The organism is Photobacterium sp. DNB23_23_1 (assembly GCF_052873815.1).
Genome location: NZ_JBNNXT010000042.1, coordinates 1 through 43226, shown reverse-complemented (window position 1 = coordinate 43226; position 43226 = coordinate 1). Strand labels below are relative to the sequence as shown.

Genomic DNA, 43226 nt, shown 5'->3' with positions numbered 1-43226 from the left:
GAGCGTACCACTTTCGGCAGTTGGCTTCCTCTTTTACACCTTCCCATGAGTGTCGCACTTATTATCTGAATTCAGGCGATGACAAATAATAGTGACATCATTGTGTAAAAACGATTACTCACAGTAAGTATGTCTTTGTTTTAATATCACTGTTAATCCTTATCCCTTACCTCCAATGTTCAGCCGTGTCTACTTTACGGGGGGCCTATCGCCTATCGCAGATTTTAAACAAAAAAATCCCTGCCGAGGCAGGGATTTAGAATCAGTGATTGAATCTAAGCGATGTTAATCAAGCAAGTGCTTTCTCTGGCGTAATGTATGCAAGATCTAATGCTTCAGAAACTTCTTCGCAAGTAACCTGCCCACGGTATACATTCAAACCGTTTAGCAGATGCTTGTCTTCCTGCAGCGCAGCCTTGTAGCCTTTATCTGCCAGTTTTAGTATGTATGGCAGAGTGACATTGTTCAGAGCGAATGTCGACGTACGAGCAACAGCGCCAGGCATGTTCGCAACACAGTAATGAACAACATCGTCAACAATGTAAGTAGGATCGCTGTGAGTGGTTGCATGAGATGTTTCAACACAGCCACCTTGGTCAATAGCAACGTCGACGATTGCAGCGCCTGGCTTCATCTTCTTGATCATTTCAGCTGTAACCAATTTCGGAGCGGCAGCACCGGCAACCAGAACACCACCAATAACAAGATCAGCTTCCAGTACGTGTTTTTCAATCGCATCTTTGGTCGAGTACACACACTGTACCGCGCCGCCAAACTGAGCATCAAGCTGACGTAATACATCGATGTTACGGTCTAGTACCACCACATCTGCACGCATACCTACCGCCATTTGAGCAGCATTGGCACCAACAACACCACCACCGATGATAACAACTTTCGCCGGCTCTACACCCGGTACACCAGCTAGCAACATGCCGCGGCCGCCTCTTGATTTCTCAAGCGCTTGTGCACCCGCTTGAATTGACATGCGACCTGCCACTTCTGACATTGGAGCCAATAATGGCAGGCGTCCTTTATCGTCTGTCACCGTTTCGTAAGCAATACATACAGCCTTGCTGTTGATAAGGTCATGCGTTTGTTCTGGGTCTGGCGCAAGGTGAAGGTAAGTAAATAGGATTTGGCCTTCACGAAGCATGGCACGTTCTACGGCTTGTGGCTCCTTAACCTTTACAATCATTTCTGACTCTGCAAAAACCGCTTCGGCTGTCGGCAGAATCTGGGCACCTGCTTCAATGTAGTCCTGATCGCTAAAGCCGATACCAGAACCCGCATTGGTCTCAACGTATACTTTATGTCCATGAGCAACAGCTTCGCTTACTGAAGCTGGGACCATACCCACACGGTATTCGTGAACTTTGATTTCCTTAGGTACACCAATAATCATCTTTTGTTTCCTTGCTGCCTCATTAAAATATACAAACACAATAAAGTAAAAACCTTGGAATGTGCGACCAATTTTTAACTTATAACCAACAAATCAAACTGGAATTATATTCTGATACAGCACAAGAAACTGTTTTTGAACTCCGTCACACAAGAAAAAACCAACAATAACAAACAAACCAGACCAGTTACCTATCCTTACCACAATAGGCAGTCATTTAAACCAATATGAAAGCCGTTTTGCAGTCATAAACACTACCAGAGGCAATGAAATCCCTCGGTTTCATTGTTGTTTTCAAGTGTTTTTTTCAAGAAAAGTGACATTAAATCGGTTAACTGCAACAGTTTTAACTATTTCAAGCATCAACAACAATTCGCTATGAATCTCAGCCCCCTTGCGCATAAAAAAACAAAAACAAAACAAACAAATAACAAAAAAAGCCGCTCTAAGCGGCTTTTTTGTGAACTACACCAAAAGTTAGTCTTCAAACTCCCAAGGCATATCAGGCAACGCGTCCAAATTTTCACTATAACGTTTCAAATCGAAGCTACCGCCATTTTTTACCACATCAAACACTTCAATAGATAATGCACAGGCTATCATCTGAATCGCCTCTTCTCTTGGCGTACCCGTCATCACCAAGCGCATCAAGGTTTCTTTCACCTTTATTGGGTTACCATCTTCTAGTTGGTTCTCAACCGTTTCGACTAGCATATCGCCAGTCATGATATCTTCATCTTGCATAGCAATGCCTTTCTCTGGGCCGTTAACTTGGCCTATTTACTGAATCTTAGATACTTCGCCTATGTCATAGGCATAGTTACAGCTTTTATGCGACAAGCCATTTAGCTTGTTGCGCTTGTGCTTCTATCAAATTGTCATAGCGATAGGGGGTCATGTTTACACCCACCGGGTGTAAATCGTTGACGACCACCAGCCTTAACCCTGCAGAATACGCCGATTGCGCACCGGTATGGCTATCTTCAATCGCTACAGTCTGATGTTCCGATACACCAAGAGTATGACAAGCCAATTGATAGATTTCAGGGGCTGGTTTGTTCTGTGTGACGTCATCACCGCAAAATATATGCTCGAAGTAATGTAACCAGCCTAGATGGGACAAGATACCCTCAACATACTTTCTTGGCGAACCCGTAACTACTGCCAATGGCCGTGAGCCATGGAGCGACTTGACCAAGTCAAATGCCCCCTCTTTAGCAGGGATCCCTCTTTCTATAATAGCCTGATAGGTTAACTGCTCCATTTCAGAAACTATGGTCGAAGTAGTATGCGGTATGGTAGCGATTGAAGTGAAATGTTTAGCGACGATCTCCCAAGGAACGCCAGCAAAATCAGCCAAAAAGTCATGGGCTGAGATGTTGATATTCAAGCCCGATAAATAATGGCTCCAGTTCTGCGCATGGAAAATCTCAGAATCAACCAGCGTACCATCAAAATCAAAACAAACTGCCTGCATGGGCTTACTCCGCTAACAACAAGACGCCATCTTACTCAGTTAGGCTCACCAAATCCAAGTCGAGATTGAAAATTAGGCGCTTTTTCATATAGACGTCAGATTAACCTACACTCACATAATGCTCAGCTTGGCTAAGTTACCGTCTTTTTAACCTAGGTACGAAAAAAGGGGATGCATGAAAGTCTACATGTGGCACCTCTGGGAATACTTGCGAACAAGCTTTTGGTTCGTCCCCATTTTCATGATGTTGATCTCCACCGTTTTAGCCAGTGGCACTATATGGTTTGATCTCTACATTCATTTATCCCATACATCAATGCAAAGCTGGCTGGTGTCGGCCAGTCCAGATAGCGCTGCAGGGCTCATTTCAACCATAGCCACATCTATCATTACTGTTGCTGGCGTTGTATTTTCAATGACAATGGTGGTGCTATCACTGGCCTCAAGTCAGTTAGGGCCACGTTTATTACGTAACTTTATTCGAGATCCCGTGACCCAGTTTGGCTTAGGGATTTTCACATCAACTTTCTTATACTGCCTGCTTATTTTGGCGTGGTTACTCACCTTGGCCTCGAGTGAGGTCGTACTTCAGCTGTCACTTAGCATCGCTATATTATTGGCTCTCGCTTGCTTGCTAATGCTGATTAGGTATATTCATCACGTCTCTGTTTTCATCCAAGCTGATACGTTGATTCAAGCCGTATCAGAGGAGTTATGCGAGGCCATTGAGAGCCTTTATCCTGATCCAATAGAGGAAGATGATACAGCTTTAGTCTGTGACGATATTAGTGACAATATTGCATATACAACTCCTATCCCCTCTTTATCAAGTGGATATGTGCAAGCACTGGACTTAGACAGATTGTATCAGTTGGCTGATGAGCATGATTCGATCATTAAACTGCTTTACCACCCTGGTGACTTTCTTATAGAACAGGCACCAATCGCTATGTGTTTTAGCGATAAAAAGGCAGGTGAAGAGTTGATAGGAAAAATTAATCAATTTTATATTATCGGGCCTAAGGCAACACCGGAACAGGATATCGTGTTTAATGTTCGCCAACTGGAAGAAGTGGCTTTGCGAGCTCTATCTCCCGGCATTAATGATCCTGCCACGGCTATCGCCTGCATTAACCGGCTGACAATTGCCCTTGGCCTCTTGCTGCGACGCTCATTTCCCTCGACCAGTTACTATAACGACAGCCAACAGTTACGCTTGGTCGTGAAGCCCTTAAATTTTGAAGATATCGCTGACACTGCTTTTGCTCAAATACGTCAGTGCTGCCCGCACACTCTGTCTGTTCCCCTATGTTTACTGAATAATGTTTTAATGCTTTCTAAGCAAGCTATCCGTACCACAGACAAAAAAGCACTTGAAAAACACGCTGTACTCATCGCAAATACATGCTTCGATAATATCAATGAGCCCACTGACAGAAAAAAGATAGAGCAAAAACTTAATGCAATAAAAGAAGTATTACAACATAGGTCCAGAACAGTTTAATTCGTCCCCCCCTTTAATTTACTAAAAAATAGAGAGGTATCTCAATGGATCGTAAAGAATTAATCAATAACCTTCATAAAAAGCTACTCAATTGGAATGAAGATATCGATAAGCTAGAAGTTAAAGCCCAACACGCATCCGGCGAAGCAAAGCGGGACCTTGAAAAAACGCTCACCGAACTGAAGCAACGTAAAGAAGAGGCCAAAGCAAAAATTACCGATCTTCAACATGCCAGCGACAGTGCGTGGGAAGAAATAAAAAAAGGAGCCGATGAGGCGCTAGATTCATTGAAACGTTCATTCGAATCTGCAAAGTCTAAATTTTAGACCAATCTGGATAAGTCGTTGAGCAAGTATTTGCACTGGAAAAATCATTGTTATCAAGGCAGATATTGCAGTAACTAGTGGCGTTAATTACAAAAGATCTAACGCAGATAACCGCGATTTTAACCTACAAGGCTGATCAAATATTTATGTAGGTTGGTATTAGACCTTACACCAAACTGTCGGCCCCACCGGGTTGACAGTTTGGTGTAATCACCGTTTAACTTGTCATAATGACCGTATCGACAGTGGATAGGCCGTATAGTTCTTTGCTCTTAAGAATTGAAAAACAACGTGTAAAAGGAACAGCAGGGCTGAAGAGGAACCCTTGGACAAAATGGCAATGCATCTCCCCTAGTATATCCAACTGTTTTCGCGTTTCGACACCTTCAGCTACAACCTGAATACCCAACTTATGGCTCAAATCTATGATCAAGGACACCAAGGTTCGGTTATCCTGTTTGTCGATTTCCTTAATAAAGCTACGGTCTATCTTGATAATATTCGGCCGAAGCTCGACCACCGAGCTCAAAGAAGAGTACCCCGTACCAAAGTCATCCAACGCAATTTCAATGCCTCTTTGCTTATACGACGCCAACAACGATTGAATATCACTACTTTCGCTCGATGCCGTCGACTCGGTGATTTCCACAACAATAGACTTCAGCGGCAACCCATATGACTCAATGACCTCCCAGATAGGAGGAAGGCCATGACTGCCAATGAACTCTTTCACAGAGCGGTTAATACTCATTGTCACATCAGAAAACCCGGCTTGGTGTAACTGCTTTAGGTCGCGGCAGACCTGATGCAGGACAAATGCTCCCAACGGTCTTATCAAACCATAACGCTCGGCAACAGGAATAAACTCAGCGGGAGAAATGTGTCCTTCTACTTCGTCATGCCACCTGATCAAAGCTTCGAATCGACTAATTTTTCCAGTGCGGGCATCAACAACTGGCTGGTAATAGACCATCAGCAATTCGTCGGAAATCGCCTTTTTAAGCCGATCGCGCATTCTCAGTTTTTCAATATAATCAGACTGTAATGCGCTGTCATATTGGCAGATCCCATTTCGCCCCTGCCCTTTCATGTTATACATGGCATAGTCAGCGTTCTTGAGCAGTTCGCTATGGGTTTCTCCACTCTCGGGATAAGTCGAGATCCCTATACTGACAGTGGTATTCACTTCAATGTCATCGAGTACAAAGGCTTCCGCCACACGGTCAACGACCTGCTGCCCCCATATCCTCGCCGCCCCGGAGGTCGTTTTAGGCAAGAGAACGCAAAATTCATCGCCACCATATCGACAGATATTGTCTGCAACCGGGAAAACGCGTTTAAGGCAGTTGGCAATGTGTACCAAGACTTTATCACCAAAGTCATGACCATAGAGATCATTGAGTGATTTGAAGTCATCCATATCGATAAACAGCAATGAGAAGGTTTGACCCCGGATGTCATCGATAGAAGCGATATGCTTTTTCACACGTTGAATAAAACTGCGACGATTGACTAGGCTGGTAAGCGGATCTTTATAAGCAAAAAAAGTCAGCTGCTCTTCTGCTTTTTTCCAATGGCTTATATCACGAAACACTGCCACGAAATTAACAATCTCATCATTGTCATCACGGATCACATTGATCGAAATCTCTTCTGGATAGATTTCACCATTTTTGCGTCGATTCCAGACCTCGCCTTTCCAATGCCCGTTGCTGTTTAAGTTATGCCAGAGGGAATGATAATACTGGGCATCATGAATCCCCGATGACAGCACACTAGGTGACAGACCAAGCAGTTCTTTCTCGCGATAACCCGTTATTTCCTCGAATGAACGATTGACTGAAATGATCTTGTTATTTTTATCGGTGATCAATATACACTCAGAAGTGTTATCAAACACCACCTGAGCTCGATCCAGCTGACGTTTTGCTTCGATGGTATGGGTGATATCGCGTTGAATACCCGCGACTTTGATCGGTTTGCCGTTGTCATCCCGAGCGACAACACTGCCCTTTATGGTTAGCCAACATTCATTGCCATCTAGCGCGACGCGACTACTGGCTTTGAGGCGAAATTCAAACTGAAACACTGAGGCATGCTGCTGCTGAATAAAGCGACAAAAATAATCAACACCTTCGCCCCTGTCTTCTTCAACAATACACGATAACCACACGTCAAGGTCGTCACCCTCTTTGGGCTTTTCACGGCCTAATAAATGCCAGAACTTGGCCGAGGTTGCAAACTCCCTACGTTCAAGATCAAACTCCCAAATCCCTTCTTCCACCGAATTAAACGTCGTTGTCAGCTGGCGTGAGGTTTTATTCAGTTTGGCCGAAATTTGATAAACGTCGGTGACATCGTGGATAGTACCACGCATTTCAACAGGCTGACCTTGGCTATTCCGTATCACTTCTGCCCGCTTACGTACATACTTGATAGTACCATCCCAAAGCTGGACTCGATGAACCAAATTATAATTGACGCTATCACTTTCAATCGATCGGTATAGCGTATCTAGCACCCACTCTCGGTCTTCTGGGTGAATCAAAGCCGAGAGCAAAGACAACGTCGGCAATAACGACTCATCTTTAATGCCATATATCCGATAAACCTCTTTGCTCCATTCAAAGTACTTATCTTGAAGGTTCCAATTCCAGCTACCCACTTTTGCAACTTTTTGGCCTTCTTCTAGCTGCCATTGCAACTGTGATTGACGCATCAGTAGAGCTTCGTAACCAACTTCGTAGCCAAGGTACGTTGCAAACGTATTGCAATACTCAAGCAGCGCATCAACTGAATGGAAAGATCGTTTGAATAAACAGGAAAGCACACCAACTAACTGATGGTTACGAGCAAAAAGAGGAATACCAATGAAGGTTTCTGCTGATTTCGTATGTTTATGGGAGTAGAGAGGGTACTTCTTATCAAAGTCACTCGAGATAATGAGCGGCTCCTCAGTCTCGACGACCTCAGTTTCAGGCACTTCGATTAATGGAAAATAATGCCCTTCCCCTTTTTCACCCTGAAAACAACTCGAGAGTATATGTACTCCTTCCCGATCTTCGCTTATAGAACCAATGAGGACAGCATCCACCGCATAGGCCTCGTACAAACTCTGGCCAATTGTCTCAAAGAGCGGGTTTCCGCTAAGTTGGTTAAAGGTATTTATTTTATTGTAATCCATCAGCTTTTTTAGTTATCACCAAGGCTACTCATTCAGCCTCCTTAGTAACAACACTATCATTTCACCCGCTTTGGACTTTACCTTATGGGCATATGAGATAAAAGCCGAGCTGCAAACTCATAAAAGGGATATTAACAAAACATTGATTAACATCACCCTAATGTACTCCTGTCGTTTATTTAACATGCGAGTTAGAGTGTTGACTCTGTAATAAAGCCACTAGTTACTGCAATATCTGCCTTGATAACAACGATTTTTCCAGTGCAAATACTTGATCAACGACTTATCCAGATTGGTATTATCTATCTCGTGAAGTGGGCAATAAAAACCGGAGTATCAATGACACTCCGGTTCTTCTACAAAATACCTATTTGGGTACTACGACATTACAACTAAGGACAGAGGTTATTAGATATGTAGCTATCTAAATCCCTCGCCAAGCGTTTTGCTTTTCTGCGCTCTTTAGCACTGAAATTGTGGCCTTCACCACTATACCCATGGTCTTCAAGCATTTTATGTGACTGACTCATGGCATTATAGGCCGAGTCACAACTTGCTTGCCCAAAAGCGTGATGCAGCTTCGCCTTGTAGAGTTTTGACGCTAAATAGCCCGAGTTATTCTTCGATACTTTCTTCTTCAATAGAGTGGATGCTTTTTCACAATCATCAACATGATAGTACCCAACCCAATCATCAGAAGACTGGAAGTAATCATAACTTAGGTATTGGCCGTAGATAGGCTCATTATGACACTTATCTTTCGGTGGCTCTTGTTTCGGTTCATCGGGCTTTTTAAACTGAACATTATCGACTTTAAAGTTCAACGTCTGCCCTGGTTTAACTTTGAAATTGACACAGAATGTCATGTCTCCCTTTAAGTCCATTTTCTGACCAGCGTACGGATTAAAGACGTTACTGGTTGCCAAGCTCTTAATGATGGATGCCTTAGGCGATTTCACATCCATATCCAGTTTTTGGTCAGCGTAACCATCCTTATCGCTGTCTACAAACCAGACAGGAACCCAACCGAATGGCACATCAACTTCGCACAGAGTGTACTTCTTATTTGGGGTAAGCTTAGCGCCATCAAAATCAACCACATTAGGAGGGGTTAAGGCATAGGTATCGATACCAGGCCCAGATAGGGTAAACTTCCACTCATCTTCTGTTGCATGTCCATTTGTCAGCTTATTGATAACCACCATACCGTTTTCACGGTTTATGAAAGTACATTCCACTACCTCACCCGGATCGAGTTCGATACTGGCGGTTCTCGTATTCGTATCAGTTTGGCTGTTATCTGCCACTGACTCGGTACAAGTCAATTTCTTAAGCTCAAAGTCAGGAGCGGGATCTGCCTCTTTGACTTGATAGCTTCCCGGTACCACATCATAGAAGATCTGGCTCTGGCCGTGGTCGAGTGTAAACTCATTGGTATAGTCGATATCATGAAGGAAGGTAAAGCCAGTACCGTATTTCGGCTTAGTTTCCTTATGGATAATGATTTTACCCAGTATCTTATTGGTGAATGTACATTGCTTCGTTGTACCGGCATCATCTGGAAGCGTAACCGTAAACTCACAGCCTGTACTCGCTGTTTGTACCCAGCCATCTTTAAGTGTTTCAGTGATAGTATAGGTTCCTTCACCTAACTCTAAGTCACCACTATCACCTTGAAAACGTTCAAAAGCAGTATTATCTGAATCACTTGTTTCCAAGATCACAGGTGCTTGAAGATTTCCACCCTCCAACGTCATAATCCAACCATCTTCCTGACCTACAGGATGAGTTACCTTATTCACTTCAACGAGGACCGGTAATTCAGGCTCCGGAGAAGTGAACTCAAATGCAAGCGTATCGGAACAATCTTCGTTTGATAATGACTCACCTGAGAGTGTTAAATCAGCAATCATGGTTGTCATTCCAATGAGATCTCCACACTCAAGAACTGTTGCCGTATAAGTGTCCGGCTCTTGTCCGGTCAGGCTTTCCGTTCGTGTATTGGTCGTGTTGAAGTCATAAATCAGTGTACCGACAACCTCTTCTATTGCATTTGTAACTTCAACACGACATACCAAAGCTTCTGCAGGGGCCGGTACGGTTAAAGTGACATTAAGATCAACCAATGGCGCACCAGTAATGTTTACCGTAAATGGTGCTTCTTCTGTCCCGCTCGTTAAGGAAAGTGGAAGTGATTGTTCGTTATCATTAATGCTTGATGTGAGTGTTGCCCAGTCCTTTAATGTGCCACTGACGGTAGAGAAAGGCTGTGCTGAAACTGTTTTGGTAATTTCGACAGAACAAATATTACTCTCCCCAGCACTACAACTATCAGGTGATTGATTGAGCGCTTTCCAAACTAACTCGACTCCAGGGCCAATTGGATTATTTGAATCAGGCTGGGTGATTGGGTTCTCATCCCCATCAAAAAATGAACCCGATATTCCCTGTACATCTGAAACAAAATAACTTATCCCTGAACCTGTAAGAACTTCTGTTTCTGAGATATTTACATTTGGAAGCCCTTCGCCCACTACCTGAATGCCGTCACCGTTGGGAATGGGAATAAGTACAAAATTTGCCACTAATGGAAGAATATCAAACTCTTCAGGGGACTCAGGAATATCTGAAATCGGGTCTTTAAACGTCGCAGTTGCCTGATCTCTTAACCCAAGAACATCGTCTGGCGATGTATTTAGCTGGATATAGGTATGTGTTACTGAGACTTCTTTTCCCGCAGGGACATCTATATCAGTAAAAGGCTTTGTTTCTAATAGGAATTCTTCATTACTATTAATACCATCGATAACACCATAAATCTTATCTTCTATATCTACCAACACATTTCGGTTAAGGTTATTTTTCGCATAAATGTTTGTTTCAATGGTAATAGCATTATCAGTGCCTTCAATGGGTTTCACGCTCCACTCAACCCTGATCGTAACATCACCTGTTTGTGGCGTTGTACTACAAGTGTCACCTAAGTTTAGCTCCTCGGAAACTAAACTTTTTTCAATATCCCAAACCTGACCAGTGCCAGAAGTTGCTGACATATCTTTTCTAAGAGAAAACAACTCCATCTGTTCAACATTAATTGATATTACTTGCCTGCCGCTTCTAATGTCGTTAGGTGGCGTATCCTCACTATTAAGGTCTACTTTAAATATATAAGCTTGGAGCGAAGAACCCGGAAATTGACTGGCTCCTACGGCAAGTCGATTGGTCCAATCAATAACACATGTTCCTCCTGCAGGGTGTGTCACTTCAATTTCCTGATAAATGACTTTATTCGCTCCACCAGGAATTGTATCTGAAATTACAGGCGTACCAATAGGTGTAACTAAGCATCCAGCAGTAGAAAACCCATTGCTCTCGTCACTGGGAATAACTTGGATATTATTTATTTTGTCATACCCTAAATATGGTGCACCGTTCCCCGTACTATCTTCATAGTCAGCAGCAAGGTGAACATTGTAAACTTCTTGCTGATTACTTGAGCTTGTCAGAATTAGACGAAATGGCACTAAATCTAGCTCTTTCCAAAGCGTACCTAAGTTCCCATCAGTATATGGGAACTCATTTACTTCAATGCCGTTAGGGTTTTGACAAGTATAATTATCGTCGGCATTTGGCAGAAAATCTCCATTTGGTAATATTTCAGTATTGGTGTCATTTCGGCATCCTTGTAGCCTAAGGTTTATATCATTATCATCAGGTGGAACAAAAGCCCATAAAGGTGTTACCCACCCCAGACCTAAAAGAAAAATAATTGGTATTATGTTGAAATAATATAAAAATTTCATTTAACCTAGCCTCTTCAACCATAATATATAGGGTCAAATCATTTAATAAAGCTGCTGAATAGCAGTCACTTTAAAAAGTAGTTGGCTAGATGATGCTGATGTGACTAAATCTGAGATAATTTCAGCCTTAAGTTCAATACTCAATTCTGAGAATATTTAATTATAAATCAACGAAGTCAATATATATAAAATTTAAAATTCATTATTAAAAATCCCGACAAAAATGCCGGGATATCATTAGTATAATGGAAAGAAATCGTTAACTCGCTGGCTCAATAGTCCCATTAAAGGTTTCCTGCATGAAATCCTTAACTTGCTGGGACTGGAAGATACTGGCAATTTTTTGGTAAGTGCTGTTAGCTTTATCTTCTTCACGAGCTGCTATCACCATCACCGCCAATGGCGCGTCTTTCACTTCGAGGAATAAGCCTTGCTCTTAATTCAAACTGTTAATCAATGAACACACAAAACCATATAGAATAATTTATGCCAATAACGAATAACTTGAACACTAGTGGTTCATATGCTTAAACTGCAGATCGACTAAGCGCTGATATAACTCACTGCTTTGCATTAATGATGAGTGATTACCTATATCGGCCAGTCGCCCCTGATCAAAAACGGCAATTTGATCAGCATGCTGAATCGTCGAAAGACGATGGGCAATAATAAGGGTGGTTCTCCCGCGCATGAGTTCTTCGAGGGCTTGCTGAACATGGTATTCGCTTTCGCTGTCCAGTGCGCTGGTCGCCTCATCAAGAAGCAGTATTTTAGGGTCTTTTAAAATAGCTCTGGCAATGGCAATTCGCTGTCGTTGTCCACCTGATAACCTGACTCCCCGCTCTCCGAGGAAGCTATCGTAACCATCAGGCAAATTTATAATGAAGTCATGGGCATGGGCTTTTTGGGCGGCTTCAATAACCTGCTCATCGGTTGCCTGCGGGTTGCCATAGCGAATATTGTGGAAGACATTATGGCTGAATAACGCAGGTTGCTGTGGTACCAAGGCCATTTGGTGACGTAGCTCGCTAGGATCAAACTGACGAATATCCACGCCGCCTAGCGTCACTTTGCCTGATTGCGGATCGTAGAAGCGCTGCAATAATTCGAACAAGGTTGTTTTACCTGCACCTGACGGCCCAACAAGGGCCAATACCTTCCCTTCCTCAGCCTTGAGCTTCAACTGTTTGATGGCTGCCTGATCCGGCCTTGAGGGATAACAAAATGTGACGTTGTCAAACTCCACTTCTGCAGACAACGTCAGAGGAGAAACCACACTCTGGTTTGGCGCAACAATATGGCTGTCGACATGAAGTAACTCTATCAACCTTTCAGTGGCTCCAGCCGCACGTTGAAGCTCGCCCATCACCTCGGAAATGGTAGCCAGCGATGAAGCAACCATAATGGCATAGAACACAAAAGCCCCTAAATCTCCCGCCGACATCACACCATGGATGACATCACTGCCACCTACCCAAAGCATGCCTGCAATCGCACTGAAAACGATAACAATCACACCGGAGATCAAAATCGCACGCTGCATAACCCGTTGGCGACCGATGTCGAATGCCTTTTCAACTTCAGCCGCAAATGAGGCTCTTTCTTGCTCTTCGTGGCTATAACTTTGCACTGTCTTGATGTGCTCTATCGCCTCGCCGGCATAACTCCCTACATCGGCCATGGAGTCTTGACTCTGGCGCGATAATGCTCTGACACGACGACCGTAAATAAGGATCGGGACAAGTACAAACGGCACCGAAGCCAGCACAATCAACGTCAGTTTTACGTTAGTTGCAAACAGCATGATAATCGCGCCGATACACATCAATGTACTGCGCATCGCCATCGAAAAAGACGAGCCGATAATACTTTGCAACAAGGTGGTATCAGTAGTGAGTCGAGACATGATCTCGCCACTGCCATTGGTTTCAAAATAACTGGGGTGCAAAGTGATGACATGATTGAACACCGCAAGCCGAATATCTGCGCTGACCCGCTCCCCCACCGAAGAGACCAAATAAAAACGAAAGAAGGTGCCAATAGAGATAAGCACTGTAACCACAAGAATAAACTGAATGGCATTGGCAAGCTCGCTGGTCGACTGCTGGGAAAAGCCTTCATCAATCAAAATTCGCACACCATGACCAACAGATAGGGTCAAAGAGGCTGTGAAGATCAGCGCCACCAGCGCAGCCAGTACCCGTCCTCGATATGGACGAACGAACTTAACGAGCTCCAACAAAATACTGAGGCTCTTGCGCTGCCCTTTTGGGTCCAACGTCTTGTTTTGAATATTACTGCTTGGTGATGTTTGACTAGACGATTCCATAGGTGTGCCTTTCGTTTTCCATTTAGCAAGCTTATCACTAAGCGCCCTAGGAATTCCTAACGGATGCAATTTCAGAGAAAAAGCCCCAGTATTTCTGCTGAGGCTTTCCTTTTCGTCACTATTACTCGATTTCGACCGGTGGCCGGAATACCATTTCATGCATAACGAGGTCTTGTGGTAATTCCAACAACAGTGCAATAGTCTTGGCAACACTTTCAGGGTGCATGTATTGCGGGCGGTCAGCTTCTCTAAAATTGGTATCGGTACCACCAGGGAATAATGAGGTTACCTTAATACCATGTGGCTGCGCCTCTTTCATAAGGATTGCACTAAAACCAGCTAACCCTTGCTTCATCGCCGTATACACACTCATTGTTTCATTTGAGCGTTTAGCAACCGTGCTGAGAATATTGATAATTTGACCACTCTTGGTCGGCTTCATCACTTTGAATGCCTCTCGACTGAGCAAAGCTGGCGCTCTCAGGTTCACGGCATACTGGTGGTCAAACTCTTCTAATGTAAATTCATCAATACCGCACTTACGCGAATTCATTCCGGCATTGTTAACCAATACATCCAACCCACCGAGTTTCTCGACCGCAACCTCGAAAAGTTCAATCGCTTGCTTCGGATCACTCAGATCAGCTTGGCTCGTGTGGCAACCAGTTAGCTTACTAAGCTCTGCCAACTTGTCACTATTTCGCCCTGACGCAACAACAAAATGCCCTTGTTCACACAGTGTTTTGGTAAGCTCATAGCCAATACCACTGGTCGCCCCTGTTATTAGTACACGCTTCATTCTTATCCCTATTAAGTAACCCTTAACAATGACTGTTTACCAGTTTGTCATATTAATAGGGATAAAAGAATACGAGAGTTTTTAAACGTAATTACGCCCCCCTTAAACAGGTTTAAGCATTTGCATGTCAGCGCCGATATCGTTAGATAAATATTCCATATTATGCAATCGATATGAAGCCCAATATCCCCGCCAACGAACATCAGAACTCAATACATTGGCCATTTGAGCAACAAGTTCTGATCGCATAGCTTCCCCGACATCTTCATAGAACTGATTTACTTGCATATCGGCGTCAACATCATACAACTCTTGATAACCGGTAGATGCGTTGTAACCATAAAACCACTCCTTCCCAAACAACTCTAGCCTTATAGCAGCGCCTAAATTCATCCCCACATGCATCCCTGTCTGAAAAACTTGGACAAGTGGCTCCCTTTCTTCACCCCTGGCAACTTTTCTCAAATCGCCACCTTCCATATGGCTGGGTTTTTCAATACCAGCAAAAGCCAGCAATGTAGGACCAATATCCAGTGCCGAGCAAACCGTTTCTACCGTCTTCAATACGGGTAAACAAACCTTCGGTGGTTTGATATAAAGTGGAATTGAAAAAATATCAGGTTGAAAATAGACGCCTTTATCAGCCATTCCCAAGCGGCCATTCATATCTCCATGATCGGCTGAAAATACAATGGCGCAATCGTCCCACAGCCCTTCCGATTTCAGGTAGTCAATCAAACGACCAACAGCAAAGTCGATCACTTCCACTTGGAGTAGATGGCCGGCAATATAATCAATCACCGTTTCTTCATCATACATACCCCAATATTTTCTGTATAACGCGTAGATTGGATTATCTGGCAGTGTGTCTTTATCCTGCAGTTCAGCATAACTTGTCGGTAGTTGCACTGAACGCTTTATTTCTGCATAACGAGACTCAAACCCACTAGGGATAGAGTACGGCTGATGAGGGTCAAAGAAGTCCAATTGAGCAAAGAAGGGACGATTAGGCTCCTGCCTCCTAGCAGCTTTTATCTGACGGACAGTTAGATCAGCAAGAAACGTCGAATAATGGGCTTCTTTGGGAAAATCAGTACCATCGGATTGCTCTATCCAGCCGCCAAAAGAATTAGCTGGCGTTTGTTTATCTGCCCTCAGTCCACGAAGCTCCCTGCGGTAACGCGGAAGTTGTACATTCAATGCGTCAAGGTATTCAAGATACCTGTCATCGTCGACAACAGGTGGTCCCCACCGGTCCCAGGCATGTAAGTTTTCACCAAAAGTGCGAATAAATTTATCCACGCCGACATGACACTTCCCTGAGTGTTTGAGTACATACCCTTCTGATTTCAAATAATCTTGAAATATAACATCATCTACACCCAAATCGACCTGTGAACCACAGGGCGCACGCTCACCGTTGGTCAAATAAGGGGGATGCATACCGGTAAACATAGCAGCTCGTGCAGGGCCACATAAAGGACTTGTGGTATACGTTCGATCAAATCGCGTGCCCTCAGCCGCAATCAAATCAAGATTAGGCGTGTTGATGACCTTAGAAAGTGGTCTTGTATCAAAGTAACAATCTGGCGATATCATATCGACAGTGATGAAAACGATATTAGGCTTTCTAACTGCGGAGTCGACACAATAACTCCCTTGACGTAACTTCGGGTTAAGGAATTTATGATTGAGTCCAGTATCTTCAAATAACGACATCTTTTTCTCTCACATTGCAGATGATTGCATCAGGAAGTAGGCAGGGTAAACCCTGCCTTTATCAAGCCGAGGTTATACCTCTTTGGCCACGCCAACGGTGGTGGATTGCTTCGAGGAATGGCGGTTTAACAGGCGATGAAGAACAAAGCACAACACTGCCACTAACGACAAAGCCGCGATGACTTTTCCAGCACTTCCCTGCTCACCGAGTATGCCAATTCCAGAAAATACGGTGTAGAGCAAAGCCAACAAGCCAATAATCATCCAGCTAGCATGAACTGCATATTTCCACGGTTTTACTTCAACTTGGTTGGTGTAGACTTGTTCGTAAGGTTTAGACATCGGCTTAAGGTATCGAACCGTCATCATAATACTGACCATCCATAGGAAATTCAGTCCAACAAGGTGTAGCCAGTGGATTTGAACAATACCAAAGTCGCCTTTAAGTACGAAGTGGGCGATATAGAAAGACACCATACCAACGGGCAAAGCGATGTAGGCAGCTAAGGCCGGGGTTCGCTTAGAGACAATGCCAACCAAAATCACCGTTAAGATTGGCACATTGATAACCGCCATGATGGTTCTCATCAAAGTGTAAAGCCCGTCAGCCTGGGCAATAAATGGGGCGATACACACACAGATTACAATAGTAACAGCCCCAAACATTTTGCCCATTCTCACGACTTTTAAATCATCAGCTTTAGGATTGATGATTTGCTTGTAAATATCCAAGCTGACAAGTGTCGAAAGGCTATTGACACCACTGTTGAACGAGCTCATGACAGCACCGAACAATACTGCCCCAAAGAACCCCGTCAACCATGACGGCATAACTTCACGCACTAACGTTGGATACGCCATATCCTTGGCTAGGATTGCCTCACCAGCTTCAGTAAAACCACGAGTGGGTACAGTGATCATCCCTTTTTGGTGCATATGCCATGCAATGATCCCTGGTAGAACCAACATAGCAACGCCGACGACTTTCATTGCCGCAGCAGCTAACACACCTTTTTGGCCTTCCGCTAAGTTTTTTGCCCCCAGAGCACGCTGTACTATTGCCTGATTTGTACACCAGTAGAACAAGTTTATTAATAAAATACCGGAGAATAGAGTGTGCCAAGGAATGGCAGCCCCTTCACCCACACCGGCAGCTGCCATTCTTTCAGGGGCTTCTGTAATTAGGATATTGAAGCCTTCAGCTACACTGCTATCACCAAGTTGATAGAGCGCCAAAATAGGCACAAGAAAACCGCCAAAAAGCAAACCAACACCATTGACCGTATCTGATACCGCAACGGCCTTAAGTCCGCCAAATACAGCATAGATACCACCGACAATGCCAAGCCCGATGACCATTATCCAGGTAGCAGCGGTGTCACTAACTCCGAGAACGTCAGCCACACCAAACAGTTTTCCTAGTGTGATAGCACCTGCGTACAGCACAAAAGGAAGAAACCCGATGACGATGGCATAGATAAAGATAAACGACGCCACAGAACGCATCCGTTTACCATAACGCGCTTCTAAAAATTGAGGAACAGTAGCAACCCCTCCTTTGAGAAACCTTGGCAGGAACACAACAGCCAAGATGATCATAGTTACGGCAGCGACGGTTTCCCATGCCATCACACTCGCACCATTGGCAAATGCGTTACCATTCAGCCCTGTCAGCTGCTCCGCCGAAATATTGGTCAAAAATAGTGAACCAGCAACAACAAACCAAGGCAAACTCCGTCCTGCTAGAAAATATCCAGTTGATTGTTTGAGATTTTCTTGTTTGGTTGCTTTGTATGAAATCAAGGCAACCAATAAGGTAAATAATATGAACGAGCTCATTGCTATCATGTGTAAACTCTCCATGTAGGTAGCGTTTTTTATTTTTATACGCTTTCAAATGTTCTATCTTTCTGCGAATTTATGCTTTGTTAATATGCACCCTTCAATATTGACCGCAATCACAAATATCATTCACATCTAAATATCAACTGGGAATATAATTTAAATTCACACATTATTAGATGTACTTAACGAACCAATCCATGAAGAAAACGAAACTATGAAGAATCAACCATTGATTATTACGAAAAATGTGAGCTTCAGCAGTGTTGGCATTCGCTCTTTTTGGGATGTGATTGGTGATGAAAGCTATATAAATGTGTGGCCACGCGACAGGCGGTTACCAATATCTGATAACACGCTAGTTGTAGTTTACACTGAAAAAGGCAATGGAATCATAGAATTAAAAAGTGGAAAAAGAATAAAAATCCGAGGTAACTGCTTAATTTTCCTCGATCCCAAGGCAATAAATAGCTATTGGTGTGATGGGTTTATTTGGAAACTATATTGGATAGAAATTTTTATAGAACAAGAATCCTTAGTGAATATACCGAAAGAAAAAGTGATCCAGATCGATAATCATAGACATTTCGAAATTCAATTCGAAGAGCTTCTTGATTCTCTAAAGAAGCAAAAAAACACATTCATTAATTACGCAGCGGCATTATTCAATAAAATATTTTATGAATGGTTATTAACTGTAAACCAAGAGCAGCACTCAAAATCCTATAACAATGTAAAGTTAGTCATTGAGGAAATGCACCACAAACTATCTGAAAACTGGCAAGTAAAATCAATGGCGATGTTTATTGGTTGCAGTGAACAACATTTAAGAAAACTCTTTCTTAATCATACGGGTAAATCACCTAAAGAGTATTATCTACAGCTGAAGCTCGATATTGCTTTAGGCGTTCTGAAACGAGGGAACAAATCTGTCTCGCAAATTGCCTATGACCTTGGCTTTTCTGACGCATTTCATTTCAGCAATGTCTTTAAGAAACGTTTTGGGTACCCACCTTCCAGCGTAGAGCCGATAGTATACACAGCACAACAACTTATTAGTGCAGATTCTGATTAATACCAATCTAGATAAATAGTTGATCAAGTATTTTCACTGGATAAATTGTTGTTCTCAAAGCAGATATTACAGTAACTAGTGGCTCTAATTACAAAATATCTAACGCAGAAAACAGCTATTTTAACCTGCAAGACTGATCAAATATTTATGTAGGTTGATATAATAGCCAAAAGAGCCGGCATTTAGCCGACCCTTTCAAGGTAAATATCAAATATGGAATAATTAGCTCTTCAAAATTTTCATCATTTCCGCTTTGTATTGATCTACACCATTTTGGTCAAACGGATTAACACCAGCCATGTAGCCACCAACTGCCACACTCATCATGAAGAAGTACATCATGCCGCCCAAGTGATATTCATCGAGCTTTGCAATAGAGATCTCTAGATTAGGTACTCCGCCTTCTGAGTGTGCAACCATACTCGCTTGCTTGATAGAAGCTTGAATATGATTCAAAGACGAACCAGCAAGGAAGCCTAAGTTATCCAAATCTTCCTCAAGTGCTGGCACAGGCACATCAATTGGCTTATCCGTCACATGAAGAACCGTCTCAAAAAGGTTACGTCGCCCTTCTTGTACCCATTGACCCAATGAGTGCAAATCGGTTGAATATAAAACACTCGCAGGGAATAACCCTTTTCCATCTTTGCCATCACTTTCACCAAACAGCTGTTTCAGCCATTCAGAAAAATACGCCATATAAGGTTCATAACTCACGAAAAGCTCAATCTCTTTACCTTTCTGGACCATGATATTACGGGTAATGGCGTACTTCAGTGCAGGGTTGGCTTCTACCTCATCAGATTCGCAAACCGTCATCATCTGTTTAGCACCAGCAAGTAAGGCATCAATCTCAATACCGGCAACAGCCAGAGGTAACAAACCCACAGGAGTGAATACAGAAAAACGTCCCCCTACTTCATGCGGTAGGTGATACATTGGGTAACCTTGCTCAGCAACGATGTCTTTCAATGGACCACGGAATTTATCAGTTGTGACAATAATTCGTTTCTTTGCACCCTCTTTGCCAAAACGGCGCTCAAGTTCTGCGCGCAAAATTCTGAACGTCACTGCGGTTTCAAGCGCCATTCCTTCTTTTGCAATTACATTGATACAGTAATTTTTGCCCGCTAAATATTGCATGACTTCGTCAAGGTAACGAGCGCTTAAGTTATGGGCAGTAAATAAAATTTCAGTTTTTTGATCATTCTCAACGGCCGGTTGAAGCGCTTCCATAATCGCTTTATGACCCAGATATGAGCCACCGATCCCGATACAAACAAACGCATCAAATTGTTGCTGAATAGCTTCCGCTCGCTGTTTGATATCAGCAACCTCTTCCAAGTCAATAGTTTCTGGAAGACGAATCCAACCATGGAAGTCACTGCCTACACCTTCTCCTGTCATTAATTGATGATGGGCCAACTTCGCATAAGGAGCTAATTGAATGTATTCATGACTTTTAACTGCTTGGTTAAGATATTCAGTATTAATCGTTAGCATTTTTCTTCCCATAACTTGCAATATACCCTACACAACCTGTAGATCTTAATAAAACTTTGGTATTGGCAGGTATGATAAATGTCTCACCCTGACAGTATTTTTTATAATCACCTTCATACGAAACTGATAACTGCCCCTGAGCAACAAAAACCATACTTAAATAAGATAATTGATATTCAACTTCCGCATTTTCATCATCAAATGTCAATTGGTTTAAATTAAATGCCTCGGTGCCACCATGTTGATAGCATCGAATATTTACTTCACCTGCAATTACTGTTGGTGTTAATAGTTGCGGTTCGACCTCACAGTACTCAATCAAACGGTGTACTTCATCAAGATCGACGTGTAATTTCGTAGGCCCGATACGTACCACATTGTCAGAATTCGACATGATCTCTATATTCTGCCCAGCGAGGTAAGCATGAGGGACCCCTGCACTTTGGTAGATCCCTACCCCCACAGGTACATGAACAATATTCATCATGAACATGGCAACTAAGCCACGATCGTAACCACTACGATGCTCGAGAACCGCACGGCAGACCCAATACTCAGGCTCCAGTTGGCTAATTTGACCACATAAATAATGGTCTTGATGAGTTTCAATTATTTCAGCGAGTAGAATATTGATTTCGGCCTGTGGCAATCGCATCAATAATTCAAAAGCCGACTGAATCCCAAACAAGCGCACTTGGTTGCATAATTGACCAAAAGAAGCGTACGATGTGAAGCGGCGTAATATCGTCTCTCTTGCCGTAAAGCCATGAGCTAACCAACAAGGTGTCAACGCAACCATCATTTCTGGCTTATCATTGCGATCTCGGTAAGTCCGCTCAGGCGCTGTCCGCTCAATACCAAGTTGATCCTGCCTGTTAAACCCTTCTTCAGCTTGAACTTTGGTCGGATGAACCTGTATCGCCAACATCTGATTCACATCGAGAATTTTCATCAAAAAAGGAAGTGGGAATTCCCCTTGTCGCTCTTCTTCTGCCTGGGCCTGCTGATTGGATTTAAGCCAATCGAGTAGTTGCCGCTGCTCACCATTAATCTCGATCAAAGATGAATCATCAGGATGTGCGCCTAACCACCACTCAGCAAAAGGTTTGGAGCTCTTATTGTCCACACCAATGAGAGATGGAATATAATCCTCACCACCCCATGCATAATGCCGAGGTTTACCTAATATGGAAAAAGTACTCATAATGATTACAGCCACATTGTCGAGAAGAAAGGAACGAATGTAATGAGTAACAACGACACAATCATGCCCAGAACTAAGGGAAGTGCTCCCTTAAAAACTTGAGGTACAGAGGTATTACTTAGTTGATTGGCGATAAATAAATTACCACCAAAAGGTGGTGTTACAAAACCAATACCCAAGTTAATAATCATCATAATACCGAACTGATAAACCCCCATTCCGAATTGTTGTAGCAATGGATATAACAGTGGCGTCAAAATTATGATCGCAGCCAATGTATCCATAAAACAACCGACAAATAAGAGGAAAAGGTTAATCATCAGTAATGTCATCAGCATCGTAGTGACGTTATCTGACATCATTCCAGCAATAATTGCGGGGACATCCTGAGAAGTGAGTACTTTGCCGAAAGCGGTTGCAAAGGTCATCAGGAACATAGCGACCACGGTAATCATGGCAGCAGTTGATAATACCTTAAATGTGTCTTTTATTTTCAGATCTTTATGGACAAAGACACCAATAACATACGAATAAAAGCAAGCAACTGCAGCTGACTCTGTTGGCGTAAATATACCAGAATAAATACCACCAAGAATAATAACTGGAGTCAAAATAGCCCAACGAGCGTGTTTAAATGCCGCCACGCGAGTTTCGAAAGTCCCTTTTTCACGGTGTCCCCCCCAGCCATTAAGCTTTGAGATCCACCACGCTGGTACGGCCATTCCAACAGCTAATAAGAAGCCTGGAATAATGCCAGCTAGAAACATATTAGAAACCGAGGTTGCATACTGGGTAAGTGAATATATGATCATCGGATTACTTGGCGGAATAATAATGGCTATAACACCAGAGCACGCCGCAACCCCTGCTGCAAAGCCAGGGTTATAACCTTGCTTTATCATAGCTGGGATTGTAATACTTCCCACGGCAGCAACGGTTGCCGGCGCTGATCCTGAAAGCCCGCCAAAGATCACGCTTGTCATAATGGTTACAATGGCAAGACCACCATACATGTGACCAAAAAACTCTTCAGACAAATCCAAAATACGTTGTGCGACCCCGCCAGTCGCCATAATGGTTCCTGCCAATACAAACATTGGGATTGCGAGTAACGGAAAACTGTCTATTGACTGAAAAGTATCTAACGCCATCTCGAATATTTCGAGCCCGAGCAATTTGTTATAAATAATTAAAACAATACCAATTGCTATTGCAACGGGCACTCTGACTATTACCATAGTGATAAAGCCAAAGATTAGCATTAATACCGGTAAAGTGGTCATCGCTTACACCTCCTCATGAAGGGTTAGTTCTGTATTTCCAGTTTGTCTATAGTCCATTACGGAGGCAATGATATTTTGGATAATACGAATACATGTTAGACCGAAAGCAAATGGTAACATTGAAAGTTGAATCCAATATTCAAACCCTAATGCTTCTGTTTTCGTACCAAGCATCTTATGAAATTCAACAGCCTCCAATGCTGCTTGGGTAAACAAATAAGAAAAAATCAAAAACATAACATTGGAAATAATATCCAAAGAGAGTTTTTTCACAGGTGATATATCTTTTGGCCACAAATCAATAATAATATGCCTATTACATTTTACCGCCCAAGGCACACCAAGGAAGACAATAAATAACATCAGCATTCTTGCTATTTCATCAGTGAATGCTGATGGCGACATGAAGACGTATCGATTAATTACTTCAATATTTAAAGAGATGGCAATATAACCAAGCATGATTGAACAAAAAAATTCTTCAAAATGTTGGTCAACTTTTTTTATGATGGTCAGTAACATAACTACCTCTACCAATAATCACCTGCACTGACGTGCAGGTGATGTTTTTGCAGAATTACTGTGCTGCAGCGGTTTTAATCAACTTAATAAACTTAAGCTCATCTTCGCTCATACCACGTGTCGCTAGAGGCTCTGCAGCTTCCATCGCTGCGCGACGGAACGAGTTTAATTCCTCATCGGTCGGTTGAATAACTGTTGCACCATTGTCTGCAAACGAAGTAAAGGCCAAATCGATTGCATCATAGTGTAGCTGCTTCGTTTTCATTACTGCTTCGTCGGCAGCCTGCTGCAGCATTTCCTGTTGCTCTTCTGGTAGACGGTCCCAGAAACGTTTGTTAATTACAACAAAGGTAGGATGAGCCTGGAAGTTAAGGTTATTGAATACCTTCGCGACCTCATTCAAGGCAAACGCTTGAGCTGTGACTGGTGGTATAGCTAGGCCATCAACAATGCCTGTTTGTAGAGATGTGTATACCTCAGAAATACCCATTGTGGTGCCTGCCGCACCCCAGCTTTCGACGATACCGCGCTCGACCGGGTTTGGCGTGACGCGGAATTTCATACCGTTTACATCATCCATAGTTCGAACTTCTTTGCCGTTGGTTAGCACGCCGCGAAATTCAAATGGTGTTGCATAAAGCAAACGAAGGTTCTTCTCACCTAGAAATACTTGTAATTGATCAGCAACTTCGCCAGAAAGCCGACCATCTTGATATAGCAGCTCAATACTCTGCTCGGGGCCATTTAATAAAAATGGCACATCAAAGGCCTTGAAAGCATCCACTACAGTACCCAAATTCGCACCTGACGTTTGTGCGGCATGAACTTGGCTACCAATCTGAGCTTTCTGCAATAACTGGGTATCATTACCTAACGCACCACCAAAGCTCGTTTGAATAGTAATCGCGCCATCAGACAATTCTTGTGCCCTTTCCTGAAACGCAATCATTGTTTGAGACATCGGAGTATTTTCTTGCGTTGTGTTGGCAATGGTCAAATGTGTGTTCTTAGCAAATGCTGATGTAGATGTGAGTGCCATCGTTAGGGCAGCAGCAAGAACAGTTACAGACCTCTTCATAATATATCCTTATCACGTTATTGGAATTAACTATTTATTGGTTTTAATGGTTCATTCAAAATGAACTCTATTTTCTGGCTTCCGTTTTTTTCTAATTTAACCATTTGCGACACCCATTTTATCGACACAGATCACGTTAATTACAAGCGTGATCTGTATCACTTCGATTTTGTGATCTTCCGCATCACGTGAAAATATATAAGCGCATGATTTAAATAACTTATATTTATTTAAAGAGATGTCGATCACCATTCTGAAAAGTGAGGTATTGATCAAACAATGAGTTTAGGACGACAATAGAGTCACTGGTTTGGGTTTCTCTGGCTTCCAGCTTTTTAATTTTTGAGGAGCTCGTTTTGAATATATTGTGTATTGGTAATGCCACTTGGGATCGCATATTTAATGTGAATGAAATCCCCTCAGAGGCAACAAAGTACTTTTCAACTTCTTACCATGAAATTGGTGGTGGAGTGGCAGCAACAGCTGCCGTGGCAATAGCAACACTTGGGGCTAATGTCTCATTGTTAGCACGCTTAGGTAATGACAATGTTGGACATTTAATAAAAGAAGACCTTAATAAATGGGGGGTCGATACATCCCTACTCCAACATTTTGATGACACTAGTTCAAGCAATGCTGTCGTACATGTTGATCCTGCCGGAGAACGTCAAATCACCGTTCATAGGGATCCTAATTTACCGATAAACAGTGACTGGATTACCGAATCATTACTTGAGAATGTCGACTGTATTTTATGTGACTGTACCTGGAGTGAAGGAGCAGAAAAACTACTAACCCTAGCCAATAGCAAAGGGATCCCATCGGTCATTGATGCTGATTTAGGTGGCGAGACCATGGCGAAGTTAGTCAATCTAGGAACTGATGTGGCTTTCTCCTACCCTGCACTGTGTCAGATGACTGGGGAAACGGACATCGAAAAAGCGTTGCTCGTAGCGCAGCAAAATACCCAAGGTACCGTCTATGTCACCAACGGTGAGTACGGCTGTTATTGGGTCGAAGACAGTATTGTAAAACATGTCTCTGGCTATCAAGTCAATGTCGTCGATACCACGGGTGCTGGTGATGTATTCCACGGTGCTCTGGCCTTTGCCATTGCCAATAAACTTAAAGGCGAGAATGCCGTTAATTTCGCAAATGCCGTTGCGGCATTGAAATGTACTAAACCTGGGGGCCGAGCCGGTATTCCAGATTACGAGCAAGTCATTAATTTTATTAAATCGCATTAAAACAGGAAATTATTTATGGCTCTTGTCACATTAAAAGAAGTTCTCGCTCACGCGAAAGAAAATAAATATGCCGTTGGCAGTTTTAATGCTGTTGATTTCAATCTTCTACGGGGCTTAATTGCGGCAGCGGAAGAAGAGAAGTCGCCCATTATTATTAATTTAGGCCAAGGTCAATTTCGATTGACTCCACCTGAATTGATCGCTCCAACTATGGTAAAAATGGCACAAGAAGCTTCAATACCTGTCGTACTGCACCTTGACCATGGTAAAGATGTTGAAACGTGTATTCGTGCACTCCGCCTTGGTTTCTCATCAATCATGTATGACGGCTCTGCCTTATCATTTGAAGAAAACCTAAAAAATACTCAAGACGTTATTCGGTTTGCTAAATACTATGGCGCTTCTGTTGAAGCTGAAATAGGAAAAGTCGGCAATACAGAAACTGGTGATGAAGAAGAAGTTCAGGTTGTGCAAGAACAAACAGAAGATCAACTCACCAAGCCAGAAGAAGCCAAAGCATTTGCGGATGGCGCAACGGATCTCGATGCCCTTGCCGTAGCATTTGGTACCGCGCATGGTCTTTACCACGGTGAGCCAAAGCTTGACTTCGACCGCCTTCGCGAGATTAACAAATCCATTGATGTACCTCTTGTCATGCACGGTGGATCTGGCTTGGACGACAGCGTCTATCGAGATGCCATTGCATGCGGCGTTTGCAAGATTAACTACTTCACTAACATGTCTCATGATGTCGGTAAGCAGGTTCAGGCCATGCTAAATGCAAAAGATGAAGCTTATTATCACGACACTATTCTTTACGCTATTGAAGCGACAAAACAGCATGCAGCTCGAATTATGCAAGTCTTTGGTAGCAGCGGTCAGGCCAATTAATCCACTGAGTTAAACATAATAATTAATACTGAGGAAAATATGAAAACAATTCAATTTGAATACGGCTCAGGTTTTATGGCCGCGCAACTGCCAGACTCTGCAGATGTATTTATTCCGGGTGAGACCGTTAAAGATCCAGAAGCACTGGTTGACCCGATTTCAGCTACACGTGATTCAATCCTAAACCCAATTGGTATGCCGCCAATCAGCGAGCAGGTCAAGCAAGGCTCAAAGGTAGCCATTGTATTCCCAGACCGTGTTAAAGGTGGTTGCCATGACACCGCTCATCGCCGAGTTTCAATTCCTATCATTTTGGAAGAGTGCCGTAAGGCCGGGGTTGAGAAGAAAGATATTTCCTTGATCTGCAGTAATGGCTTGCATCGCAAGAATACTGAAAAAGAGCTGCGTGAAATATTGGGAGATGAGGTATTCAATGCCTTTTATTGGGAAGGTCAGGTAGTCAATCACGACAGCGAAGATTGGGATAATCTTGTTGACCTTGGTCGAAATGAGCATGGTGATAAAGTTGTCATGAACAAAACCGTGTTCGAAGCTGATCTCGCGGTCATGATTGGTCATACCCTCGGGAATCCTTATGGAGGTTATTCAGGCGGCTATAAACACTGTGCGACTGGTATCACTAACTGGGAATGTATAGCATCACACCACATTCCACGTGTTATGCACCGCGACGACTTCACGCCAGTATCAAGCAAAAGCTTGATGCGCCAGAAGTTTGATCAGATCGGTAAGCACATGGAACTGCGTATGGGTAAAAAGTTCTTTACCTGTGATGCGGTACTCAATACTTTCTCCCAACAGATCTCGGTGTACACCGGTGGCTGTGAAGATATTCAACCATTTTGTTTCGCCGATGCCGACAAGCGTACCTATGCCAACTGGGCCGAAAAGAAATACGACATCATGGTCTTTGGCATGCCGCAGAATTTCCACTACGGAAACGGCCATGGCACTAACCCTGTTCTAATGATGCAAGCAATTGGTGCCCAAATTATCCGCCATAAGCGAGTAATGTCTGATAATTGCGTTGTGATTTGCTCTTCGCTGTGTAACGGGTATTTCCACGATGAGGAATTCCCTTCGTACCGTAAGTTATTCGAACTGTTCCAGACGGATTACTGTAATACGCTTGTCGATATCAATAAGCATATTGAATATATCGCCCGTGACGAGGAGATGATCAAGCAATATCGCTTCAATTACGGTTACCACCCATTCCATGGTTTCTCCATGACATCTTGTGGCCATATTGCAGAAATGAACACCAAAGCGGTGTACATCGTAGGTGCTCAAGAGCCAGGTTTAGCACGCCAAATGGGCATGAAAACCCGAGCAACGTTTGAAGATGCGTTGGCTGATGCGGTGCGTTACACCGGCACCAACCCGAATATCCTTGCACTGCCACAGGCATTCACCCGTGCGGCAATGCATTTGGGCAGCAAAGAAGAACTATAACGAAAACCAATATTTCCTGAGTTTGCCTCCGTTTCGGCGGTGGCCTTTTTTCCATCCAGATGACAACGCGTGGGGCAAAAATGCATATTCATCTTGATATAATTGGCGGAATTGCTGGAGATATGTTTTCTGCAGCAATGTTAGATGCGCATCCGCATTTAGAGCAACCTCTTCTCGACATGCTCAATTCACTACAGCTTGAAGAGCAAGTGGCCGTTACACTTAGCCATGGCGAAGATATGGGGCTAAATGGTAAACGCTTTAGTGTAGACCTAATAAAAAGCTCACACGACCATCACGACCATCACGACCATCACGACCATGTTCATCATAAACATGAGCACCAACATAGCCATGGTCATCACGATAACAACCATCACCATCATCATCACGACCATGAACATCATGAACACGAACACAGTCAGGAACATCACCACCATCATGACTGGCAGCACATTCATCGTTATTTGTTGAACAGCCAACTTGAAACTGAAGTAAAAAATACGGCTGTCGGTATCTTTAGTTTATTGGCGGCAGCAGAAGCAAAAGTACATAACATGGACATTGAACATGTTCAGTTTCATGAGGTAGGCGCTTGGGACTGTATCGTTGATATCATTTCAGCAGCCTGGCTCATCCATCATAGTCATGCTGCCAGCTGGTCAATGTCTTCATTACCTTGGGGGGGGGGCACTGTTAAATGTGCACATGGCATCATTCCCGTTCCGGCACCAGCAACACTTAACCTGCTAAAAGGGTTCAACTTTATTGATGATGGTGAAGGTGGTGAACGTATCACACCAACAGGCGCAGCCATCTTAGCCTGGCTATCACCAGAACAGTCAGTGGCTACAGGGCAATTTCAAATGGCGGGCTATGGTTTCGGCACCAGAAAGCTCTCCCAACGCGCCAACGTCATCAGAGCGAGTTTGATTAAGCCATCTAAACCTAAGATGAAAGAGCAAATCGCCATTGTTCAGTGTGATATCGATGACATGACAGGCGAAATGCTTGCTAATGCCAGAGAGTCGCTACGTCAGCAATCTGGTGTGTTGGAAATTACCGAAACAGTGGCCCATGGCAAAAAACACCGACTAATAAGCACACTCACCTTGCTATGCCAGCCCCATCATCTTAATGAGGTTGTCGAAGCGATTCTAAACCAAACATCCACTCTCGGTGTAAGACACTGGCTTTGTGACCGTGTCAGCTTACCTCGCCTTCATCATCAAATTACCCATGATGGAAAAGAGTTCAACGTAAAAACCGTCCAGCGACCAGACGGTAGTCAAACAAGTAAGCTAGAAGCGGATCACCTCAATGAGGTGGCCAACAGCTATCAAAAAAAACAACAGCTAAAACATGCGATTGAACAACATGCTGAGGAGTACCAACTATGAGTATTTCTACAAAATTAAAAGCGTTGCAGTACGTATTACAACAAATCGGCAAAGTAACCGTCGCGGTAAGTGGCGGCGTTGATAGCATGACCCTTGCCTATGTGGCCCATAAAACGTTGGGTAACAGGGCCAAAATGGTACATGCGACCTCCTCTGCTGTACCGAGTGCAGATACACGTCGCATCCAAAAATACGCCAAGGAGCAGGGATGGCAATTGGAGTTAGTTCAAGCTGGTGAGATGCAGGATACCGCTTACCGAAATAACCCTGTTAACCGTTGTTACCATTGTAAGTCAGCGCTCTATTCAACCCTAACAGCTATCGATTTTGGCCAAGTAGTCTCCGGCACAAACTTGGACGATCTGAGCGATTACAGGCCGGGACTTATTGCCGCGAAAGAAAAGGCTATCCGCCATCCATTCGTTGAAGCCGATATAGATAAAGCGACCATTCGCCAAATTGCTCAGCATTTTAAATTGACTGATATCGCTTTCTTACCGGCCTCACCTTGCCTAGCAAGCCGCGTCGAAACGGGAGTATTTATCCAGCCTGAGCAACTTGACCTGATCAATCGGGTTGAGACTAGCCTACGCCAACAAATCGATGCCGAAAATATCCGCTGTAGACTGCTCGCCCAACGACTGGTGTTGCAAATCGACGAAGAGAAACTCAGCACACTCCACAAAACGTTGATCGATAATATCATTGCAGATACACAATCAATGGCTAACGAAGTCGGTTTGACATTACCGGTAGATGTCGCACCATACAAACGCGGCAGTGCATTCGTGAGGGTCGCGTAATGAGCAATATTACTATGGATTTTGAACGCCGTGCTCGTTGTGGCATTGAAGAAGCTGTTTTTTGTGAAGGTAAAACAGCCGAACAAATCAATACCATCATCAAGATGGCCAACGAACAACAACGCCGATTGTTACTCACCAGACTTAGCCAAGAAAAATGTGCACAACTAGAGCCGGCTAATCAAGAGCAGTTAATGTTTGATCCTCTCGGACGGACAGCGGTTCTAGGAGATCTGGAAGCACCTAACCCAATAGCAACGGTCGCCATTGTTTCGGGCGGAGCATCTGACGCTGCAGTCTGTAACGAAGTGGCTGTTACCTTGCAATATCACGGCATACACTGCGAACGCTATGAAGATATTGGTGTAGCTGCACTATGGCGCCTAACCAATCGATTAGAAGACATTAAAAAAGCCAATATCATTATTGCCGTTGCAGGGATGGAAGCCGCTTTACCTACCGTATTATCTGGCATGATCTCTAACCCTATTATCGCAGTACCGACCTCAGTCGGCTATGGCGTTAGCGAAGGAGGTCACCTTGCTCTAAACTCTTGCCTTGGTAGCTGTGCCGCCGGATTAACCACAGTTAACATTGACAATGGTTTCGGTGCAGCCTGTGCTGCGATAAAACTCATCAACCAATTCTGTCGTTAGTGCAAACCTAACGATTCAATGAGCCCCGCGCACATACCAGGCGCATAGCACCTTCTGGTGTACTGGTTAGGGCCACTTCGGTGGCCCGCTTCTCCACCGAGTGACTTTCAATACCACTTAAAATGCTAATCCGTTACAATATTCAATAATTTGGTTACCAAACAACTATTAGAAGAAGATTAATTTGAAAACAGTTATTTGCATCGGAAACGCCACTTGGGACCAAACCTTTTCGGTCAACACATCGCAATTACAAGCCGCAAAGTCTTACGCTGAGGGGTTCTCCGTCAGTGGCGGAGGTGTAGCCGCCACTGCAGCTGTTGCCATTGCAAATTCAGGGGAGCATGTCGACTTCATCGGTCGTATGGGTATCGATATGGTTGGCCAACAAATATCTGATGAGCTCCTTGCTCATGGTGTAAACATTGAACACTGCCTGCGATATGAGCAAGTCCAGTCATCAATTGCTACCATCATTCTCGACGAACAGCATTCATCGAAAATTTATGTCTACAATGACCCTACAATGCCAAAAGACACGTCATCACTTTTTAACATGGATTTGTCAAATACTGCCGCTATCGTAGCCGACTTGACATGGCCAGAAGGTGCAAAAGTGCTGTTTGAGCTTGCAAGACAAAAAGGTATCCCTACTTTCTTACGGGTCAGCTACTTTGACAACACATTGATTGAACTTCTCGAACTTGCCGATTGCTGTGTCTTTAACCACCCATCTCTACTGGCAATGACCTCGGACATACAACATAAAAGAGCCCTAAACAAAGCCATTAAGCGTGTCGGTGGATCTGCTGTGGTAACACTAAGCCAACGCGGCTGTGCATGGCTACATGAAGGGAGCTTTGACAGTCTAGCTGGCCATAAGGTCGAGGTGGCAGACACGACAGGCGCAGGGGACATTTTCATCGGCATATTGGCAATGCAAGTCGCCAAAGGACAACCTTTTGAGCAAGCGATAGATACCGCTAACCACGTGGCTGCCCTGAGCTGCGAATTCATGGGGGCCAGACAACTCGCTGATTGCGAAAAAGCCCAAGAGGTGCTTCGCCAATCTTAATTTATGTAGCACTTATACCAACCTACATAAATAGAATACCCTCGAAATAGTCATCTATTCCAAGGGTATTAAATATAGGTGAGCTCCACCCCTAGCGAAAGAGATGACAAACGGAACAATGCAAACACAGGCCGAAGAATAACGGCAGACTCAACCTACTCTGAGGTACCACTCGGCCATTCGACTACCCTATTACAGACATTTTTTAGCAGAGAATAACTGTGAGAAATGACTAGGGCGCCTATATTTCTCGCCTCCAGATCTTCCTGTAACACCTGCCATATCTCTTGCTGAGTAATCGTATCGAGCTGTGCCGTAATTTCATCACAGATCAAAAACTCCGTCGAAGGGGCCAATGCCCTGACGATATTCAACCTTTGTAATTCACCGCCCGAAAGCTGCTTGGGTAATCGCTCTAACCATTGCGGTTTCACCCGATAACGAGCCAATACAGATCCTGGTACTGAGTAGCTTTCGGCCAAAGACCGAGAAATGCGCCAACGGGGGTTAAATGCGAACTCTGGTGACTGACTGATCCACTGAACCGGCGAACCAGTACCTGCGCGCTTCAATGGCTGATATAACACTCCCTGAGATTGCGCAAGTAATCCAGCTAACACCTGAGCTAACGTCGATTTACCACAACCACTTGGCCCATATAAACCTACACGCTCACCCAGTTGGATACTGACATCTGGAAAAGATAGTCGCTGGGGACCATATTCAAATGCACCATTACGCAGACTTAGCATAGTGTCCCTCATTTCTATTGTGCCAATGCTCTGGTGCCGCTTGCCAAAGGGCCTGTGTATAGGGATGACATACCTTATTCCAACCAGGTTCAATCGTGACATCATCAACCAACAAACCATCTCTAAATACCAATAAGCGATCTACATGCTTGGTTAGAGCAACAATATCGTGACTGATAATAATCATTGATTGTCGGTTTGCCGTGGATGAGGTCAATAGCGCTAACAGTTGTTCACTTCGCGTATGATCCAGGCCTGAAGTCGGCTCATCGGCAACAATGATCTCTTTTCCCTGCACTAACCCCATTGCTATGAGCGCACGTTTTGTCATCCCACCCGATAATTCACCAGGGTATTTATTCAGCAACACCTCATCCAATTGGCAGTGCTTGATGACCTTTTTATATTCATCTTTACTAGAAGAAAGCTCGGCTAACTGTCGATAAATGCGTGACGTCGGATTAAGGCAGGCCGCAGATTGAGGGATCAGCGCAATATCTCCATCACAGTCAATAGCGCCCCTTCTCTCAAAGCCCTCAGGGCAATAGCCCAGCAATGCATGGGCAAGAATAGTTTTTCCACTGCCACTCGCGCCTACTACCCCGACTTTTTCACCACTATTAACTGTGAATGTGACGTTATCGAGTAAGCCATTTTCACCACAGTGGATCGCTAATTGATTAACTAACAGCATTAGTAGCCCTTAATTTGAGAAAGTCGAACACATGCTTGCCCTATAACGGAAAGCAGTAGCAATACAACTAACAAAACCAAGCCTGGAAATACTGCCAGCCACCAATTACCCGATAACATATAACGACTCGCTTCAGAGAGCAGAATACCGATGGAAGGTGTGGTTGGCTCTAAGCCAAAACCAAGGAATGTTAGCCCCGACACATGAATCAACGCATGTGGGATCATCAGCAAGATGCCAATGAGGCAATGGGGTAAAAAGAATGGCAACACATGGTGCCACAAGATAAACCATTTGGGCCGACCAAACTGTCCTGCTAACTGAACAAATTGGCACTTTAACAAACCACGCTGCTCTTCAACCAACAAACGGGTAAGTTTTGGCCAGTGGGTCAGAGCAACAGCCCAAATGACGCCGTTCATTCCTCCCCCCAACGCCAATGTCATAATGATTAGCAATAGTAAATGCGGAATAGCCATAAACATATCGATTATCAAAGACACCCCCCACTCGCAGCGTTGATTAAGCCCTGCGATAATTGTCAGAAACAACGCGATAAAGCCACTCAGCAAGGCTGAACCGCCACCGATCTGTATACTGAGCAACAGCCCTTTGACGGTACGCCCCCACATATCGCGCCCCATGACATCGGTGCCAAACCAATTATCAGCCGATGGTGGCATTAACACCTGATGTAGATCTACCGCTTGGCTCTGTACGGGCAGTACTGCGCAATAAAATAAGATGCCGACAAAAACGGCGCTGAGAGTCGCTATATTCTTTTGTAAGCAATGGATGCTTTTTTCTTTGGAATCAGACATGCGCCCTCCCCTCAGGAAGTAGTCTGACACTTATAAAGCGGGCAACCCCATTACCAGCAAATACCAATATCATCGACAGCATGGTTACTGCCATCAAGAGGGCTATATCGCCATTTAACCCGGCAACAACCATTGTCATTCCAATACCGGGGAAATTAAACACAGTCTCAATCAAAGCAGAGCCTCCGAGCAATTCAGATAACCCGGCAAACTGCAAAACAATAGCTGGAGTCAGGGTATTTCGAAGCAGATGTTGACGATATATGGCCCACCCTTTTTTACCATGCATCCGAGCATACACCACATGTTCGCTCGCAAGCACCTGAACGGCTTTTTCTCGGGTGTGCATCGTGATGTGCCCCATGCCTGTTAGCGATAAAACAATCGTAGGCAGCACCAAGTAAGGCATCTGTTCAATCCAACTGATAGAATCAGGAGAAGTACCAATAGGCGCCCCACAACAAACAGGTGCCCATTGCAGTGAAACCCCAAACAAACTTAGCGCGAGCAGAGCAATCCAAAATGCCGGTGCAGAGGCTGAGACCCAGCACAACCCACAAATTAATCGGTCAACAGTCCTACCTCGAAAGAATGCGGCAACAATGCCGGAGCAATAACCGCATATCAGAGAGCCGACCCAACCCATAACCATCAGTCGGAAGGTTAGCGGGACTCTTTGTTGTAACACATCGACGACAGGCTGCTGCTGTGAAATCGAAAAACCAAGATCTCCTTGCAGCAAGTGCCAGAACCAACTACCAAATCGTGTTGTTAGGGATTGATCCAACCCTAACTGCGCGGAAAACTGCGCAGTATGATCAGCACTCATCGCAAACAAATTGTCACTGGTGTAGTAAAGCACTGGATCAATGGGAGAAACAGCCAGCAAACTGAACGTCATGGCCAATACCATGATAGTCAACAATAAAAGACGTCCTCCAATAGTCACGCTATGATGTTTATGACTCATCAGTGGCAGCTCCATTGCCATTGCTCTATGGTACGGGTGATTGGCCAGCCATGCTGGTGGGGTTCAGGGAGCGGGGAGCCGATATCAAGGCACTCATTGACCGCATATAGGTGGTCAATATTGACCAACCAACTCCATGGGAGATCTTCATCTAACTGTTTGTAAACCCTATCCCAGTATGGCTGGGCCTGCTGGTAATTAGTTGTTTGCTTGATTGCGTTCAGCGATACATCAACAACTTCACTGCCATAGAAACCGGAGTTGTACCAGCCTTCTCCTGCATGCTCACTGCCATATACCAAGAACATTTCATTAATTGCATGGCTACCAAAACCCATGAGAACAGGACTGGTCGCCATCACATGCCCTATTTGTGTCCAGCTTGCTCCGCGTACAACTACCTTAATGCCCAGCGGCTCAACCATGGCTGCAACGGCAAGCGAAAGCTGCTCGCGAATACTGTCTCCAGCAGGGTAATAGAGAGTAAAGTTGGCTATCGTACCTTGCTTTACTCTAATGTTACGCTGCTTATCCAACAGCCAGCCAGCCTGTTCTAGTGCTTGGGATATTTCACTCACATCAGCGACTTCACGGTGCTGAGCGGCAGGTCCCCACGGCAGACCATCAGCAAGGGAAAATGCCGGTCGACCATATCCTTGCAGAACACTTTCAACCAGCAATTCACGATCAATAACCTGATCTACGGCACGACGAATAGCGGCATCTGAAGTCACACTGTTTCCTCGATGGTTAACCGAAGGCGCATTAAAAGGCCAGACGATGCCACGGTTGTCATTCGTCTCAACAGTCACAAGTTGATAATTATCGGGGACAAGGCGCGCATATCTTTGCGGAATTGAAGCTAAATGAATTTGGCCGCGGCGCACCATAGAAATAAGACTATCTTCACTGGCAAAGACAATGATCAGCCGCTCAACCGCAGGCATCTCGCCGTAATAATACGGATTTTGTTCTAAGACTATCTGCTGGCCTTTATCCCAACGTACAAATCGAAACGGCCCACTGCCTAGTGGCTTCTGTCCATAGTTAGGCCCGTATACTTGTTTAGGCACGATACCAACAGAAGCCAGTAAATCGGCAAATCCCAGATCAGGTGAAGCCAGACGAAAACGTATCATGTATTCATCTTCGATAATTATTTCACTTATCATACTGGCATCATGTAGCGATAAGCCCTTTTTCAGCAGGCTGTAAGTAAAGGCAACATCTTTAGAGGTCACTGGGGTGCCATCACCAAAACGAGCATCCTCTCTTAAATCGACTGTCCATTCATGACGATCATCAGAAACCGCAACATGGCGGGCTAAATCAGGTTGGAGTGCCAAGTCCTCGCCTCGTTTTAGTAACGTTGACTGAATCAGGGGATCTCCATATCTTCCCCACCCCATAACGGGATCCAGTCCCATTTCTGGTTCTTCGCTAAGCCCCAAAATCCATTGCTTATTATTTTCTGCATAAAGTTGGGCTGAGAAAAAGACGCAACTAATTACCGCAAAGATATGTAGGAAATACTTTTTCGTCGACATCACACTTTTTAATTTTCAATCGGTAAGTGCAGTTAACACTATCATCATTTTCGTGTTAATGTGAGTGATACAAATCACACAAACTATAAAAGTGATCTACATCGCATGAGCAATTTGAATAAAGAAATTGTCCGATTTTCACTGTCTTTTCCCAAGCAACTTTATCAAGAAATGATGGACACCCTAGCTGATCGCCAATATCGTTCACGATCTGAGTATTTTCGCGATCTCTTCCGCGAAAATCGAACAAATGACGACTGGCGAACATCAAACCGAAATGTCGTTGGTGTACTGAGCATCGTGTATAACCACCACCAGAGGGGGCTCAGTGAGAAAATAAATCACCTCCAGCATAACAGCCACACTCAGGTCCAATGTACGACACACGTCCATTTACAGCACGAGTTATGCCTCGAAAACACAGTCATTATAGGTAAAAGTACGGATGTACAAGATCTTGCAAACCAAATATCAGCGCTAAAGGGTGTTGAACAGGCGCAGTTAATACAGCATCTCAATAGGTAATGCGATCTATGTCTCTTTATTTGGTTAAGTGATAGTGATCACTTAAAGTATTTTTCGACACTGATATATTTTCTACACATTCCCTACAACTATGCGAACAAAAAAAATGAAAAAGAACATACTTATTAATTTAAAAAGATTTGAAGTTTACAAAGAGAATGGAGGGGTCTGTCCATCGAGTGATCCTGTCGTATGGATAAGAGAAACTATCCAAAGTATTGTTGATGCTGGCTGGGGGAAAAACGATAATATAATCCTCTCTGTATTCGTACCCGATATTCTCTTACATGCAGCCATCGAACAATTACAAGCAAACCCAAATACGGAAATTAAAAATATGTCTATTGGCAGCCAAAGCTGCCACCGTGAAGATGTCACCGTCGGAGGAAATTTCGGCGCCTTTACCTCACACTCAATAGCAGCAACGCAAGCAACACTCGGCAGCAAAGCCAGCATTATCGGACACTGTGAAGAACGCCGTCATCTGAATTTTATTATTTCCCAATATGCTGGGGAAGAAAATTTATGCAACCATTCAGCGAACAAAATCGTGAGCGGAATCATTAGTGAAAAAGCCTGTTGCGCCCTAGAACAGCAAATGAAAGCGGCGATCTGTATTGGTGAAACAGCTGAAGAACGTGGAAACGGGACAGACGAAGAGCAATTAAAACAAGCAAAAATCACATTAGAAAACCAGATTATTGCCAGCCTCTCCCAAATCCAACCCGAACAGCTAAAAGACAACGTATTACTAGCCTATGAGCCAGTATGGGCTATCGGTCCGGGAAAAACACCACCGAACAGTGACTACATTGGCCTTATTACCGACTTCATCAAACAGACCGTAAAAGCCAATTTCAACTTATCACTGCCTGTCGTATACGGTGGGGGACTGAAAGCTGAAAACGCCGCAATGCTAGCTGATATCAGCCAGCTTGATGGCGGGTTAATTGCGTTGACCAACTTTACTCAACCAATTGGCTTTCAGGTTGATGAACTTTCAAATATCCTTTCAATCTATACATCTTAATATCAAATTGACTAGAGAGTTAGTTAATAATACCAGTCTGGATAAGTAGTTGATCAGATATTTTGTAGGTTGATATAAGCCCCCTCCCAATATCGAAAATGGGAGGGGGCTTAATTGTAAGTTTTAGCTGCCATCAGGTGGTATTTAGAACAATGTATAAAGTACTAAGCTTATTAATATAACAATAAGTGTAATAATATACGTTGTCTTCTCAGATATTTTATTTAGTAAAGAGGCGGCAACGGGTACACCGATAAACGAACCAACAACAAACCAAATTGCAGTATGCACATCCGCCTGCCCTCCTTTAGCATAGCCAAGTGCGGCGAACCCTGAAAGAAACAGAGCCAATACCACCGAGGAGCCAATCGCTTTCTTGATATCCAAATTCAGTACGTTATTTAGGACAGGGAGTAGCAGTACACCACCACCAACCCCCGTTGATCCCAAAATTGATCCACAAAACATACCGGATACTAGCGCTTTTCTATCACTACAATTCACGTTCGAAGACGTATGTTTGCTGTTTGGCGAGGATCTAAATTTATAAAAAACGGACAACAAAGAACCAATCATGACAACCGTAACGAGACTCGTAATCATTGTTTGTGTTGTTTCTTGGTGCAGTGGGTGATCATTAAAATAAATAACAACCTGTGTGACGACGAGAGTGATTGGCAAAGCGCCAACAAATAATATAGCAATTTTCCGCCATGACACATTCTTTGCTTTAACATGAACGATAGATGCATTCACTTTTACCAGTGCGGATATCAAGCTTGCTGTACCCACTGCGAGTACAGGAGGCATACCACAAAATAATTGTAACATTGGAATTAATAATACCCCACCTCCAACCCCTGTTAGACCCAGACATAAACCAAAAATACTCCCCAGAGTAATTTTTAGCATTAAGGCCTCTGTTGCTAATATATCCATGAAAAGGCTTGCCAAATCCATGATATATGAACTCCAACTAGTATCTGCAATTATGTGCTCGCAAACGATTTCATTAGTACTAATTTTACATGATCAGCAAGCTCAAATTTATGGCGATGATCATATTTGTTTATCTTATTATCAGGTAAGCTATCTTTACTCATTTTCATCGTAGTGATCTAACAATGGTTATTGATATTCTCAGGAATTTAACTGATCACATAGAAACTGTCGCCGTGTGCAAAAAACAAGCTGTTTATCATAATGGATTGTCTGCAAAAGGTTTTTACTATGTTGAACAAGGGTTGGTCGGGTTATATCAAGTTTCTGAAAACGGAAAAGAATCGTTACTAAGGATCTATGGACCAGGCTCTTACTTTGGCTATCGCTCTCTGTTTACCGCACAAAGATACCCATCTACAGCCAGAGCGATGTTAGACAGCACTATTGTTCGGATAAATGTAAACGATTTTAAATCACTCGATACTATATCGCCGGATTTAGCTAGTTATTTAATGCAGGAAGTGTGTTTTGAATTAGGAGAAGCAGAAAAACGGCTGATGCAATTTAATGCCTTTAGTGCCAAGAAACGTATTCTCGATACGATTTTTTATATGTTTCAAACATACCCTGAATACCCTTGGACCTACCGTGAGATTGGCGAGTACAGCGGCACTGATACCACAACGGTTATTCGGTACTGCAAGACACTGAAAGGTATAGGAATATTAGAAAGAAACAGTCGCAAGCCACAACCTGTTAATCTGCAGCAATTGGCAGACTACCGTAAGTCACTACTAATTAAATAGATAACCAATGAAACGCATCAAACAACGACTCCCCAGACATACTTGGCGCAATGAAGGGGAAGCGCCTGATTACCGTTTTTCTCTAGCAAACGAGCGAACCTACCTGGCCTGGATACGTACAGCTCTTGCATTACTGGCCGGAGCTATCGGTATTGATCAGCTCACCCCCGACCTTGCCGATCCCCTTGTGCGAATGTTGCTCTCATCCTTTTTATGCCTTTGCTCAGGCCTTCTAGCCATTTTTGCATACCGCCGTTGGTCACAGAATGAAAAGGCTATGCGGACCAATGCCCAATTGAAATATACCGGTTTTCTCAAAATCATTAGCCTTATCATGTTATTTCTTACCGTTATAGTTATCTTGGTTATTCTATTATGACAAGGGATCCAGGCTTACAGCCAGAACGAACCGCCATGTCCTGGCTAAGAACCCAACTGGTTTTATTCGCACTGGGGCTACTATTTCTCAAAGTCACCGAACAAGGTGACATCACGGCTTTACCCGTAATAGGCGTAATTACGATGCTGTCGGCAATACTAGGAACATTTTACTGCCGCTATCGTTTTACTCAGGTATTCGACAATGACATGACGGTTTCAATCAAGGAGTGCTGGATTAAATCCTATCTGTCATTGCTGATTGCACTATTAGCAGTTGGCTATTTTACCTATTTATGGGCCCCAAAAATTTAGGGGACTGAATGCATCGCTCTCATGGCTGCCACGTGCTGGCAATGACAAGTCGCTCATCTAGCTGGCAACCAGAATAAACTGGTTAGCTTATCAATATTGCCCAACCGAAGTGATTTAATCACACAGGTAAGACCAAAACCTAACCACAACGGTTAAATTTTGGCCTTTCATCACCAAATTTAAACAGCGATCGGACTATCATTGAGCAATCAGATCGCACGTGGCAATCTGACCCTACCATTAAAGGGATTTAATTATGGTTATATTAAAATACGGTTACGTATTTCTTTGTAGTATCGCACTTATTGGTTGCGGAAGTGACTCAGATTCAAATAGCGACGAGTCAAGTGCTGTGGCCAACGTAGGTGTCTATTCTGATGCGGCAGTCGAAGGATTAACTTACATAACATCACCTGGTAACCTTAGTGGTACAACCAATTCACTCGGCGAATTCGATTACATAAATGGAGACTCTGTTGAATTTTCAATTGGTTCATTAAAACTACCGTCAGTCAAAGCAGAGTCAGTCCTTACTCCAGTTGATATGGTTGAGCCACTATTAGATAGTGATCAAAGTGTTCTTGATAACCAAATGACAAAGAATATTGCGAGTCTACTCCAATCCCTTGATAGCGATGGTAACCCTGATAATGGCATTACAATATCAGCTACAGCCATTAGTAATATTAATGACATGCATAAAGACTACCAAGGCAGCGCAAAAGATTTCTTTGATTTGACCCCTGACGATTTCAAAGCTGAAATCGTTAAAGGTTATGTTGATGAGGCCGTTTATGTCGACGCTGAAAAAGCCATTGCACATTTACAAGTACAGTATGACTTAACACGTGGCTTGCTAGGGAGTTGGATTGGTGAAAACAGTGAAAAAGAAATATTCATGCTTTCCTTCTATGACGATACTTATGTTCACGTCCAAATGACGGACAGTGAGCCCGAGTTCAGAGGGCTCGAGTGGGGAGAGTATGCCATCGACAGTGATGGTGATGTAACAGTAGGCGACATATTTTTTGACCAAAATGGTGAGATCGGCCTTTCTAATCTTACAAACGATAAGTTGAATCTGACTGTTGACAAAAATACGCTACTCGTCGTATTTGAAGAGGATGGGCAGGAACTAACATCAACATTAACACGTGTTGAAAATAAAGGGTTTTATGGTACGTGGCTTGCCTCTGATGCTGAAGGTTTGGCACTTTTATCATTCACTTTCTTACCCGATGGTAAATATATTCACTCAGAAGTTGAAGATGGCTCAAGTGGAGGGGCTGAATACGGCATGCTTGATCTTACATCAAACGCATTTACGGTTAAGGAAGTCTTTGAGGATCTTAACGGAGATATTGGATTGCATAATTCCGATGACGGAACAACAGTATCCGCTAAAATCAATGTTATTGGTAATAACCTTGAATTTACCTTCGAGGAAGACGATGGCGAGACAGATGTCATAACATTTAAACGCCCGGCACGCACAGTTGATTAACCTTTCTTAAGTTTATTCGGTAAGAGCAGCAAACCCTGTTATTAAAGCTGCTCTTCATTTTCCAACATGAAAGAGTGATAAGAACCAAAGCTAACAAATGCCAGATCGTGCTTGTCTACTAGCAACACCGTACTTCCTCCCTTCTCAACACACGACTTATTTTGGTAAAGAGAGCCCCATCACACATGTTGCTAATATTCAGTTTTGTTTAGTATAAAATATTGTTAGTTGCTTGGTTTTCGCCAAAAGTGCACCAGAAATACAGTATCCGCCCCATGATTCCACGGGGCGATTATTAATGAGAGAAGTTCCAAGGAAGTAGAGAGTCGATATCCGGCTCA

The 43226-nt window shown here is 43.6% G+C and carries 36 protein-coding genes and 1 pseudogene; 16 read left to right on the top strand and 21 right to left on the bottom strand.

What is annotated here, in order from left to right; all coding sequences use genetic code 11:
• Positions 1-289 precede the first annotated feature (289 nt).
• The 3 genes from ald to ACVA53_RS20445 all read right to left on the bottom strand — a co-directional run bounded on the left by ald (position 290) and on the right by ACVA53_RS20445 (position 2882).
• Positions 290-1405: an alanine dehydrogenase gene (gene ald, locus ACVA53_RS20455; protein WP_255042307.1), complete on the bottom strand. Its 1116-nt coding sequence runs from the start codon at positions 1403-1405 to the stop codon at positions 290-292.
• Positions 1406-1882: 477 nt separating this feature from the next.
• On the bottom strand, positions 1883-2149 hold the full coding sequence (locus ACVA53_RS20450; RefSeq protein ID WP_255042306.1) for a hypothetical protein: 267 nt from the start codon (positions 2147-2149) through the stop codon (positions 1883-1885).
• 85 nt (positions 2150-2234) lie between these two features.
• Positions 2235-2882: an HAD family hydrolase gene (locus tag ACVA53_RS20445; protein WP_255042305.1), complete on the bottom strand. Its 648-nt coding sequence runs from the start codon at positions 2880-2882 to the stop codon at positions 2235-2237.
• A 175-nt stretch (positions 2883-3057) separates the two neighbouring features.
• Here ACVA53_RS20445 and ACVA53_RS20440 point away from each other — a divergent pair, with 175 nt between their 5' ends.
• Together ACVA53_RS20440 and ACVA53_RS20435 are read left to right on the top strand one after the other, a co-directional pair.
• Positions 3058-4386: a DUF2254 domain-containing protein gene (locus ACVA53_RS20440; protein ID WP_446506114.1), complete on the top strand. Its 1329-nt coding sequence runs from the start codon at positions 3058-3060 to the stop codon at positions 4384-4386.
• Between the two features lie 44 nt (positions 4387-4430).
• Positions 4431-4712: a hypothetical protein gene (locus tag ACVA53_RS20435; protein WP_446506113.1), complete on the top strand. Its 282-nt coding sequence runs from the start codon at positions 4431-4433 to the stop codon at positions 4710-4712.
• Positions 4713-4929: 217 nt separating this feature from the next.
• Here the strand turns inward: ACVA53_RS20435 and ACVA53_RS20430 are convergent, their stop codons facing one another.
• From ACVA53_RS20430 to ACVA53_RS20400, 7 genes and pseudogenes are all read right to left on the bottom strand, one after another.
• Positions 4930-7896 carry a sensor domain-containing protein gene (locus tag ACVA53_RS20430; RefSeq protein WP_446506112.1) on the bottom strand — a complete coding sequence of 989 codons (2967 nt, stop codon included), beginning with the start codon at positions 7894-7896 and terminating at the stop codon, positions 4930-4932.
• Between the two features lie 392 nt (positions 7897-8288).
• Entirely contained in the window at positions 8289-11699 is a 3411-nt protein-coding gene (locus tag ACVA53_RS20425) for a prealbumin-like fold domain-containing protein (RefSeq protein WP_446506111.1), read from the bottom strand.
• Between the two features lie 259 nt (positions 11700-11958).
• Positions 11959-12135: pseudogene (locus ACVA53_RS20420) on the bottom strand (MetQ/NlpA family ABC transporter substrate-binding protein); the annotation flags it as partial.
• A 75-nt stretch (positions 12136-12210) separates the two neighbouring features.
• Positions 12211-14028 (bottom strand): ABC transporter ATP-binding protein/permease, encoded by a 1818-nt coding sequence (locus tag ACVA53_RS20415; protein WP_446506110.1) that lies wholly within the window; start codon positions 14026-14028, stop codon positions 12211-12213.
• Positions 14029-14149: 121 nt separating this feature from the next.
• Complete coding sequence (locus ACVA53_RS20410; protein WP_446506109.1) at positions 14150-14827, bottom strand: SDR family oxidoreductase; 678 nt, start codon at positions 14825-14827, stop codon at positions 14150-14152.
• A 102-nt stretch (positions 14828-14929) separates the two neighbouring features.
• On the bottom strand, positions 14930-16546 hold the full coding sequence (locus ACVA53_RS20405) for a sulfatase-like hydrolase/transferase (protein WP_446506108.1): 1617 nt from the start codon (positions 16544-16546) through the stop codon (positions 14930-14932).
• Positions 16547-16618: 72 nt separating this feature from the next.
• Positions 16619-18394 (bottom strand): solute:sodium symporter family transporter, encoded by a 1776-nt coding sequence (locus ACVA53_RS20400; RefSeq protein ID WP_446506107.1) that lies wholly within the window; start codon positions 18392-18394, stop codon positions 16619-16621.
• Positions 18395-18605: 211 nt separating this feature from the next.
• Between ACVA53_RS20400 and ACVA53_RS20395 the strand changes: the two genes are divergently transcribed.
• Positions 18606-19463: a helix-turn-helix transcriptional regulator gene (locus ACVA53_RS20395; RefSeq protein ID WP_446506106.1), complete on the top strand. Its 858-nt coding sequence runs from the start codon at positions 18606-18608 to the stop codon at positions 19461-19463.
• Positions 19464-19685: 222 nt separating this feature from the next.
• Here ACVA53_RS20395 and ACVA53_RS20390 read toward each other — a convergent pair whose 3' ends face one another.
• The 5 genes from ACVA53_RS20390 to ACVA53_RS20370 are packed head-to-tail and all read right to left on the bottom strand — an operon-like array spanning position 19686 to position 25053.
• Positions 19686-20966 (bottom strand): glucose-6-phosphate isomerase, encoded by a 1281-nt coding sequence (locus tag ACVA53_RS20390; RefSeq protein WP_446506105.1) that lies wholly within the window; start codon positions 20964-20966, stop codon positions 19686-19688.
• The gene (gene manA / locus ACVA53_RS20385; protein ID WP_446506104.1) at positions 20953-22170 is read right to left on the bottom strand and encodes a mannose-6-phosphate isomerase, class I; all 1218 of its coding nucleotides are present in this window, start codon (positions 22168-22170) and stop codon (positions 20953-20955) included. The genes ACVA53_RS20390 and manA overlap by 14 nt, the downstream gene beginning before the upstream one ends.
• A 5-nt stretch (positions 22171-22175) precedes the next feature.
• Positions 22176-23453, bottom strand: coding sequence for a TRAP transporter large permease (locus tag ACVA53_RS20380; protein WP_446506103.1), 1278 nt, complete (start codon positions 23451-23453; stop codon positions 22176-22178).
• Between the two features lie 3 nt (positions 23454-23456).
• The gene (locus ACVA53_RS20375) at positions 23457-23975 is read right to left on the bottom strand and encodes a TRAP transporter small permease (RefSeq protein ID WP_446506102.1); all 519 of its coding nucleotides are present in this window, start codon (positions 23973-23975) and stop codon (positions 23457-23459) included.
• 55 nt (positions 23976-24030) lie between these two features.
• Positions 24031-25053: a TRAP transporter substrate-binding protein gene (locus ACVA53_RS20370; RefSeq protein ID WP_446506101.1), complete on the bottom strand. Its 1023-nt coding sequence runs from the start codon at positions 25051-25053 to the stop codon at positions 24031-24033.
• Between the two features lie 356 nt (positions 25054-25409).
• Here ACVA53_RS20370 and ACVA53_RS20365 point away from each other — a divergent pair, with 356 nt between their 5' ends.
• The 7 genes from ACVA53_RS20365 (at position 25410) to ACVA53_RS20335 (ending at position 32601) form a co-directional block, all read left to right on the top strand.
• Positions 25410-26300 carry a PfkB family carbohydrate kinase gene (locus ACVA53_RS20365; RefSeq protein WP_446506100.1) on the top strand — a complete coding sequence of 297 codons (891 nt, stop codon included), beginning with the start codon at positions 25410-25412 and terminating at the stop codon, positions 26298-26300.
• A 15-nt stretch (positions 26301-26315) separates the two neighbouring features.
• Positions 26316-27191 carry a class II fructose-bisphosphate aldolase gene (locus tag ACVA53_RS20360; RefSeq protein WP_446506099.1) on the top strand — a complete coding sequence of 292 codons (876 nt, stop codon included), beginning with the start codon at positions 26316-26318 and terminating at the stop codon, positions 27189-27191.
• 39 nt (positions 27192-27230) lie between these two features.
• Entirely contained in the window at positions 27231-28667 is a 1437-nt protein-coding gene (locus ACVA53_RS20355) for a lactate racemase domain-containing protein (protein WP_446506098.1), read from the top strand.
• 80 nt (positions 28668-28747) lie between these two features.
• A complete protein-coding gene (locus ACVA53_RS20350; protein WP_446506097.1) occupies positions 28748-30067 on the top strand; it encodes a LarC family nickel insertion protein in 1320 nt (439 codons plus the stop codon).
• On the top strand, positions 30064-30870 hold the full coding sequence (locus tag ACVA53_RS20345) for a hypothetical protein (RefSeq protein WP_446506096.1): 807 nt from the start codon (positions 30064-30066) through the stop codon (positions 30868-30870). Before ACVA53_RS20350 ends, ACVA53_RS20345 begins: the two co-directional genes overlap by 4 nt.
• Entirely contained in the window at positions 30870-31526 is a 657-nt protein-coding gene (larB, locus tag ACVA53_RS20340) for a nickel pincer cofactor biosynthesis protein LarB (RefSeq protein ID WP_446506095.1), read from the top strand. The genes ACVA53_RS20345 and larB overlap by 1 nt, the downstream gene beginning before the upstream one ends.
• Before the next feature lie 184 nt (positions 31527-31710).
• Positions 31711-32601, top strand: coding sequence for a PfkB family carbohydrate kinase (locus tag ACVA53_RS20335; RefSeq protein WP_446506094.1), 891 nt, complete (start codon positions 31711-31713; stop codon positions 32599-32601).
• 155 nt (positions 32602-32756) lie between these two features.
• Here ACVA53_RS20335 and ACVA53_RS20330 read toward each other — a convergent pair whose 3' ends face one another.
• From ACVA53_RS20330 to ACVA53_RS20310, 5 genes are read right to left on the bottom strand one after another with little or no spacing between them, the layout of a single operon-like run.
• Positions 32757-33353, bottom strand: a complete 597-nt coding sequence (locus tag ACVA53_RS20330) for an ATP-binding cassette domain-containing protein (RefSeq protein ID WP_446506093.1) — start codon at positions 33351-33353, stop codon at positions 32757-32759.
• Positions 33337-34047: an ATP-binding cassette domain-containing protein gene (locus ACVA53_RS20325; RefSeq protein ID WP_446506092.1), complete on the bottom strand. Its 711-nt coding sequence runs from the start codon at positions 34045-34047 to the stop codon at positions 33337-33339. The genes ACVA53_RS20330 and ACVA53_RS20325 overlap by 17 nt, the downstream gene beginning before the upstream one ends.
• Positions 34047-34868: an ABC transporter permease gene (locus ACVA53_RS20320; RefSeq protein ID WP_446506091.1), complete on the bottom strand. Its 822-nt coding sequence runs from the start codon at positions 34866-34868 to the stop codon at positions 34047-34049. Before ACVA53_RS20320 ends, ACVA53_RS20325 begins: the two co-directional genes overlap by 1 nt.
• A complete protein-coding gene (locus tag ACVA53_RS20315) occupies positions 34861-35838 on the bottom strand; it encodes an ABC transporter permease (protein ID WP_446506090.1) in 978 nt (325 codons plus the stop codon). Before ACVA53_RS20315 ends, ACVA53_RS20320 begins: the two co-directional genes overlap by 8 nt.
• A complete protein-coding gene (locus tag ACVA53_RS20310; RefSeq protein ID WP_446506089.1) occupies positions 35838-37385 on the bottom strand; it encodes an ABC transporter substrate-binding protein in 1548 nt (515 codons plus the stop codon). The genes ACVA53_RS20315 and ACVA53_RS20310 overlap by 1 nt, the downstream gene beginning before the upstream one ends.
• A 105-nt stretch (positions 37386-37490) precedes the next feature.
• On the opposite strand from ACVA53_RS20310, the gene nikR reads away from it, so the two are divergent.
• Positions 37491-37910, top strand: coding sequence for a nickel-responsive transcriptional regulator NikR (gene nikR / locus ACVA53_RS20305; RefSeq protein WP_446506088.1), 420 nt, complete (start codon positions 37491-37493; stop codon positions 37908-37910).
• Between the two features lie 106 nt (positions 37911-38016).
• Positions 38017-38940 (top strand): triose-phosphate isomerase, encoded by a 924-nt coding sequence (locus tag ACVA53_RS20300; RefSeq protein WP_446506087.1) that lies wholly within the window; start codon positions 38017-38019, stop codon positions 38938-38940.
• Between the two features lie 144 nt (positions 38941-39084).
• Here ACVA53_RS20300 and ACVA53_RS20295 read toward each other — a convergent pair whose 3' ends face one another.
• On the bottom strand, positions 39085-39900 hold the full coding sequence (locus ACVA53_RS20295; RefSeq protein WP_446506086.1) for a sulfite exporter TauE/SafE family protein: 816 nt from the start codon (positions 39898-39900) through the stop codon (positions 39085-39087).
• A 164-nt stretch (positions 39901-40064) separates the two neighbouring features.
• Between ACVA53_RS20295 and ACVA53_RS20290 the strand changes: the two genes are divergently transcribed.
• The 4 genes from ACVA53_RS20290 to ACVA53_RS20275 all read left to right on the top strand — a co-directional run bounded on the left by ACVA53_RS20290 (position 40065) and on the right by ACVA53_RS20275 (position 42885).
• Positions 40065-40688, top strand: coding sequence for a Crp/Fnr family transcriptional regulator (locus tag ACVA53_RS20290; RefSeq protein WP_446506085.1), 624 nt, complete (start codon positions 40065-40067; stop codon positions 40686-40688).
• A 7-nt stretch (positions 40689-40695) separates the two neighbouring features.
• Positions 40696-41067 carry a YidH family protein gene (locus tag ACVA53_RS20285; protein WP_255044878.1) on the top strand — a complete coding sequence of 124 codons (372 nt, stop codon included), beginning with the start codon at positions 40696-40698 and terminating at the stop codon, positions 41065-41067.
• Entirely contained in the window at positions 41064-41381 is a 318-nt protein-coding gene (locus ACVA53_RS20280; RefSeq protein WP_446506084.1) for a DUF202 domain-containing protein, read from the top strand. Before ACVA53_RS20285 ends, ACVA53_RS20280 begins: the two co-directional genes overlap by 4 nt.
• A 256-nt stretch (positions 41382-41637) precedes the next feature.
• On the top strand, positions 41638-42885 hold the full coding sequence (locus ACVA53_RS20275; RefSeq protein WP_446506083.1) for a hypothetical protein: 1248 nt from the start codon (positions 41638-41640) through the stop codon (positions 42883-42885).
• Positions 42886-43226 lie beyond the last annotated feature (341 nt).

Coding starts and splice junctions, on each gene's coding strand:
- ald (WP_255042307.1), bottom strand. CDS start 1,405: ATGATTATTGGTGTACCTAAGGAAATCAAAGTTCACGAATACCGTGTG.
- ACVA53_RS20450 (WP_255042306.1), bottom strand. CDS start 2,149: ATGCAAGATGAAGATATCATGACTGGCGATATGCTAGTCGAAACGGTT.
- ACVA53_RS20445 (WP_255042305.1), bottom strand. CDS start 2,882: ATGCAGGCAGTTTGTTTTGATTTTGATGGTACGCTGGTTGATTCTGAG.
- ACVA53_RS20440 (WP_446506114.1), top strand. CDS start 3,058: ATGAAAGTCTACATGTGGCACCTCTGGGAATACTTGCGAACAAGCTTT.
- ACVA53_RS20435 (WP_446506113.1), top strand. CDS start 4,431: ATGGATCGTAAAGAATTAATCAATAACCTTCATAAAAAGCTACTCAAT.
- ACVA53_RS20430 (WP_446506112.1), bottom strand. CDS start 7,896: ATGGATTACAATAAAATAAATACCTTTAACCAACTTAGCGGAAACCCG.
- ACVA53_RS20425 (WP_446506111.1), bottom strand. CDS start 11,699: ATGAAATTTTTATATTATTTCAACATAATACCAATTATTTTTCTTTTA.
- ACVA53_RS20415 (WP_446506110.1), bottom strand. CDS start 14,028: ATGGAATCGTCTAGTCAAACATCACCAAGCAGTAATATTCAAAACAAG.
- ACVA53_RS20410 (WP_446506109.1), bottom strand. CDS start 14,827: ATGAAGCGTGTACTAATAACAGGGGCGACCAGTGGTATTGGCTATGAG.
- ACVA53_RS20405 (WP_446506108.1), bottom strand. CDS start 16,546: ATGTCGTTATTTGAAGATACTGGACTCAATCATAAATTCCTTAACCCG.
- ACVA53_RS20400 (WP_446506107.1), bottom strand. CDS start 18,394: ATGATAGCAATGAGCTCGTTCATATTATTTACCTTATTGGTTGCCTTG.
- ACVA53_RS20395 (WP_446506106.1), top strand. CDS start 18,606: ATGAAGAATCAACCATTGATTATTACGAAAAATGTGAGCTTCAGCAGT.
- ACVA53_RS20390 (WP_446506105.1), bottom strand. CDS start 20,966: ATGCTAACGATTAATACTGAATATCTTAACCAAGCAGTTAAAAGTCAT.
- manA (WP_446506104.1), bottom strand. CDS start 22,170: ATGAGTACTTTTTCCATATTAGGTAAACCTCGGCATTATGCATGGGGT.
- ACVA53_RS20380 (WP_446506103.1), bottom strand. CDS start 23,453: ATGACCACTTTACCGGTATTAATGCTAATCTTTGGCTTTATCACTATG.
- ACVA53_RS20375 (WP_446506102.1), bottom strand. CDS start 23,975: ATGTTACTGACCATCATAAAAAAAGTTGACCAACATTTTGAAGAATTT.
- ACVA53_RS20370 (WP_446506101.1), bottom strand. CDS start 25,053: ATGAAGAGGTCTGTAACTGTTCTTGCTGCTGCCCTAACGATGGCACTC.
- ACVA53_RS20360 (WP_446506099.1), top strand. CDS start 26,316: ATGGCTCTTGTCACATTAAAAGAAGTTCTCGCTCACGCGAAAGAAAAT.
- ACVA53_RS20355 (WP_446506098.1), top strand. CDS start 27,231: ATGAAAACAATTCAATTTGAATACGGCTCAGGTTTTATGGCCGCGCAA.
- ACVA53_RS20350 (WP_446506097.1), top strand. CDS start 28,748: ATGCATATTCATCTTGATATAATTGGCGGAATTGCTGGAGATATGTTT.
- ACVA53_RS20345 (WP_446506096.1), top strand. CDS start 30,064: ATGAGTATTTCTACAAAATTAAAAGCGTTGCAGTACGTATTACAACAA.
- larB (WP_446506095.1), top strand. CDS start 30,870: ATGAGCAATATTACTATGGATTTTGAACGCCGTGCTCGTTGTGGCATT.
- ACVA53_RS20330 (WP_446506093.1), bottom strand. CDS start 33,353: ATGCTAAGTCTGCGTAATGGTGCATTTGAATATGGTCCCCAGCGACTA.
- ACVA53_RS20325 (WP_446506092.1), bottom strand. CDS start 34,047: ATGCTGTTAGTTAATCAATTAGCGATCCACTGTGGTGAAAATGGCTTA.
- ACVA53_RS20320 (WP_446506091.1), bottom strand. CDS start 34,868: ATGTCTGATTCCAAAGAAAAAAGCATCCATTGCTTACAAAAGAATATA.
- ACVA53_RS20315 (WP_446506090.1), bottom strand. CDS start 35,838: ATGAGTCATAAACATCATAGCGTGACTATTGGAGGACGTCTTTTATTG.
- ACVA53_RS20310 (WP_446506089.1), bottom strand. CDS start 37,385: ATGTCGACGAAAAAGTATTTCCTACATATCTTTGCGGTAATTAGTTGC.
- nikR (WP_446506088.1), top strand. CDS start 37,491: ATGAGCAATTTGAATAAAGAAATTGTCCGATTTTCACTGTCTTTTCCC.
- ACVA53_RS20300 (WP_446506087.1), top strand. CDS start 38,017: ATGAAAAAGAACATACTTATTAATTTAAAAAGATTTGAAGTTTACAAA.
- ACVA53_RS20295 (WP_446506086.1), bottom strand. CDS start 39,900: ATGGATTTGGCAAGCCTTTTCATGGATATATTAGCAACAGAGGCCTTA.
- ACVA53_RS20290 (WP_446506085.1), top strand. CDS start 40,065: ATGGTTATTGATATTCTCAGGAATTTAACTGATCACATAGAAACTGTC.
- ACVA53_RS20285 (WP_255044878.1), top strand. CDS start 40,696: ATGAAACGCATCAAACAACGACTCCCCAGACATACTTGGCGCAATGAA.
- ACVA53_RS20280 (WP_446506084.1), top strand. CDS start 41,064: ATGACAAGGGATCCAGGCTTACAGCCAGAACGAACCGCCATGTCCTGG.
- ACVA53_RS20275 (WP_446506083.1), top strand. CDS start 41,638: ATGGTTATATTAAAATACGGTTACGTATTTCTTTGTAGTATCGCACTT.